Source organism: Lentzea sp. NPDC054927 (genome assembly GCF_053610285.1).
Window position 1 is genome coordinate 1 of record NZ_JBSGXZ010000018.1, and the last position, 56,654, is coordinate 56,654.

The 56,654-nt window shown below is 68.2% G+C and carries 53 protein-coding genes (1 of these 53 running past the window's edge); 27 read left to right on the top strand and 26 right to left on the bottom strand.

Features of this window, described 5'->3' with window-relative positions:
* Nucleotides 1-290 precede the first annotated feature (290 nt).
* Nucleotides 291-863, bottom strand: a complete 573-nt coding sequence (locus ACWGE0_RS23380) for a hypothetical protein (protein WP_452263024.1) — start codon at nt 861-863, stop codon at nt 291-293.
* Between the two features lie 612 nt (nt 864-1,475).
* Here ACWGE0_RS23380 and lanKC point away from each other — a divergent pair.
* The 4 genes from lanKC (at nt 1,476) to ACWGE0_RS23400 (ending at nt 7,714) form a co-directional block, all read left to right on the top strand.
* Entirely contained in the window at nt 1,476-4,040 is a 2,565-nt protein-coding gene (gene lanKC, locus ACWGE0_RS23385; RefSeq protein WP_452263025.1) for a class III lanthionine synthetase LanKC, read from the top strand.
* 36 nt (nt 4,041-4,076) lie between these two features.
* Nucleotides 4,077-4,238: a SapB/AmfS family lanthipeptide gene (locus ACWGE0_RS23390; RefSeq protein ID WP_086665831.1), complete on the top strand. Its 162-nt coding sequence runs from the start codon at nt 4,077-4,079 to the stop codon at nt 4,236-4,238.
* 143 nt (nt 4,239-4,381) lie between these two features.
* Nucleotides 4,382-5,995 carry an ABC transporter ATP-binding protein gene (locus tag ACWGE0_RS23395; RefSeq protein ID WP_452263026.1) on the top strand — a complete coding sequence of 538 codons (1,614 nt, stop codon included), beginning with the start codon at nt 4,382-4,384 and terminating at the stop codon, nt 5,993-5,995.
* A complete protein-coding gene (locus ACWGE0_RS23400) occupies nt 5,996-7,714 on the top strand; it encodes an ABC transporter ATP-binding protein (protein ID WP_452263027.1) in 1,719 nt (572 codons plus the stop codon).
* A 33-nt stretch (nt 7,715-7,747) separates the two neighbouring features.
* On the opposite strand, the gene ACWGE0_RS23405 is transcribed toward ACWGE0_RS23400, so the two are convergent.
* A complete protein-coding gene (locus ACWGE0_RS23405) occupies nt 7,748-8,251 on the bottom strand; it encodes a DUF3145 domain-containing protein (RefSeq protein WP_112263647.1) in 504 nt (167 codons plus the stop codon).
* A gap of 200 nt (nt 8,252-8,451) precedes the next feature.
* Nucleotides 8,452-9,792, bottom strand: a complete 1,341-nt coding sequence (locus ACWGE0_RS23410) for a S8 family serine peptidase (protein ID WP_452263028.1) — start codon at nt 9,790-9,792, stop codon at nt 8,452-8,454.
* 143 nt (nt 9,793-9,935) lie between these two features.
* On the opposite strand from ACWGE0_RS23410, the gene ACWGE0_RS23415 reads away from it, so the two are divergent.
* From ACWGE0_RS23415 to ACWGE0_RS23425, 3 genes are all read left to right on the top strand, one after another.
* Nucleotides 9,936-11,186: a hypothetical protein gene (locus ACWGE0_RS23415; RefSeq protein WP_452263029.1), complete on the top strand. Its 1,251-nt coding sequence runs from the start codon at nt 9,936-9,938 to the stop codon at nt 11,184-11,186.
* 12 nt (nt 11,187-11,198) lie between these two features.
* Nucleotides 11,199-11,558: a VOC family protein gene (locus tag ACWGE0_RS23420; RefSeq protein WP_319969991.1), complete on the top strand. Its 360-nt coding sequence runs from the start codon at nt 11,199-11,201 to the stop codon at nt 11,556-11,558.
* A gap of 185 nt (nt 11,559-11,743) precedes the next feature.
* Nucleotides 11,744-13,084, top strand: coding sequence for a dihydrolipoyl dehydrogenase family protein (locus ACWGE0_RS23425; RefSeq protein ID WP_452263030.1), 1,341 nt, complete (start codon nt 11,744-11,746; stop codon nt 13,082-13,084).
* Here the strand turns inward: ACWGE0_RS23425 and ACWGE0_RS23430 are convergent.
* The 3 genes from ACWGE0_RS23430 to ACWGE0_RS23440 all read right to left on the bottom strand — a co-directional run bounded on the left by ACWGE0_RS23430 (nt 13,072) and on the right by ACWGE0_RS23440 (nt 14,658).
* On the bottom strand, nt 13,072-13,740 hold the full coding sequence (locus ACWGE0_RS23430; protein ID WP_452263031.1) for a TetR/AcrR family transcriptional regulator: 669 nt from the start codon (nt 13,738-13,740) through the stop codon (nt 13,072-13,074). The genes ACWGE0_RS23425 and ACWGE0_RS23430 overlap by 13 nt on opposite strands.
* A gap of 95 nt (nt 13,741-13,835) precedes the next feature.
* Complete coding sequence (locus tag ACWGE0_RS23435) at nt 13,836-14,054, bottom strand: DUF6343 family protein (protein WP_452263032.1); 219 nt, start codon at nt 14,052-14,054, stop codon at nt 13,836-13,838.
* 1 nt (nt 14,055) lies between these two features.
* Nucleotides 14,056-14,658, bottom strand: coding sequence for a hypothetical protein (locus ACWGE0_RS23440; protein WP_452263033.1), 603 nt, complete (start codon nt 14,656-14,658; stop codon nt 14,056-14,058).
* 135 nt (nt 14,659-14,793) lie between these two features.
* On the opposite strand from ACWGE0_RS23440, the gene ACWGE0_RS23445 reads away from it, so the two are divergent.
* From ACWGE0_RS23445 to ACWGE0_RS23460, 4 genes are all read left to right on the top strand, one after another.
* On the top strand, nt 14,794-15,222 hold the full coding sequence (locus ACWGE0_RS23445) for a MarR family winged helix-turn-helix transcriptional regulator (RefSeq protein ID WP_452263034.1): 429 nt from the start codon (nt 14,794-14,796) through the stop codon (nt 15,220-15,222).
* A gap of 90 nt (nt 15,223-15,312) precedes the next feature.
* On the top strand, nt 15,313-17,574 hold the full coding sequence (locus ACWGE0_RS23450; protein ID WP_452263035.1) for a HelD family protein: 2,262 nt from the start codon (nt 15,313-15,315) through the stop codon (nt 17,572-17,574).
* A gap of 81 nt (nt 17,575-17,655) precedes the next feature.
* Entirely contained in the window at nt 17,656-20,022 is a 2,367-nt protein-coding gene (locus ACWGE0_RS23455) for an NACHT domain-containing protein (RefSeq protein ID WP_452263036.1), read from the top strand.
* On the top strand, nt 20,004-22,643 hold the full coding sequence (locus tag ACWGE0_RS23460) for an NACHT domain-containing protein (protein WP_452263037.1): 2,640 nt from the start codon (nt 20,004-20,006) through the stop codon (nt 22,641-22,643). Before ACWGE0_RS23455 ends, ACWGE0_RS23460 begins: the two co-directional genes overlap by 19 nt.
* Here ACWGE0_RS23460 and crcB read toward each other — a convergent pair.
* Genes crcB through ACWGE0_RS23475 form a run of 3 tightly spaced genes read right to left on the bottom strand, consistent with a single transcriptional unit; the run spans nt 22,588 to nt 23,709 of the window.
* Complete coding sequence (crcB, locus tag ACWGE0_RS23465) at nt 22,588-22,926, bottom strand: fluoride efflux transporter CrcB (protein WP_452263038.1); 339 nt, start codon at nt 22,924-22,926, stop codon at nt 22,588-22,590. The genes ACWGE0_RS23460 and crcB overlap by 56 nt on opposite strands.
* The gene (locus tag ACWGE0_RS23470; protein ID WP_452263039.1) at nt 22,923-23,285 is read right to left on the bottom strand and encodes a fluoride efflux transporter FluC; all 363 of its coding nucleotides are present in this window, start codon (nt 23,283-23,285) and stop codon (nt 22,923-22,925) included. The genes crcB and ACWGE0_RS23470 overlap by 4 nt, the downstream gene beginning before the upstream one ends.
* A complete protein-coding gene (locus tag ACWGE0_RS23475) occupies nt 23,269-23,709 on the bottom strand; it encodes a MarR family winged helix-turn-helix transcriptional regulator (RefSeq protein ID WP_166050476.1) in 441 nt (146 codons plus the stop codon). Before ACWGE0_RS23475 ends, ACWGE0_RS23470 begins: the two co-directional genes overlap by 17 nt.
* 57 nt (nt 23,710-23,766) lie before the next feature.
* Here ACWGE0_RS23475 and ACWGE0_RS23480 point away from each other — a divergent pair, with 57 nt between their 5' ends.
* The 3 genes from ACWGE0_RS23480 to ACWGE0_RS23490 all read left to right on the top strand — a co-directional run bounded on the left by ACWGE0_RS23480 (nt 23,767) and on the right by ACWGE0_RS23490 (nt 27,707).
* On the top strand, nt 23,767-24,801 hold the full coding sequence (locus tag ACWGE0_RS23480; protein WP_452263040.1) for an MFS transporter: 1,035 nt from the start codon (nt 23,767-23,769) through the stop codon (nt 24,799-24,801).
* A gap of 74 nt (nt 24,802-24,875) precedes the next feature.
* The gene (locus ACWGE0_RS23485) at nt 24,876-25,679 is read left to right on the top strand and encodes an SAM-dependent methyltransferase (protein WP_452263041.1); all 804 of its coding nucleotides are present in this window, start codon (nt 24,876-24,878) and stop codon (nt 25,677-25,679) included.
* A gap of 54 nt (nt 25,680-25,733) precedes the next feature.
* Nucleotides 25,734-27,707, top strand: coding sequence for a diguanylate cyclase domain-containing protein (locus ACWGE0_RS23490; protein ID WP_452263042.1), 1,974 nt, complete (start codon nt 25,734-25,736; stop codon nt 27,705-27,707).
* On the opposite strand, the gene ACWGE0_RS23495 is transcribed toward ACWGE0_RS23490, so the two are convergent.
* The 7 genes from ACWGE0_RS23495 to ACWGE0_RS23525 form a co-directional block, all read right to left on the bottom strand.
* Entirely contained in the window at nt 27,673-29,031 is a 1,359-nt protein-coding gene (locus ACWGE0_RS23495; protein WP_452263043.1) for an NAD(P)(+) transhydrogenase (Re/Si-specific) subunit beta, read from the bottom strand. The two genes, ACWGE0_RS23490 and ACWGE0_RS23495, sit on opposite strands and share 35 nt — an antisense overlap.
* Nucleotides 29,028-29,294: an NAD(P) transhydrogenase subunit alpha gene (locus ACWGE0_RS23500; RefSeq protein WP_452263044.1), complete on the bottom strand. Its 267-nt coding sequence runs from the start codon at nt 29,292-29,294 to the stop codon at nt 29,028-29,030. Before ACWGE0_RS23500 ends, ACWGE0_RS23495 begins: the two co-directional genes overlap by 4 nt.
* The gene (locus ACWGE0_RS23505; protein ID WP_452263045.1) at nt 29,291-30,388 is read right to left on the bottom strand and encodes a Re/Si-specific NAD(P)(+) transhydrogenase subunit alpha; all 1,098 of its coding nucleotides are present in this window, start codon (nt 30,386-30,388) and stop codon (nt 29,291-29,293) included. Before ACWGE0_RS23505 ends, ACWGE0_RS23500 begins: the two co-directional genes overlap by 4 nt.
* Before the next feature lie 39 nt (nt 30,389-30,427).
* A complete protein-coding gene (locus ACWGE0_RS23510; protein ID WP_452263160.1) occupies nt 30,428-31,492 on the bottom strand; it encodes an APC family permease in 1,065 nt (354 codons plus the stop codon).
* 42 nt (nt 31,493-31,534) lie between these two features.
* Nucleotides 31,535-32,710 carry a nitric oxide synthase oxygenase gene (locus ACWGE0_RS23515; protein WP_452263046.1) on the bottom strand — a complete coding sequence of 392 codons (1,176 nt, stop codon included), beginning with the start codon at nt 32,708-32,710 and terminating at the stop codon, nt 31,535-31,537.
* Between the two features lie 187 nt (nt 32,711-32,897).
* A complete protein-coding gene (locus ACWGE0_RS23520; RefSeq protein WP_452263047.1) occupies nt 32,898-33,245 on the bottom strand; it encodes a hypothetical protein in 348 nt (115 codons plus the stop codon).
* 48 nt (nt 33,246-33,293) lie between these two features.
* Nucleotides 33,294-34,340, bottom strand: a complete 1,047-nt coding sequence (locus tag ACWGE0_RS23525; protein ID WP_452263048.1) for an FAD-dependent monooxygenase — start codon at nt 34,338-34,340, stop codon at nt 33,294-33,296.
* 59 nt (nt 34,341-34,399) lie between these two features.
* Between ACWGE0_RS23525 and ACWGE0_RS23530 the strand changes: the two genes are divergently transcribed.
* From ACWGE0_RS23530 to ACWGE0_RS23545, 4 genes are all read left to right on the top strand, one after another.
* Complete coding sequence (locus ACWGE0_RS23530) at nt 34,400-34,948, top strand: TetR/AcrR family transcriptional regulator (protein WP_452263049.1); 549 nt, start codon at nt 34,400-34,402, stop codon at nt 34,946-34,948.
* Nucleotides 34,949-35,055: 107 nt separating this feature from the next.
* Entirely contained in the window at nt 35,056-36,651 is a 1,596-nt protein-coding gene (locus ACWGE0_RS23535; protein WP_452263050.1) for an ABC-F family ATP-binding cassette domain-containing protein, read from the top strand.
* Nucleotides 36,648-37,859 carry a cytochrome P450 gene (locus ACWGE0_RS23540; protein ID WP_452263051.1) on the top strand — a complete coding sequence of 404 codons (1,212 nt, stop codon included), beginning with the start codon at nt 36,648-36,650 and terminating at the stop codon, nt 37,857-37,859. The genes ACWGE0_RS23535 and ACWGE0_RS23540 overlap by 4 nt, the downstream gene beginning before the upstream one ends.
* Nucleotides 37,856-38,047 carry a ferredoxin gene (locus ACWGE0_RS23545; RefSeq protein ID WP_452263052.1) on the top strand — a complete coding sequence of 64 codons (192 nt, stop codon included), beginning with the start codon at nt 37,856-37,858 and terminating at the stop codon, nt 38,045-38,047. Before ACWGE0_RS23540 ends, ACWGE0_RS23545 begins: the two co-directional genes overlap by 4 nt.
* Before the next feature lie 7 nt (nt 38,048-38,054).
* On the opposite strand, the gene ACWGE0_RS23550 is transcribed toward ACWGE0_RS23545, so the two are convergent.
* Nucleotides 38,055-38,624 (bottom strand): TNT domain-containing protein, encoded by a 570-nt coding sequence (locus ACWGE0_RS23550; protein ID WP_452263053.1) that lies wholly within the window; start codon nt 38,622-38,624, stop codon nt 38,055-38,057.
* A gap of 107 nt (nt 38,625-38,731) precedes the next feature.
* Here ACWGE0_RS23550 and ACWGE0_RS23555 point away from each other — a divergent pair, with 107 nt between their 5' ends.
* Nucleotides 38,732-39,532 (top strand): phospholipid scramblase-related protein, encoded by an 801-nt coding sequence (locus ACWGE0_RS23555; RefSeq protein ID WP_452263054.1) that lies wholly within the window; start codon nt 38,732-38,734, stop codon nt 39,530-39,532.
* Nucleotides 39,533-39,550: 18 nt separating this feature from the next.
* On the opposite strand, the gene ACWGE0_RS23560 is transcribed toward ACWGE0_RS23555, so the two are convergent.
* The gene (locus ACWGE0_RS23560; protein WP_452263055.1) at nt 39,551-42,475 is read right to left on the bottom strand and encodes a BTAD domain-containing putative transcriptional regulator; all 2,925 of its coding nucleotides are present in this window, start codon (nt 42,473-42,475) and stop codon (nt 39,551-39,553) included.
* A gap of 72 nt (nt 42,476-42,547) precedes the next feature.
* Here ACWGE0_RS23560 and ACWGE0_RS23565 point away from each other — a divergent pair, with 72 nt between their 5' ends.
* A complete protein-coding gene (locus ACWGE0_RS23565) occupies nt 42,548-42,985 on the top strand; it encodes a hypothetical protein (RefSeq protein WP_452263056.1) in 438 nt (145 codons plus the stop codon).
* A 111-nt stretch (nt 42,986-43,096) separates the two neighbouring features.
* Here ACWGE0_RS23565 and ACWGE0_RS23570 read toward each other — a convergent pair whose 3' ends face one another.
* The 6 genes from ACWGE0_RS23570 to ACWGE0_RS23595 form a co-directional block, all read right to left on the bottom strand.
* Nucleotides 43,097-44,026, bottom strand: coding sequence for a hypothetical protein (locus ACWGE0_RS23570; RefSeq protein WP_452263057.1), 930 nt, complete (start codon nt 44,024-44,026; stop codon nt 43,097-43,099).
* Nucleotides 44,027-44,335: 309 nt separating this feature from the next.
* The gene (locus ACWGE0_RS23575; protein ID WP_452263058.1) at nt 44,336-44,542 is read right to left on the bottom strand and encodes a ferredoxin; all 207 of its coding nucleotides are present in this window, start codon (nt 44,540-44,542) and stop codon (nt 44,336-44,338) included.
* A 2-nt stretch (nt 44,543-44,544) separates the two neighbouring features.
* Nucleotides 44,545-45,738 (bottom strand): cytochrome P450, encoded by a 1,194-nt coding sequence (locus ACWGE0_RS23580; protein ID WP_452263059.1) that lies wholly within the window; start codon nt 45,736-45,738, stop codon nt 44,545-44,547.
* An 89-nt stretch (nt 45,739-45,827) separates the two neighbouring features.
* The gene (locus ACWGE0_RS23585) at nt 45,828-46,382 is read right to left on the bottom strand and encodes a TetR/AcrR family transcriptional regulator (RefSeq protein WP_452263060.1); all 555 of its coding nucleotides are present in this window, start codon (nt 46,380-46,382) and stop codon (nt 45,828-45,830) included.
* A 77-nt stretch (nt 46,383-46,459) separates the two neighbouring features.
* Nucleotides 46,460-48,358: a bifunctional polysaccharide deacetylase/glycosyltransferase family 2 protein gene (locus tag ACWGE0_RS23590; protein WP_452263061.1), complete on the bottom strand. Its 1,899-nt coding sequence runs from the start codon at nt 48,356-48,358 to the stop codon at nt 46,460-46,462.
* An 82-nt stretch (nt 48,359-48,440) separates the two neighbouring features.
* Complete coding sequence (locus ACWGE0_RS23595) at nt 48,441-48,860, bottom strand: DUF6542 domain-containing protein (protein ID WP_452263062.1); 420 nt, start codon at nt 48,858-48,860, stop codon at nt 48,441-48,443.
* A gap of 34 nt (nt 48,861-48,894) precedes the next feature.
* On the opposite strand from ACWGE0_RS23595, the gene ACWGE0_RS23600 reads away from it, so the two are divergent.
* A complete protein-coding gene (locus tag ACWGE0_RS23600; RefSeq protein ID WP_452263063.1) occupies nt 48,895-49,962 on the top strand; it encodes an LCP family protein in 1,068 nt (355 codons plus the stop codon).
* Here the strand turns inward: ACWGE0_RS23600 and ACWGE0_RS23605 are convergent.
* Nucleotides 49,959-52,142, bottom strand: coding sequence for an ATP-binding protein (locus ACWGE0_RS23605; RefSeq protein ID WP_452263064.1), 2,184 nt, complete (start codon nt 52,140-52,142; stop codon nt 49,959-49,961). The two genes, ACWGE0_RS23600 and ACWGE0_RS23605, sit on opposite strands and share 4 nt — an antisense overlap.
* 237 nt (nt 52,143-52,379) lie before the next feature.
* Here ACWGE0_RS23605 and ACWGE0_RS23610 point away from each other — a divergent pair, with 237 nt between their 5' ends.
* Nucleotides 52,380-53,156, top strand: coding sequence for a hypothetical protein (locus tag ACWGE0_RS23610; RefSeq protein ID WP_452263065.1), 777 nt, complete (start codon nt 52,380-52,382; stop codon nt 53,154-53,156).
* Between the two features lie 15 nt (nt 53,157-53,171).
* Here ACWGE0_RS23610 and ACWGE0_RS23615 read toward each other — a convergent pair whose 3' ends face one another.
* Nucleotides 53,172-53,531 (bottom strand): hypothetical protein, encoded by a 360-nt coding sequence (locus ACWGE0_RS23615; protein WP_452263066.1) that lies wholly within the window; start codon nt 53,529-53,531, stop codon nt 53,172-53,174.
* A 154-nt stretch (nt 53,532-53,685) separates the two neighbouring features.
* On the opposite strand from ACWGE0_RS23615, the gene ACWGE0_RS23620 reads away from it, so the two are divergent.
* From ACWGE0_RS23620 to ACWGE0_RS23640, 5 genes are all read left to right on the top strand, one after another.
* Complete coding sequence (locus ACWGE0_RS23620; protein ID WP_452263067.1) at nt 53,686-54,561, top strand: hypothetical protein; 876 nt, start codon at nt 53,686-53,688, stop codon at nt 54,559-54,561.
* A gap of 78 nt (nt 54,562-54,639) precedes the next feature.
* Complete coding sequence (locus tag ACWGE0_RS23625) at nt 54,640-55,002, top strand: hypothetical protein (RefSeq protein ID WP_452263068.1); 363 nt, start codon at nt 54,640-54,642, stop codon at nt 55,000-55,002.
* Between the two features lie 11 nt (nt 55,003-55,013).
* A complete protein-coding gene (locus tag ACWGE0_RS23630) occupies nt 55,014-55,145 on the top strand; it encodes a hypothetical protein (protein ID WP_319970031.1) in 132 nt (43 codons plus the stop codon).
* Nucleotides 55,146-55,149: 4 nt separating this feature from the next.
* Nucleotides 55,150-55,821: a response regulator gene (locus ACWGE0_RS23635; protein ID WP_452263069.1), complete on the top strand. Its 672-nt coding sequence runs from the start codon at nt 55,150-55,152 to the stop codon at nt 55,819-55,821.
* Nucleotides 55,818-56,654: the 5' portion of an ATP-binding protein gene (locus ACWGE0_RS23640; protein WP_452263070.1), read on the top strand. The gene runs 504 nt beyond the window's last position; 837 of the gene's 1,341 nt are visible here — the first part of the coding sequence; its start codon is at nt 55,818-55,820; its stop codon lies beyond the right edge, outside the window. The genes ACWGE0_RS23635 and ACWGE0_RS23640 overlap by 4 nt, the downstream gene beginning before the upstream one ends.

A 56,654-nucleotide genomic window follows, 5' to 3' on the forward strand; every position in this document is an offset into this window, starting at 1 on the left:
GCTGCAACCAGGCAGGGGTGTCAAACGGACACGCTTTTCGTCCGTTTGACACCCCTGCCTGGTTGTGGCTCGCTCTGGTACGGCTCGTGACGGGGACCCGCCCGGACCGCACCACCCACGCAACGCAACTCCGCCCAACGCAACAGGCGTGCCATCAACCCGCTGACGGCGTGGACCCCCTGATCAGATTGGCGGGGGTCTGGGGGCAGCGCCCCCAGGAAACGCACGCAACAGGACTCGCCGCCCGCAACCCAACCACCCTCAAACCCGCGTACGCCAACGGCGACGCCTCAACACTTCTCCATCTGAGGGTTCCGGTTCTCCGGCGCGTCATCCACCTTCAACGCCCCACCCTCCCACACCATCACATACACAACCCGCCACCGAATACACCGCTCCGGCAACGCAACCGGAGCCTTCGCAACATCCTGTGTAGACACAAACGAGATCAACACCCGCAACCGCCGACCCACCACATCGGACTCGACCCGCTGCACCACCACCCCACCATCCCGGGTCGTGTCATACGCGGCGATCCAGCCCGACTCCTCGGTCTCCGAAACCCGCCGAGCCGACACCACAGTCCGCCACCCGGCGAAATCCCGCGCGTTGATCGAGTCGAAGTACTTCTGCAACACCGACTGCACCGCGGTCCGATCCGGATGCGTGAACGAGTCAGGACTCAACCGGACCTCAGCCACCCCGGGCACCGGCCCGGCAACCGACGAGGACGGCACCACAGGCGACCCCTTCGCCTCGGCAGGACGTGAGTACACCGTCCGCCCCACCATCCCGGCCGCCACCGCGGCACCGGTGATCACCACCACGGCCGGCACCAGCCAGCGGCTAGCCACACTCCCCACACCAGCAGCCTAGCCGCACGCCCCCGCACGACACGCCCGGACAGCAGAGGACCGCTCACAAAACGATCTCCGTTACATCCAAACATAAACTTCACCCGAAAGATTATATTCGTCGCGAATTTGCAAGTTGCATGTAGCAAGACAATGATTGATACACAATTCCCGAAGCGCAATCTCATACTCCGGATGAGTTCCTTCGGGTGAGCCATTACCGCCAAATGGCAGCACTAAACGCGCATTTGAAGCCACTTCGGTCTTCACCCGAAAAGACCAACAACACAGTGCGTGCATGACGGTTGCCAACACCTAACTATACGTCGAGATCGGCCTGGAATACTGCAGCTCACCGCCACGCCCACATGCAGAACGACACAGGTTCGTTTAGTAAAACCCCAGGCCGGGTGCGCTGACCGGTGAATCAACAAACCTCGCAGCCGGGTGAGATGGTCCCAAACCTCATCACGAACAGTGAGATACGGGCCGGTAGCTGCCGGTCATTCGGACACGAACGGGGGACCCATATGCCTCGAATGGCGGATTGGCCATAGGCGTCGAATTGTGCGGAAATATGCGGCATCAGGAAATCGCAAAACTGACGAGGAGGGGAATTCGGTGGACCTCAGATACGAGGCGTTCTGCTTCGCGGATCGACGGTTCTACGATCTGCAGAGCAGCACCGAAAGCACCCTTCCCGGGGACGACTTCTCGCACCAGCTGCCCGATCTGCCGGTCGACTGGGTGCAGATCGACCGCAACGTGTGGCGGTACCTGCACCCGCAGGGAGTGCAGCTGCCGAAGCAGGGCTGGAAGATCCACGTCTCCGCCGGTCTCGACAACGCGACCAAGGTTCTCCAGACGACTTTCGACTACTGCGCCGAGCGGCGAATTCCGTTCAAGTACCTGCAGACGATCTCGATCGTGCTGGCCCGCAACTCGAAGTACGCACCTCGCGAGGGCAGCGGCAAGCTGATCACGATCTACCCCACGGGCACGGAGCAGCTCCAGCAGATCCTCACCGAGCTCGGCGCGCTGCTCGCCGGCGAGCACGGTGCCTACATCCTCAGCGACCTGAGGTACGGCAAGGGGCCGCTCTACGTGCGCTTCGGCGGGTTCTCCGAGCAGTGGGTCGAGATCGACGGCCAGCAGGTGCTCGCGATCGAGGGACCGGACGGCAAGCTGGTCGCGGACACCCGCAAGCCGGTCTTCAGCGTGCCCGAGTGGATCGAGCTGCCGGAGTTCCTGGCGCCGCACCTCGCCGAGCGCAACGCCGGCGACCCCGAGGCTTTCCCTTACCAGATCAAGCGTTCACTGCACTTCTCCAACGGCGGCGGCGTCTACCTGGCGACGCGCAAGAGCGACGGCAAGGAGGTCGTGCTCAAGGAGGCCCGGCCGCACGCCGGCCTCGACCGCGAGGGACGCGACGCCGTGACCCGGCTGGAGCTCGAGCACCAGATCCTCACCAGGCTGAGCGGCGTCCAGGGCGTACCGGAGGTGTACGACCGCTTCACCGAGTGGGAGCACCTCTTCGTCGCGATGGAGTTCATGCCGGGACGGTCGCTCGGGCAGTGGCTGGGCCACAACTACCCGTTGACGCACAAGGAAGCCACCGACGAGAAGCTCGCCGAGTACAAGGAGCGCGCGCTCGCCCTCATCGGCAAGGTCGACGACCTGATGGCGCGGGTGCACGAGCGCGGCGTCGTGTTCGGCGACCTGCACACGCTCAACATCCTGGTCGACGATGACGACGAGGTGTCGCTGATCGACTTCGAGCTGTCGTCCACGATCGAGGACGTGCACCGGCCCACCCTCGGTGCGCCGGGGTTCCAGGCGCCGGCCGACCGCGAGGGTTTCGAGATCGACGAGCACCCGCTCGCCGCGCTCAAGCTGTGGATCTTCATGCCGCTCAACACGGTGCTGGAGCTCGCACCCGCCAAGCTCCCGCAGCACGTGCGGGTCGTCAAGGAACGCTTCGGGCTCAGCGACGAGTACGGCCAGTCGATCATCGATGTGCTCACCCCGCGCGTCGATCCGCCGTCCGACCCCGCGTTCACCGAGTTCGACGAGGAGAACCCGGACTGGACGGTCGTCCGCAAGGAGATCGCCACGGCGATCCTGCACAGCGCGACGCCACAACGGACGGACCGGCTGTTCCCCGGCGACATCGAGCAGTTCGAGGTCGGCGGCACGTGCTTCGCTTACGGCGCGGCGGGTGTGCTGCACGCGCTCGACGTCAGCGGTCAAGGCCGCTACCCCGAGCACGAGGACTGGCTGATCAACACGGTGCGGAAGGACCCGCCCAAGCAGCCCGGCTTCTTCGTCGGTGCACACGGCATCGCGCACGTGCTGGAGAACTTCGGCCACCACGACATCGCCACCGAACTCGTCGAGAGCTACGCCGCGCTCGTTCCCTCCACACAGGACCACGGGCTCAGCGCCGGACTGTCCGGCATCGGCCTCAACCTGCTGCACTTCGCGGGCACCCGCCAGGACGACAGCTTCGCCGCACAGGCCGAGGAACTGGCAGAACGGCTGGCGAAGCAGCTGGCCGACGCACCGGGACCAGGCGACAAGGCGAAGGCGGGCCTGCTGCACGGCTGGTCCGGTCCCGCGTTGTTCTTCCTGCGGATGTTCGAGCACACCGGCGAACGGCGCTGGCTCAGGCTGTCGGAGCAGGCGCTCGAACGCGACCTGGCCGAGACGATGATCGCGCTGGACGGTTCATTGCAGGTGCGGGACGGCACCTTCCGGAGCCTGCCGTACGTCGGCATCGGCGGTGCGGGCATCGCGTTGGCGCTCACCGAGTTCGCCGTCGTCGCGCCGGACCGCCCGTGCGTCGAGAAGCTGCCAGAGCTGCTCAGCGGCTGCACCGGCGAGTTCGTCATCCAACCGGCGTTCACGCTGGGCAGGGCCGGACTGATGGCCACGCTCGCGCACGCCACCCGGCGCCAGCCGGACGACCAGCTCGAACGCTCGGTCCAGCGGCACCTGCGCGCACTCGGCTGGCACGCCGTGCGCCTCGGTGACGGGATCGCGTTCCCCGGCGTCCAGCTGCGGCGGCTTTCCATGGACCTCAACACCGGCGGCGCGGGCGTTCTGCTCGCCATCGCGTCCACAGTGGACGGCCGCGCACCACTGCCCTTCCTGGGCTCACGAACGCCGGTCCTCAGCGACCGGTAGCAGTACAGATCGATCCCTCGAAATTAGGAGACAGTCATGGGCTTCATCCTCGACATGCAGGACCTCGAGACCCCCGAGGCGCCGAGCAACGCGATGGCGTCGGGTGGCGGCGGCGGTGGCGGCGGCTCCACGACCGCGTCCAACGCGTCCCTGCTGCTCCCCTGCTCGCACAGCACCGTCAGCCTGCTGGCCTGCTGACACACGCCTCAACTGATCTACCGCGGTGAGTGAGCGGCATAGGCGAAGTATGCCGCTCACCCGCCAACTGCAGGGCCCGGCAGCCGGCCAGCTGTCGGGCCCTCGCTCATGATGCGCCCTGATGACCTCCGGAGGAACAGCCGATGGCCAAACCCGGTGACGCCCTGCTGTTCTCCACGGTCAGGCGTGACTTCCGCCCGTGGCTGTTGCTCCTCAACGCCGCCGTGGCGACGACCGGCGGCCTGTTGCTCCCCTCCGCGCTGGCCAACGCCGTGGACATGGCGCTGAGCGGAACGTTCGTGCTGGTCACCGTCCTGTGGCTGCTCCTGCTCGCGGCCACCGAGATCATCGGTGACGCGATCGGCATCGTGCTCGCCGCGAGCATCACCACCCGCGCCACCGCCTGGCTGCGCAAACGACTCTCCCGCCGGCTGCTCTCACTCGGTCATCCGCCCCGGTTCGCCGCCGGCGACGCGGTGAGCCGGTTGACCGGTGACTGCGGCAACGCGGGCGGTGTGGTGGTCACGCTGATGTCCCTGATCATCGCGGTGGTGTCGTCGGCCGGATCCGTCGTCGCGCTGGCGTTGCTGGACTGGCGGCTCGCCGCGGTGTTCGCGGTGAGCGTGCCGCTGGCGATGCTGCTTGTCCGCTCGCACATGCAGCTCACCGCCGACGACGTGCTGGCCTACCAGGAGGTTTCCGGCGAGATTTCGGCCCGCCTGCTCGACGCGGTGGCCGGGAGGCACACGATCGTCGCGGCGGGCATCGCCGACCGCGAGTCCGGACGCGTGTTGCAACCCCTTCCCCGCCTCGCCTCTGCGGGCGGCGGCATGTGGCGCACCCAGGCGAAGATGATGTGGCGCGCGGGACTCCTGCTGCCGGCCGTGGAACTGGCCGTGCTCGTCGCCGCCGGTTTCGGCATTCTCGAAGGCAGGCTGACCCCCGGCGACGTGCTCGCCGCACTCGGCTACACCGCGCTCGGCATGGGCATCGTCGGGCAGATCCCGCAGCTCACCGCTCTGGAACGCACCCGTGCCTCGGCGACTCGCATCGCCGAGGTGCTCGACACCCCGGCACCCGCGCGGCCCGAGGTCGTGCGCGGCTCCGGCATCGAGCTGCGCGGCGTCAGCGTCGCAGGCGCACTGCACGACGTGAGCCTCGCGATCCCCGAAGGCGCGTTCGCCGCGGTCGTCGGCAGCTCCGGCGCGGGCAAGTCGACGCTGGCCGCGGTGCTCGGCGGACTGTCCCTTGTGGACGCCGGGGAGATCGCGCGGGACGGTCAGGTCGGGTACGCCTTCGAACGTCCGGCGTTGCTCGGCACGACGATCGGTCGTTCCATCGGTTATGGAACGGACGCGGACGAGATCCAGGTCCGGGACGCGGCGGTCGCCGCTCAGGTGCACGACGTGCTGATCCGTCTGCCCCAGGGCTATGAAACCCCGGTGGCCGACGTGCCGCTGTCCGGCGGAGAGGCCCAGCGGATCGGACTGGCCCGCGCGATCGTGCGGGACCCCGGGATCCTCGTGCTCGACGACGCGACCGCCAGTTTGGACACCGTGACCGAGGCCAAAGTGGACAAAGCCCTCACCACGGCCCTACCAGGCAGGACGCGGGTAGTCGTGACGCATCGCGCGGCCACGGCGGCACGGGCGGACCTCGTGGTGTGGCTGGAGAACGGCCGGGTGCGCGGCACCGGCACCCATCAGGAGTTGTGGGACGACGAGGACTACCGAGCCGTGTTCACCGGAGGCGAGTAAATGCGTTTCTACCTCTCCACACTGGCCGGGCATCGCCGCGGCGTCCTGATCCTGCTCGCCTGGTCGATGCTCGAAGGCGTTCCGGCGTTCTTCGGCGGCAAGCTCGTCGGCACCGCTGTCGACAAGGGCTTCGCCGCGGGAAACCCGCTGGCCGGCGTCCTCTGGCTGCTCGCGTTCGCCGCGCTCGCCGTGGTGGGCGCGCTCGGTCAGCGCCAGGTGTTCGCCCGGCTCGGCGACGTCATCGAACCCATGCGCGACGCCCTGGTGACGCAGGTCGTCCGGGGCGTCCTGAACGACCCGACGCATCGCCGCACGCCGGACGCCAGCGCCGTCGCCATGATCACCCGGCACGTCGAGGTGGTCCGCGACGCGACCGCGGGCGTGCTCATCCAGGCTCGTGCCCTTCTGGTCACCACGATCGCCGCGCTCATCGGCCTCGCCACCACCGCTGCCGCGCTGATCTGGCTGGTCGTGCTGCCGATCGTGGCCGCGCTGGTGCTCTTCGGACTCATGCTCCCGTCGCTGGCCAAACGCCAGCGCGACGCCGTGATGGCCGACGAACGCACCGCGGAAGCGTCCGGCGCGGTGCTTACCGGGCTGCGCGACGTCGCCGCCTGCGACGCCGCGGACGAGGCCTACCGGGACATCTCCACGCAGATCAACCAGCAGGCCAGGGCCACGATCACGGTCGCGTGGGCGAACTCGTTGCGCGCCATGGTGATCGCGATCGGCGGCTTCACCCCGATCGTGCTGCTGGTGGCGTTCGCACCTCCGCTGGTCGCGTCCGGCCAGCTCACCACCGGTGCGGTGCTGGCAGCGGTCGTCTACCTGACCAACAGCGTGAACCCCGCGTTGCACGGCCTCGCCCGCACCACCAGCACGGTCGTGATGCGCCTGATGGTCGCACTCAAACGACTCCAGGAAGCCGCACCGCAAGCGCGCGGGGAGACAGGCGAGGAAGTCCCGTCCAACGGCGAATTCGTGCTGCGCGACGTCACGTTCAGCTGGAGCCCGGACGCGGAACCCGTGGTGCGCGGCCTGTCACTCGACCTGAGGCCCGGCGACCACCTGGCCGTGGTCGGCCCGTCCGGCATCGGCAAGTCCACAATGGCCAGTCTGCTCACCGGCCTGATGCCACCCGACTTCGGCAGCGTCCTGTTCGGCGGCGCCCCCGTCGACCTGGTGGTTCCCACGATCCGGCACCACGCGATCGCGCTGATTCCACAGGAGACGTACCTCTTCACCGGCACCGTGCGGGAAAATCTCACCCTGCTCGCACCGTGGGCGACCGACGAGGATCTCGTCGAAGCGGTGAAAAAGGTTGGTGCCAAACCACTTCTGGATCGGCTCGGTGGCCTGGACGCCGCGCTCGGCCACGCCGGCGAGGGACTTTCCGCTGGTGAGGCCCAACTCCTGGCGCTCGCACGGGTCTACGTCACGTCCGCGAGCGTGGTGATCCTCGACGAGGCGACCTCGCATCTGGATCCCGCCGCCGAGGCCCGCGTCGAACGGGCTTTCGCGGAGCGGGAAGGAGTTCTCGTGGTGATCGCCCACCGGTTGAGCTCGGCGCTGCGGGCGAACCGCGTGCTGGTCATGGACGGCGGCAAGCCGTTGCTCGGCACCCACGAGAACCTGCTGAAGACGTCGAAGCTCTACGGACAGCTCATGCTGGCCTGGGATCCCACCCACCACGAGGAAACCCCGCTGCCCAAACGGTAGCGGGGTCCACTCAGGACTTATCAGGCACGGCGCTCATCCAACGCGGTGCAACCAGGTCACCGGAGCGCCGTCTCCCGCACGGCGGAACGGTTCCAGCGCGTCGTCCCACGCGGCACCGAGCAGCTCGTCCACGCCGTGCGCGAACGATTCGCCACCCCGGGCTCTCACCGCGAGAGCACGCAGCTGGTCCTCGTTGACCACGATGTCACCGTTCGCCGATGTGCGGGCGTGCCAGAGCCCCAGCACAGGGGCGAAGCAGAAGCGCTCGCCGTCCTGACCAGGTGACGGTTCCTCCGTCACCTCGAAGCGAAGCATCGGCCACGCGCGCAGCGCAGCCACTAGTTTGGCGCCGGTGCCGGCGTCTCCGGTCCATGCGCATTCAGCGCGCAACTGGCCTGGTGCGGCGGGTTGCGCTGCCCATCTGAGGTCCACTCGTTCACCGAGGGTGCCCGAGATCGCCCACTCGACGTGCGGACAGACCGCAGACGGCGACGAGTGGACGTAGACCACGCCACTGGTGCTGCCACGGGTGCTCACTGCTGACCTCCGCTACTCGACGAGGGACGTCTTCCCCTACGCCTTTGCCGAGTGAGGTGATCACCGTGAAATCCCGCTCGCTGCATTCTGCCTCGACTTGAGGCATGTCCGCCATAAGAACCAGCTCGATCATCACCCGACCGGGGCAGATACAGGTCTTAAGTCCCGATCTCCCCGGCCGAGCGATGCGTGATCGTGATCTACAGGGCGTTTACCGCCGCGACCACGTCGACCAGACCAGTGCCCTTGTCGAACGACGAGGTGAACGGCCCGACCGGCTGGTAGCCGGTGCCGTACTTGTGGGCCGTCGACTTGAGCGCGCGCTCGATGTCGGCGGGCGTCGCGGAAGGCTTGGCCTGGAACAGCTGTGCGACGATGCCGGCGATGTGCGGTGCCGCCATCGACGTGCCGCTGATCGTGTTGAACGTGCCCAGGTCGAGCAGTCCCGGCCCGTTCTGCGGCTTCAGGCCGGTCGCGCAGATCGGCAGGTAGAGCCGGCAGGACGAGGTGATGTTCTCGCCGGGCGCCGAGATGTCCGGCCACGTCGCGGAGTCCGCGGCGAGACCGCGCGACGAGAAGTCCGACAGCGCGCCGTCGCGGGTGCCGGTCTCCTGGTCGTTGTAGGAGGCCACCGAGATCACGCCGGGCGTCGGGTCGACGCCGGGCGGGTTGGACAGGTTCGCCGAACCGTCGCCGCCGTCGTTGCCGTTCGCCCACACCACGACGACACCCTCGTCCACGAGCTGGCGCTGCAGCTTCACCGTCACCGACTCAGGGTCGAACGCCCCGCCGCCAGACGGCCCGTAGGAGTTGTTGATCACCTTGATCGGCGGGCAGGTCGACGCGGGCACACCGGCGCCACACGGAGCGTTGTGGTTCTCCAGCACCCAGTTCAGCGCGGCGTCCGCGCCGAGGATGAGGATCGCCGCGCCGGTCGAGATCACGACGCCCTTGGCACCCGGCGCCGCGCCGCGGATCACCGGGCCACCGGTGGTCTGCACGTCGCCGCCGATCGCGATGCCGGTGACGTGCGTGCCGTGGCCACCCAGCGACGTGGTGTCGGTGTCGAGGAAGTTCGGCACCGGCACGATGCAGTTGGTCTGCGTCGATCCGTCGAGGCACAGGCTCTTGAGGTTGCGGACGATCCGGCCGCCGAACGACGGGTGCGTCGGGTCGACCCCCGAGTCGATCACCGCGACCGACACGCCGGCGCCGGTGAGCCCGAGGCTGTTGCGGGCGTCCAGGCCGCGGGTGGCGGTGTGCGAGGTCGAACCGAGGAACTTGATCGGTTTCTGGACCTCGACGCGCGTCACGCCGGATTGGCTCCTGGCGGAGGAGATCCGCGTGGCATCACCTCGGGCGGCGACCACGCCGATCTTCCGGAAACTGGTCAGCTTCTGCAGACCGGCGGCCTCGACCGCCTGTTCCGCGGCGGCGATGTCGGTTCCGTGGACGTAGACCGTGGAGGCCGGTGCGGCCGTCGCGACAGGGGATGCGGCGGCCACGAGCAGTACGGCGAACAGGGCGGCTCGTTTGTACATGGACCCTCCGTGAACATAGGCAGGCAATCCATCTAACGAGTGATCCACTTATCGGTGACGGGTGTCACGCAACGTCTCGACTGGCTGCGTCGGCGTGACCCCGGACCGCTACCGTGTCCCCCCGTGCGGAAAGGTAGGGACTCGTGCGGCTGATCCGTCTGGGCGCTGAGCCTTCGGCCATTGGGGCGGACGTCCGTGCCGCCCTCACGGCGTGCGGCGCGGGTACCCAAGCTCTGGGTGGTGTCGCGTTGATCGGCGTGCAGCCACCGGACTGCCCGATGCCGCTCGACGCGATCGTCGTGCTGCCCAAGGGTGTTCTGGTGATCGTCGGCGTCGATCTCCCCGACCCCGCGGTGAAGCTCGAAGCGCCGCTCGGCGGTCAGTGGAAGATCGACGGCTGGCCGCTGGTCAGCCAGGACGGCTCGCCGAACCCGGCGACCGAGGCCGTGGCGGCGGCGACCGCGGTGGCACAGCGGATCCAGGCGATGCGCGCGGAGCCGTTGCCGGTCAGCACGGTCGTGGCGGTCGGCCCGTTCGTGAGTCAGGTCGTGCAGCCGACCGTCGACCTCAACCGCGGCGTGCGGGTGCTGCACCCCAAACCGTCCACTTTGCTCACCGCTGCCCGTGAGCTCGCGACGTCGACGGTGCCGTGCACGGCCGACCACGCGGTGAAGCTCCTCGCGATCCTGCAGACCACCGGCACGCCACCGGACGCGCGATCCCTCCTCTCCGAGGGGTTCAGCGACGCGGTCTCCCCCGATCTCGCGTCCGCGCACACGATGCTGATCCCCAAGATCCAGGCCAGGCCGCTGATCGACCGCAAACGCTTGCCCCAAAGCCTGTGGCAGAACAAGACCCTGGCGTTCCTCGGAGCCGTCGGCATCATCGCGCTGGTCCTGCTGGTGTGGCTGATGGTCCTGCTGTCCGGCGGGGACGACAACGCGAACGGGTCGACGCCGGAGCCGACGGTGCCGCAGCCGACGACGGTGGTCGTGGACGGCACGGCGTTCGTGCCGAAGGAAGCCAAGAAGGACAAGGACTGCCAGGCGCAGGCGTTCGGCGACGTCAAGGCGTGGCTGATCGCGAACGAGTGCGGCGAGATGCTGCGCGCCACCTACGAGACGACGTTCCAGAACAAGCCGGCGACCGTGCTGGTGGCCGACCTGGACCTGCTCGACTCACCGAGCGCGAAGGCGTTGCACTCGATCGTCGCCCTGCCGGGTTCCGGCGGCGTGCACGGGCCGGACGGCAAACCGCTGCAGAACGCGGCGTTCGCGAGCGGCGTCAAGGGCAGCCACGTGCAGCTGGCGTTCGTGATCTGGTCCGGCGGCGCGGGCGACCAGGCGCTCGACCCGATCGCCAAGCAGGCGTTGCGGCTGCCCGCCACCCGGTAGAAGGTGGAGGGCATGGTCGGACAACTTCGCTCTGTCGTGCTCGACTGCCCGAACCCCTCCGAGCTGGCATCGTTCTACGAGAAACTGCTCGGCGCCGAACGCCTCGCCGGCGGTGACGACACCTGGGTGGTGATCGTCGCCGGTGGCACGCGCATCGCGTTCCAGCTGGCTCCCGAGTACCAGCCGCCCACGTTCCCCGATCCGCACGGCTCGCAGCAGTTCCACCTCGACGTGCTGGTCGACGACATCGAGGAAGCCGAACCGAAGGCGCTGGAGATCGGCGCCCGGTTGCTGCAGAAGGACAACGACGACACGTTCCGGGTCTACGCGGACCCGGTCGGGCATCCCTTCTGCCTCGTGTGGCTTTCTTGATCGAGGCAGGCCCTGCGCCGAGGGTCTCGTTCGCCGAAGTCGCGGCTGAGGTGGTTCCTGGCGGTGCGGGCGGCTGACCCGCACACCGGTGTTGTATTCGGGTCTGCCGCCCGTGCCCCCAGGGGCCGCCTCAGCCCCGGCTTCGGCGGACACGGGCCCTCGGCGCAGGGCCTAGTCTGGCGGCCATGGACTTCGACGTCATCGTCATCGGTGGTGGCCCTGTTGGTGAGAACGTGGCCTGGCGGACGGCCGCGGGTGGCCTGTCCACCGCCATGATCGAGAAGGAGCTGGTCGGCGGCGAGTGCTCGTACTGGGCGTGCATGCCGTCGAAGGCACTGCTCCGGCCCGGTCACGCGCTCGCGGCTGCCCGGCGCGTGCAGGGCGTGAACGCGGGCTCGCTCGACCCGAAGGAAGTGCTCGCGCGACGCACCAGTTTCACCTCCAACTGGGACGACTCCGGCCAGGTCAAGTGGGCCGAGTCGGAGAACATCCACGTCATCCGCGGTGACGGCGAGGTGACCGGTGAGCGCGAGGTCACCGTCGGCGGTGAGGTGCACCGGGCCCGCCAGGCCGTCGTGGTGTGCACCGGCAGCGTGCCGAAGATGCCGCCGCTGGACGGGATCGCCGACACTCCCGTGTGGACTTCCCGCGAGGCCACGTCGGCGCGTGAGGTGCCGGACTCGCTGGTCGTGCTCGGCGGCGGCGTGGTCGGTGTCGAGATGGCGCAGGCGTGGGCGCGGCTCGGGTCGAAGGTGACGCTGGTGGTGTCCGGCGACCGGCCGTTGCCGCGGCTGGAGGACTTCGTCGGGCCGTTGGTCGTCGAGGGCCTGCAGGAGGACGGCGTCGAGGTGCTGCTCAACGCGCGTGCGTCGGCTGTCGCGCCGGGTGCGCTGACGTTGCAGGACGGCAGGGTCGTCAAGGGCTCGGAGATCCTCGTCGCGACCGGGCGGGTGCCGGCGACGAAGGACGGCAAGCCGCTGACCATCGACGACAGCTGCCTGGTGTCCGGTGTGGACGGACGATGGCTGTACGCGGCCGGTGACGTCACCGGGCGTGCGCTGCTGACGCACCAGGGCAAGTACCAGGCGCGGGCGGCCGGCACGGCGATCCTGGAGCGGTCGCGCGGGTTCGAACCCAAGCAGTGGTCGGCCGGTCAGGCGTGGGCGGACCACGTGGCGGTGCCGCAGGTCGTGTTCACCGACCCCGAGGTGGCGTTCGTCGGGCACACCGCCGAGGAGGCGCGCGCCCAGGGCCGTGAGATCAAGGTGGTCGACCTCGACATCGCGGTCGCCGGCTCGTCGCTGCACGCGGACGGGTACAAGGGCAAAACGCGGATGGTCGTGGACGAGCGCACGCGGACGCTGGTCGGCGTCACGTTCGTCGGTCAGGACGTGGCCGAGCTGCTGCACTCGGCGACCGTCGCGATCGTCGGAGAGGTCACCGTGGACCGGTTGTGGCACGCGGTGCCCTCGTACCCGACGATCAGCGAGGTCTGGCTGCGGATGCTCGAGGCCTACGGACTCTGAGTGGGAGTTGGCTGCTGAGCAGGAGTTGACTGCTGGGTGGGAGTCGCCTGCTGGGGTGCCTCCAGAACTGACCCCAGCATGCCGGCGAGCAGTTCGTTCGCCGTGCCGACCACGTACGCGCGGTCGTCCTCGTCGACGCGTTCGGCGAGCTTGAACAACGCGTCCGCGGTCTGCACGGCGATCCGGAAGGTGAGCATCACCGGGGCGTCACCGTGCGCGCCGAACCTGTTGACGAACATCTCCGCCAGCCGTTCGGCCATGAGCTCGTACTGGTCGACGCTGGAGTCGAGCCGGTGGCTGTCCAGCATGTCGCTGAACCGCACCCGCCCGAAGCCGGGCAGCTCGGTCAGCATCCGCATGTAGACGCTGACGATCTGCGTCATGGCCTCGCGCCACGTGTCCGCGATCAGATCGGCGGCGAACAGCTCCTCGACCTCGCGGAGATAGGTCTCCATCCCGCGAAGTGCCAGCGCGTGCACAACGGATCTTTTGTCCGGGAAGTACTGATAGAAGGAACCAATGGGCACTCCGGCCACATCGACGATGCGCGCCGTGGTGATGTCGTCGTAGTCGTATTCGTTCAGCAGGCTCGCACAAGCGTCCAGGATCGCGGAGACAGTAGCCGCGCCGCGCTGTTGCACCGGCTGCCGGCGCATCACCCTGGCTAACCTGCCTTTTGCCGCGTCTTCATGCACATGAGCATCTTTATCCATACGAGCCGAAATGCCCAAGCACAGGTTCCTGACAGGTTTCAGCCCGGATCGCCGCGACGTTTGCGATGAACTACCCAACCGAAGTCGACAACGCAGACGACGGCGAGTAGTAAAAGCACGATCCCGAGCCAGACGAGGTCAGCTCTGAAGGCCAGCCACCCGGCGACCGAGTTGAAGACCACCCCGAACCCGGCCAGCCACAACCGCAGTGTCAGAGCACTGCGCGGTGGCGCCGGGGGTGGCAGGTAGTCGCTCACCTCATCCGGTTTCCCTCAGCAGGGGTGTCTCAACCCGTCGCAGCGGCCTCGGAGGTTTCGTCACGTAGGGCCTAACAAGACGCGTCAGGGCCAGACCAGGTGCGATGAGCGGGACCACGGCGGTCAGCACGGCGGCTGTGATGCCGGCTCGCACGACGTCCTTCGGCATGACGGCGACGCGGTCCACGACGAACGCGCGGCGCCCCGTGAGCGAGACGGCCGCGAGGATGATCAGGAACACGACCATGCTGAGCATCGCGCGTTGAACCGCGTGCTGGTATCCCGCTGCTTCCCCCGCGACGAGCACCGCGAACCAGCCCGCGAGCGCAGGCAGCTGACCTTGTTCGGTGGTGGCGGCCCAGCTCAGACCGCCGAGCGTGGCGAGCCAGGCGAGCACGTCCACGCGCTCCTGCGCCCATAGGGAGGCCGAATCGAGGGGAATGCCGGTCCAGGCGAGTACACCGAGCGGCGTCAGGGGTGTGTGGGCGAGCTGGCCGAGCACCCAGGCGAGTGTCCAGGCGGAGAGCAGGACCGCGACGACGAGCTGCCACCTGGGCCGGCGCACCACGCAACGGGCGAGCCGGACGATCTCCGCACGCGTCATACCCCCACCTTGCCGTTTCCAGGTGGTTTGCGGAGAAACGTCACCCCAACGCTCACCCGCACGGCGCTCGTCCGAGGGGGTTCGTCACGCAGCGCTATCCACGATCGGGGGACAGATCTTTTCTATGCTGACTACATGAGCATTGATCAGCTTCTGCATCTGCCCAGCTACCTGATGCTCCAGCTGGTCAGGGAAGTCCGCCGCCTCGCGCGCAACGGTCTGCGCGGACCTCACGTGACGGTCCTGGCGTTCCTGTCGGAGCAGGAGGCGGTGGCGCAGAAGCGGATCAGTGATCGCGTGCGGATGGACCCCAGCGACCTCGTGTCGGTGCTCGACGATCTCGAGCGGCAAGGGTTCGCCCAGCGCAAACGGGACGAACGGGACCGGCGGCGGTTCACGGTGTCGATCACCGACGCAGGCAGACAGGCCCTGCGCGAGCGTTTGGACGCGGCTCGGGCACATGAAGAGGAGTTGCTGGCGCCGTTGACGTCGCAGGAGCGCGTTGAACTCACCACACTGCTGCGGAAGGCGTACCTGCATCACGCTGATATGCGTGTAGATTAGACAGTCTGCGCTCACACGATCGGGGTGCGGGCAGGAATGGGTGACTCAGGATAAAACCTGACGTCGCATCGTATCGAGAAATGAGGCACGTTGTCAAGCCCCTCCGATGACCTCCGGCTCGCCGAAATGGAGCCGGAGCAGGAATACGTGGCCATGTTGTACGGCCGGCTCGACGACCTCCGCGAACAGACGTCGAAACGACTCGCACAATCGTTGCGACAAACTGGCGGCACGCACCAGATGCGGTCCGAGCGAGACACCTCCGTCGCCATGTACACAGATCAATTGGCTCAGTACAGCGCGGTGGAGAACGGCCTGGCGTTCGGCAGGCTCGATTTTCACAACGGTGACCGCTTCTACATCGGCCGAATCGGTCTCTTCGACGAGGACAAGGAATACGAGCCGCTGCTGATGGACTGGCGGGCGCCCGCCGCCAGGCCGTTCTACCTCGCGACCGCGGCCTCGCCCGACGGCGTGCGGCGGCGCAGGCACCTGCGGACGCGCTCGCGCAAGGTGACCGGCCTCGACGACGAGGTGCTCGACATCAACTCGGTCGACGTGACCCGCAGCGAGTCGCTGACCGGCGAGGCGACACTGCTCGCCGCGCTGAACGAGTCGCGCACCGGCCAGATGAGCGACATCGTCGCGACGATCCAGGCCGAGCAGGACACGATCATCCGGTCCGAGCTCAACGGCGTCGTCGTCGTGCAGGGCGGTCCGGGCACCGGCAAGACCGCCGTGGCCCTGCACCGAGCCGCATACCTGCTGTATACACACCGTCGACAGCTGGCAAAACGCGGTGTTCTCGTGGTCGGCCCGAACACGACGTTCCTGCGATACATCAGTCAGGTCCTGCCGTCCCTGGGCGAGACCGGCGTGCTGCTGTCCACCGTCGGCGAGCTGTACCCGAACCTCACCGCGACGGGCCGCGAGTCCGCCGCCGCAGCAGCCGTCAAGGGCCGGATCGAGATGGCGGACGTCATCTCCGCGGCTGTGCGGGACCGCCAGGAAGCACCCTCGTCCATCGAGATCCGCTTCGACAACGACGTGCTGCGCCTCGACCGGCGGGCGATCGCCGACGCGCGGGGCAGGGCACGCCGGACGCGCCGCCCGCACAACGAGGCCCGCCGCACGTTCGCCCGCGAGATCATCTCGACGCTGGCCGGCATGGTCGCCAACCGCCTGGGCGGGCATCTGCTCGACAAGGCGGACATGGACGACATCCGCCGCGAGATCCGTGAGTCCCCCGAGGTGCAGGCCGCGATCTCGTCGCTCTGGCCGGTGCTGACGCCGTTCTCGCTGCTCTCGGAGCTGTACGCGAACCCGAAGCGCCGCAGCCGCGCGATGTCGAAGTTCACCCGCGAGGAACGCGACCTGCTGCAACGCGTCGGCGACGACTGGACGCCGGCCGACGTGCCGCTGCTGGACGAGGCCGCCGAACTGCTCGGCGAGGACGACACGGAGGCCAAGGCCCGCGCCGAACGCCAGCGCCGCCAGGCCATCGAGTACGCCCAGGGCGTCCTCGACATCCTCGACCTGGAGGACGACGCGGACCCGGACATCCTGATGGCCACGGACCTGATGGACGCCTACCGCCTGGCCGAACGCCACGGCGTGGACCGCTACGAAACCGCCGCGGAACGCGCCGCCGCCGACCGCACCTGGACCTTCGGCCACATCATCGTGGACGAGGCCCAGGAACTCTCGGCAATGGCGTGGCGCACCCTGATGCGCCGCTGCCCCAGCAAGTCCATGACGGTGGTGGGCGACATCGCCCAAACCGGCGACATCGGCGGCGCCACCTCGTGGGGTTCCGTCCTGTCCCCCTACGTCCAGAACCGCTGGCGCCTGACCGAACTCTCGGTCAACTACCGCACACCCGCCGAGATCATGGAGGTCGCCGCGGACGTCCTCACCTCACTGGACCCCGCTCTCGTGCCACCGACCTCCGTGCGCGAAACCGGCGTGCCACCTTGGGTCTCTTCGGTGTCGTCGTTCGCCACCGAGGTCCCCGCGCTGATCTCCAGCGAGGTAGCCGCAGTCGGTGACGGCAAGGTCGCGGTGATCGTGCCCGCCGCCCTGCTGCCGTCGGTGGGCCCGGCCATCGTGTCGGCGGTACCGGGCGCCTCCCTGGGCAACGACCTGGAAGAGGCCCAGGTGGTGGTCCTCGGCGTGACCGACGCGAAGGGCCTGGAGTTCGACTCCGTGGTCGTGGTCGACCCGGACGGAATCCTCGCCGAGTCCCCACGCGGCGCGTCGGACCTGTACGTAGCGCTGACCCGCGCCACACAACGGCTCGGCGTCGTGCACACCGGGACGCTGCCAAATGTGTTGTCCCGTCTGAAGGACTAGACACCCCGCCCCCTCCGCGAAACGATTCCGGCTCCGGCACCGACAGTTCTTGAGCCTGGCATCCGACGCGGAGGGGGCTTCGTGCCGAGCACCGATTCCGCCGTGTCGCGGATCGTCTTGGAACTGACCGGCCAACTGGCTGACGAACTCGGCACCACGGCGCGGAACTACCTGGCGACACCCGACTTCGCCGCGGTGGTCTTCCAGGCCCGGACCCACCCGGTCCTGCACGAGGCGGCGCGAACGCACCTCCGCGAAGGCCTTCGACTGGCCGGAGTCCCGGACGTCTCCGTGGCCGACGCCATCCACCGACGGCTGATCACGTACACCGACTCCGTCGACTTCTCGGCCGACCTCGGATTCCTGCTGGCCGCGGCAAACAGAGCCGGCCTCGTGCTCCAGCGTCTGACGTCCTTGGCAGAGATCCACCTCTTCACCACACGCTTACGCCAGCAGATCGTCGCTCTGCACAGCGACATCAGGCTGCCGCACACGGGCGTCGGTCGAGCTGTCCCCTACGACTTGCTGTACGTAGAGCCGGACATCGATGCCTCCGAGCTCGGAACTCCCCGCAATCGCACGGTGATCCTCGGCGATCCGGGCTCGGGCAAGTCGACGTTCGCGGCCAAGCTCGCCCACGACGTCGCATCCGAGGCGTCCGGCAGAGTGCCGTTCCTGATCGTGCTTCGAGACTTCCAGAAGTCGCTGGCGGACTTCAGCGGTATCCCGTACTGCCTGGAATCGATGTGCCGGGCGCCGTACGACATCGACCCACCGCCTGACGCCGTCGACTACCTCCTGGCCACCAACAGGGCCGTGGTCGTGCTGGACGGCCTGGACGAGCTGACGGACCTGACGTTGCGGCGTCGCGTCGTGATGCAGCTGGAGTCCTTCGCGCGTCAGCATCCGCTGGTGCCGATCGTCGTCACGACACGGGGGCACGGGTATCGGGAGAGCCCTCTCGACGCCGAGATGTTCCGGCAGGTGACACTTCCCGCCTTCACCGAGCACCAGGTCAAGGCCTACGCCCAGCGTTGGTATGCGCTCGACGATTCCAACGCACGCTCCGAGCAGTACAACCTCACGAGCTCGTTCTTGGAGGACAGCCGGCACGTCCCCGAACTGCGCTCAAACCCTTTGCTGTTGTCGCTGTTGTGCGCGATGAGTTCCAACAACCGCTTCCTGGCCCGCAACTTGGCCCAGGCCTACGAGCGGTGTGCGGTGCTGCTGTTCGAACGGTGGGACGCCCTGCGCGGGATCGCCACGCCGTTCAAGCTCGAGGGACGGGTCCGCAGGGTGCTGGCCGACCTCGCGTGGCACCTGCTCTCGGCGCCGGTGTTCGGCAGTCTGCTGTCGCACAACAGGATCATGGCCTTCTTGACCGACCACGCAGCCATGTCGTCCGACGACCACGACGAGCTGGTCATGGCCACGACGACGCTCCTGGACCACTGCACCGGGCGCGCATGGCTCATGACCGATTTCGGATCCACGGACACCGAACCGTTGCTCGGGTTCACCCACCGCGCGTTCCTCGAGTTCCTGGCCGCGAGCCACGTCCTGCGCACGCACGACTCCGCCGCTGAGATCTGGGCTGCGTTGCGGCCGAACGTCGACGGGTGGGGAGCCATGCCGCAGATCGCGCTGCAGCTGTACGACCGCGATTTCACCGACGGCATCGACTCCCTGCTGCAGCTGGCCAACCGCGACTACGCGGACAGGTTCGCCGCGAACGCACTCAGCCACGCACATCTCCGGCCGGCCCTGACCGAAACGATCACGCACCTGTGCGCAGGTCGTGCGCTGGCCGTGGACCCGGACGAGCGGGTGTCCTACTTCCCCACCGGAGAACTGCTGGCCGACGACGAGCCGCTGCTGTCCTGTCTGCGCGACAGCCTGGCGGGGAACGTCCCGATAGTGCTCAACGCCCTGACCGAGTTCATGGAGCAGTTGCCCGGGCACTATCAGGCCGTACAGCTCATCCGAGGTGTCCTCAGCCTGCCGTGGCCGGATCGCACCGCGCTGACGAGGCTTGAACGCCTGTGCCGATTCGCCGGTCGTCTGGATGTGGCGCGAGAGCGAGGTCCGCACACGTACTTCGAGTCCTGGTCCTGCCTCGGCCAATCGGTCCCCGCGCTGGCGATGGAGCAGATGTACGACACCACGAACCTGCCTTCGGACCAGCCGTGGATCTCAGGCGAGCGATGGTTGCGCGACTACGAACGAGCCCGGCAGCCACTGCCCACCACCAGGCTCGGGCCCGGGTTGTCGCTGCCCTATCTGGAAATGCACGTCGAGCACGGGCATCCACTGCCCTTCGAACCCACGCAGGTGCACCTCGCTCTGCTCGACGGCCGCAGGCACGCGAAGGCCACCGGCAGCGACGACCTGCTCCGGGCTTGGACGAGCCACCGCTTCAACGTCTTCTCGTGGCAGGAGAAAGCCTGATGCCGATCGAGTCCGATGTTCTCCGCGTCATCGCCGAGGTCAACGGCAAGCTGACACCGGGGATCGACGACTCGCCCTCGGTGGTGCCGCACACGGAGTCGTACGGAGCAGAGCGGCTGTTGCTGGAGATCGGCGAGGACGCGACCAAGCTGCGGGACTACCTGCGGTCTCCCGACTTCGCCACCCTCGCCGCGCAGATGGTGCTGACCGACAAGGCCGACACCACCATCGGTGACCAACTGCACCACGGACTGCGACTCGCGGGCATCGCCCCGCGCGTGCTGGCCCGCGCCAAGACCGTGCTGCTGATGGCGTTGGAGGACGGCAGGTCGAGGTCGGCTTCCCGGTTCGCCGACACCCACTACGCCGTGACCCCACTCGATCACAGGGCCTGTGCCGCCGCGAACGGCCGGCTGCTCGCGGAACTCCAGTCGCTCACGGAGATCAACGCGTTCGCCACCGAGATGCGCCACCAGGTCCGCAAGCTGCACGGCGAGATGCGCCTCCCGCACATCGGCACCACGAAAACGGTGCCGTACAACGAGCTTTACGTTCAGCAGCACCTCGGCCACACGGCGGCCCTCGTCTCGTTCGGCGCTCCTGGCAGCCGTGCCGTCGTGCTCGGCGACCCCGGCGCGGGCAAGTCGACCCTGGCCGAGAAGCTGACGTACGACGTCGCGGTGGAGGACTCCGGACGGGTGCCGTTCCTGGTGGTGCTGAGGGAGTTCAACGACCTGCTGCGTGTGCCGGGCACCGACGTCCCAAAGCTGCTCGAAACGCTCTGCGTCGCGCCGTACCACTGCACGCCCCCGCCCGCAGCGCTGCAGTACCTGCTGCGCAACGGCCGTGCGGTCGTCGTGTTCGACGGACTCGACGAGCTCGTCCAGACCGAGCTGCGGAGCCGGGTCGTCAAGATGGTGACCGGCTTCGCGCACGCCTACCCGTTGGTGCCCGTCGTGGTGACAGCTCGCAAGATCGGGTACAACGACGCGGCGCTCGACGAGAAGCTGTTCCCGATCGCGTATGTCAAGGAGTTCGACAAGGAACAGGTTCTCCAGTACGTCAGGAACTGGTTCGCGCTGGACCTGAGCGCCAAACCGGCTGTCCGGGAGCAGTTGCCCAAGTCGTTCATGAAGGAGAGCGACGACATCGCCGAGCTGCGCAGCAACCCGCTGTTGCTGGCGCTGCTGTGCACGTTGTACTCATCGGACCGCTATCTGCCGAACGAGCTGTCCAAAGTGTACGAACGGTGTGCGCTGATGTTGTTCGAGCAGTGGGACAAGGGCCGGGAGATCCCCCTGCCGCTGGAGTTTCGCGGACATCTGCGCGAAGCGGTCGAACACCTGGCCTGGAGCATGTTCACCGCGCCGAACTCGGGCGAGGCGCTCGAAGAGAGCCAGATCGTCCGGCTGTTGAGCTCCTACCTCGAACCGAAGCTGGAAGACCCGGTGGAAGCGTCGGTCCTCGCCGAGGCCTTCCTGCGTTTCTGCACAGGACGCGCATGGGTGCTCAACGATGTCGGTGCGACCACCGTGGAGCGCCGGTTCGGCTTCACCCACAGGACGTTCCTCGAGTACTTCGCGGCCCGGCGCCTCGTCCGCAACAATCGCAGCGGCGGCGCGCACCAGCTGTGGGCGGTGATGGGGCCGCGCGTCGAGGCCGGCGAGTGGGACGTGGTCGGGCAGATCGCACTGCAGCTCTACCACGACGGCACGGCGGACGGCGTCGACGAACTTCTCATGACCGCGGTCGAGAACAACGGCTTGCGGTTCGCCGCTCGCGCGTTGGGTTACGTCCAACCGAGCCGGCCGACCATCCGTGCCATAACCCGCGCGGCGGTGAGCAGTTCGCTGTCGCTCTCGATCGAGAGCCGCAGGAACACCAATCTCGACGCTGTCTTTCGGGCAGACCACGTTCTGGTCAGCTGCGCGCGACGATCTTCACCCGCCAACAGACCGATCATCCAGAAGACCATCGAGGAGGAGCTGGCCAGGAACCAGACCGACATCTCCGGCCTGATTCGGCAGCACCTTCGCCACGAGTTCCCTGGCCAGGATCGAACGGATCTGCGAGGCAGATGGTGGGCAGCGCCGCACGTTGTCGACGACGGCGTCACCGATGTGCACGAGCTGGTTGCCTTGTTCGGTCCCGGTGTCCTCTTCCACTCGCATCAGGTCCACAACCTGCACTACTCCGCCGCAGCCGAAAGGTTGTCAAGCGAAAGGTTGTCAAGCGTTGAGCAGGCGGACCAAGCCTCGCGAAACGCGCTCGCGGAACTGATCATTCGCGCAGCTGTGCCGTGGACGACGTGGCCGAATATCAGAGAGCCGCACTTGCCGCCGGTTCCCGCTGTGTACGGGGTGGGACACGACGCCCTCTCAGCACTGCTTGGCTTGCCGTACCTGGAACATTGCGTGGACTACGGCTTCGACGAAGAGGTGGCGATGCTCCCGGTTCAGGAGGACCTGATCTGGGGCCGGTACTGCCGGCGGGTCGACCTCAGCCTGCTACCCCAACTCCCGGAGCTGGTGCGGCCCTACCTGACCGCGTGGATGGAGGGCCAGGTCAGTGTGACAACGTCAAACCCGCTGCGGCCGCGCCGACGCCAAGAACCACGCTGACCACCACGTTGAGCAGGGCCGCGCCGTACTTCTCCGCCTCCAGCAGCCTCACCGTCTCGTAGCTGAACGTCGAGTACGTCGTGAGCCCGCCGCAGAATCCCACCCCGAGCAGCGGCATCCAAGACGTCCCAACGACGAACCCGATGAGAAAGCACCCGACGACGTTGACCGTCAAAGTCCCCCAGGGGAACGACGACGAGTGCCGCGACTGCACGAACCGGTCCAGCAGGTACCGGCAAGGAGCCCCGACCGCGGCCCCGAGGAACACCGCCAGGACGGTCACCGCGTCACCCGCAACCCGAGAAACGCCGCCGCCACAGCACAAACCGGCGTCAGCAGCAGGAACACCGACCACGACAGGGCGTACGACGAGAACGTCGTGAACCCGCCCAGCAGCCCGACCCCGAAGAAGGCGCGCACCAACGGCCGGGGCACCACTCCCATCAGCACGCCGATGAAGAACGATCCCAGCACGTTGATGACGAACAGCCCCCACGCGCCCGGCACGAACGACGACAGGCCGTAGCGCGCCACGCCGCCAAGCCCGCCGCCCAGCGACACCAATGCGACGAACGCCGTTCCCGGCTCACGGCGTTGGGCGGGGACGTGCAGGTCGACGTCCGGGTCAGGTGGGTTCGGCAAGGTGCTCGACCAGGTGGTCCAGAGCCTTCAAAGCGCGCACGACGTCCTCCCGTTCGGAGGCCTCCAGCTTGCCCAAGGCGGCGCCGATCCGCTTCTCGTGCTCGCGCTGCCAGACGAGCAGCTGTTCGTGTCCACGGGGTGAGACGGACAGTCGCGCTACCCGTCTGTCCTTGGGGTCTCCGCCGCGTACGACTAGGCCCGAATCGATCAGTTGGGACACCAGGCCGGACACCGTGTTGGGGGCCAGCTTCAAGATCGCGGCGAGGTCGCCCACCTTCATCGGCGGGCGTTCCGCGAGGGTCTGCAACAGCTCTACCTGCGCCATCGGCAGGGATTCCCACGGCCAGTCCGCACGGATGCTCGTCCGCAGCGCCCGGCGCAGGCGAGTGACGACGTCGGTGAGCGTGCGGGCTTCGTCTGACATGCGGAAATCTTACTGAACTCACGGCAATAGCTCGGTGTCAGATATAATCTGGGTACGATGAACTGGTTCGTCACGGAGTCACCCAGACCGGCGTGGATCGCGCGCCGGTCGTACGCGCCGTGGTTGGTCATCGCGACCGTGTGCTTCGGGGCGTTCATGGGGCAGTTGGACGCCTCGATCGTCACGCTGGCGTTCCCGGCGATGAGCGCGCATTTCCACGCCGACCCCGAGTGGATCTCGCTCAGCTACCTGATCACGCTCGTGGCGTTGCTCGTCCCAATGGGCAGGATCGCGGACAGGGTCGGGCGCAAGATCATCTACATCTACGGCTTCGCACTCTTCACCGGCGCGTCGATCGCGTGCGTGTACGCGCCGAGCTTCGACGCCCTCATCGCCGCCCGCATGGCGCAGGCGGTGGGCGCGGCGATGTTGCAGGCCAACAGCGTTGCGCTGGTGACGACCGCGGTGGTGCCCGAGCAGCGGAGGAAGGCGCTCGGCGTCCAGGCGGCCGCGCAGGCGACCGGGCTGGCGGCCGGGCCGCTGCTCGGCGGGTATCTCACCGAGAACTACGGCTGGCAGGCCGTGTTCGCGATCAACGTGCCGATCGGGGTCGTCGCGATGATCGCCGGCCACTACCTGCTGCCCCGCACGAAGACCAGGCCCGAACGGACCAGGCCGAACTGGAAGGTCGTGCCCGGGCTGGCCGGCGTGCTGCTCACCTACGCCGCGCTGTTCGCGCCGATGACATTGCTTCCGTTCACCATGAAACAACCGTTGGCACACATAGGACTCACGATCGCCGTGCTGCCGCTCGGGTTTGCTTTGGCGGCAACGACACTGCACAAACCGGGCATCGTCACCGGGGCGCTGATCACGGCGACCGCGGTGATCCTCCCTGTGCCGCAGGTACTTCAGCTCGCGGTGGCGGGCATCGGGCTCGGCATCGTCGCGCCGGCCTGCACGAAACGGGTGATGAGCGCGTTGCCGGAGGCGTCGGCCGGGGTCGGGAGCGGGCTGGTCAACGTCGCGCGCGGGCTCGGCACGGCGCTGGGGGTCGCGGTCGCCACCGCGCTGGTTCACACTTTCCAGTGATAGCAGGAGCTTGCACTAGTCCAAAAGGGCGCTCCCCCTGCCGCACTCGTGTGGCGCCTCAGTAGCCTGAGGTCATGTCCGAACGGGTGAGCTGGGTTCCGGATGGTCTCGACACCGGCAAGCCGAGCGCTGCCAGACTGTACGACTACCTGCTCGGCGGCGGGCACAACTTCGCGGCCGACCGGATGCTGGCGGAGAAGTTCCTGCAGGCCCAGCCGAACGCCCGCACGATCGCGCGGTTGAACAGGGCGTTCCTGCGCAGGTCCGTGCTCTTCATGATGGACAACGGGATCCGCCAGTTCCTCGACCTCGGCTCCGGCATCCCGACGGTCGGCAACGTGCACGAGATCGCGCAGAAGGCCGACCCCGAGACCCACGTCGTGTACGTGGACTTCGAGGAGGTCGCGGTCGCGCACAGCCAGCTCATCCTGGAGGACGACCCGCGCGCGACGATCATCCAGGAGGACATGACCCACCCCGCGGACGTGCTGAAAGCCGCCGATGAAAGCGGTCTCATCGACTTCACGCAGCCCGTCGGCGTGCTGACCGCGGGTGTCTTCCACTTCGTGTCACCGGAGGCCGATCCGCGTTCGGTCGTGGCCGCCTACCGCGATGCCGTGCCCGCGGGCAGCTACCTGGCGTTCTCGCAGTTCACCCAGGACCTGCAGCCCGAGGAGATGGCCGGCGTCGTCGAGGTCATGAAGAAGAGCCAGAACCCGATGTTCCCGCGTACCAGGGCGGAGATCGAGGGACTCTTCGACGGGTTCGAGCTCGTCGAGCCGGGAATCGTGCCGCTGCCGTTGTGGCGGCCGGAGGGCACGAACACCGACGATCCGGACAAGGCGGGCATCTACGCCGCTGTGGGCCGGAAGGTCTAGCTCAATTTGCTCATGTTGGCCCGGTCGCGGTAAGTCCGTACGCTCTGTCACAGCATGGAACTTCCGGACCTCGCCCGCCGCTGGATGCACGCGCTGACCGCGACCGCGTACATCCCGCTGTCCCACGCCGAAATCGAGCAGGCGCTGCTCGATTCACTGGCCGAGTTGGCGACGGAACCTGAATCGGTTGCCTATCGATTGGTGTCACTGCACGCAACCGGGCCGGACTCGTTGCGTGCCACGATCGACGTTCTTTCGCCCACGTTCGAACTACCTGTGCTCGCGAGGTTGAGCTCCGCGTACGCACAGGCCATGCGGATGGACGCGTTCGACCAGCAGGAGCAGATCAAGGTCGCGATCGTGCGGGCCAAGCAGCGGGTCGAGCGCACGCTGAAGGTCAGCCAGGCGCGGTTCCAGGAGGTCTTCGACTCCGCCGCGCTGGGCATCGCGATCACCGACTTCACCGGCAGGTGCGTGCAGGCGAACGACGCGCTCGCCGAGATCGTCGGGCTGGAGTCCGGGGCCGAGCTGAGCGACCACAACCTGAAAGACTTCTACCACCCGGAGGACGTCGCCGCTCTGGGCGCCTCGTACCGGAAGGTGCAGGAGGGCCGGCTCGAGAGGTTCCGCGACCAGCGCAAGCTGATCCGCGCGGACGGCGAGCCGGTGTGGGTACACCTCGCGGTGTCGTTGCTGCGTGACGCGGACGGCGAGCCGACGCACCACGTGACGATGGTCGAGGACATCAGCGAGCTGCACCTGTTGCAGCGCAGCCTGGACCACCAGCTGCTGCACGACTCGCTCACCGGGCTGTCGAACCGCCAGCACTTCACGAGCCAGGTGGAACGGCGGCTCGGCAGCGAGCCGATCACGTTGTACCACCTGGGTTTGGACGCGTTCTCGGTCGTCAACAACGGCCTGGGTCACGAGACCGGCGACAAGCTGCTCAAGATCGTCGCGGCCCGTCTCGGCAAGCTCGCCGGCGAGAAGAAGGCGATCGTCGCCCGGATCGGCGGCGACGAGTTCGCGCTCCTGACGACCTCGGACAACGTCACCGCGACCATCGACGACATCCAGGAAGCGCTCGGCGAACCGACCTTTGTGGACGATCACGGCATCGCGCTGTCGGCGAGCATCGGTGTGGTGGACCGGCCACCGGCGTTCACGACCGCGGGCGAACTCATGCGGTGCGCCAATGCCGCACTGCGCCAGGCGAAAGCACGCGGGAAGCGGCAGTGGGCGCTGCACGACCAGCACGACGACGCCCGCCGCCGCGGCAGATACGCGCTGGCCGCGTCGATGCCGGGTGCCTGGGAGCACGGCGAGATCGAGATCGTCTACGCGCCGGTGCACGACCTCGAGACCCAAGAGGTGCTCGGCGCCGTCGCCAGGCTGCACTGGGACGACCTGAGCCACAATGACACCATGGCGCTGGCCGACTCGACGGGCCTGTCGCTGCCCATCGGCAAGTGGCTGCTGCGCGAGGCGTGCGCCCAGGCCGCGCAATGGGTGGCCGAGTTCGGCGACCGGGCGCCGACGCTGCATCTGGCGTTGGGCGCGTTGCAGTCCCGCGACGAAGACCTGGTCGGGGACGTCAAACGAGCGCTGGACGAAACAGGCCTGCCGCCCGGCCGGCTGCGGATCGCGCTCGACATCTCGTCGGTGCTGGCCGGCGACGACAACGCGGTGGTGCTGCACGACAACGGCGTCGTGACGGCGCTGGACGGGTTCCACGGCGGGCACGACGAACTGACCGTGCTGACCGAGGTACCGGTTCGCGCGGTAATCACCCGCGCGCCCGCACCGCACCCGGATTCCCCGATGCGCCAGGCGATGCGCGACCTGATCGCGACCGTGCACGGCTTCGGCGTGCGGTTCGGCGTCGACGAGGTGCACACCCTCGAAGACGCGGACCAGTGGCGATCCCTCGGCGCGGACGGCGTGATCGGCCTGCTGCCGGCGCTGACCGCGGCCGAGGTGACGGAACTGCTGGCTACAGCTGCTTCACCGCCGACAGAAGCTTCGTGAGCGAGTCCTTCGCGTCACCGAACAGCAGCGTCGTCTTCGGGTTGTACAGCAACTCGTTGTCCACGCCGGCGAACCCCGGCCGCATCGACCGCTTCATGAACACCACGGACTTCGCGCGGTCGACGTCGAAGATCGGCATGCCGTAGATCGGGCTGGACGGCTCGTCCCGCGCGCCGGGGTTCACCACGTCGTTCGCCCCGACCACCACCGCGACGTCGACCGACGTGATCCCGGGGTTGACGTCGTCGAGCTCCTTGAGCTGCTCGTACGGCACGTCCGCCTCCGCCAGCAACACGTTCATGTGCCCCGGCATGCGCCCGGCGACGGGGTGAATCCCGTACGCCACCGAGACTCCGCGCTTCTCGAGCTGCGTCACGAGCTCGCGCACGGCGTGCTGAGCCTGCGCGACAGCCAACCCGTACCCAGGCACGACGACGACGTTGTTCGCGTACCCCAACAGGATCGCGACGTCCTCGACCGTGCCCGACTTGACCGTCCGCTGCTCTTCCCCGTGCGCGACAACGGGCGTGGCCTTGAACGCCCCGAACAGGATGTTCGCCAGCGAACGCCCCATCGCCTGCGCCATCAACCGGGTCAGGATCGTGCCGGACGCGCCGACGAGCGTGCCCGCGACGATCAGCAGGGTGTTCGCCAGCACGTAGCCGGACGCGGCGACCGCAAGGCCCGTGAACGCGTTCAGCAACGAGATCGCGATCGGCACGTCCGCACCACCGACCGGCAGCACGAACAACACGCCGAGCGAGAGTCCGACCGCCGCCAGCAACCACAGCAGGAACCCGTTCGGCACCGCCATCGTCAAGGCGCACAAGGCAACCGATGACACACCGGCGGCGATCGCGAGCTGCTGCCCGGCCGGCAGCAACACCGGCCGCGTCGTCATCAGCTCCTGCAGCTTCAGGAACGTGACCACCGAACCGGAGAAGCTGACCGAACCGATCAGCACCGTCAGCACGGTCGCGAGCCGGAACATCACCGTGGTGTCCGGCACCGCGAAGAACTCCGCCAACGCCACCAGTGCCGCCGCGGCGCCACCGACACCGTTGAACAGCGCCACCATCTGCGGGATCGCGGTCATCTTCACCGACCGCGCGGCAGGAATGCCCACCACCACACCGAGTGCGACGGCGATCAGGATCCACAGTCCGTTGTGGACGACGCCGTGCACGTACGCGGTGATGACGGCGACGAGCATGCCGAACGCGCCGATGAAGTTGCCGTAGCGCGCGTATTTGGGCGAGCTCAAGCCTTTCAGCGCCAGGATGAAGCACAGCGCGGCGACGAGGTACATCAGCTGGACGATCATTTTCTGAACATCTCCAGCATCCGGTCGGTCACCACGAAGCCGCCGACGACGTTGACCGTGGCCAGGAAGACCGCGAGCACCCCGAGAACCAGCTCCAGCGTGCTCTCGGCGGACCCCGTGATCAGGATCGCGCCGACGAGGATCACCCCGTGGATGGCGTTCGCACCGGACATCAGCGGCGTGTGCAGGATCGTGGACACCTTCGAGACCACCTCGAAGCCCACGAACACGGCCAGCACGAAGATCGTCAGCAGGTCGATCACGGCAACTCCTTGCGGATCTGACCGTCGTGGGTCACGCAGCAGCCGTTGAGCACCTCGTCGTCGAGATTCGGTCGCACCGAGCCGTCCGCGATCATCAGCTTGAGCAGGTTGAGGACATTGCGCGAGTACAACCGGCTCGCGTGCACCGGCATCGACGACGGCAGGTTCAGCGCGCCGTGCACCAGCACCTCGCCGACCCAGGTTTCCTGGCCGGCAACGGATCCCGCGTAGTTGCCGCCGGACTCCGCGGCCAGGTCGACCACGACGCTGCCGGGCGTCATCGCCTTGAGCATGTCGGTCGTGACGAGCACCGGGGCCTTGCGGCCGGGGATCGCGGCCGTGGTGATCACGACGTCGGACTGGGCGACGTGCTCGCCGATGAGTTCTCGCTGGCGTTCCAGGAACTCCTCGGACTGCACGGACGCGTAGACGCCGGACTGCGTTTCCAGGTCGAGTTCGAGGAACTTCGCGCCGAGGCTGCGGACCTCCTCGCCCGCGGCCTTGCGCACGTCGTACGCCTCGACGACGGCGCCGAGACGGCGTGCGGTGGCGATCGCCTGGAGTCCGGCGACGCCCGCGCCCAGCACGAGCACCTTGGCCGGGGGCACGGTGCCCGCGGCCGTGGTGAACATGGGCAGGAAGCGCGGTAGTCGTTCGGCGGCGACCAGGACGGCCCGGTAGCCGGCCACGAGGGCCTGCGACGACAGGGCGTCCGCGCTCTGGGCACGTGTCACGCGTGGCAGCAGGTCGAAGCTGAACGACGTGACGCCGCGATCGCGGTAGACCTCGAGCAGCTCACGGTCGTTCGCGGGCTGCAGGAAGCTGATGGTGATGGCGCCGGGTTTGAGCAACCCGGCCTGGTCGACGGTCAACGGCTGCACGGACACGACGACATCGGATTCCGACGTCGGGTCCTCTGGCGTCACGGTCGCTCCGGCCGCGCGGTATGCCGCGTCGAGGGCGTGGGCGTGCCGGCCGGCGCCTTCCTGGACGTGCACGGTCAGTCCGGCATCGACCAACGACGACACCGTCTCAGGTACACAGGCGACGCGACGCTCGGCGGGCCGCGACTCTGCGGGTGCTCCCACTTTCACCGTACGCACGTTACGCGATCAAAGGTGACCTGGGCCACATCACAGTTGCCAGAGAACCGCACCGGCGAGTGTCAGGCACCCCACCAGCCCAATCGCGGGTACGAGACGCTTACCGAGCGTCCACGCGCTGGCGTTGGCGATCGCGTAGTAGAGCAGCACGCAGAACGAGCTGAACACGATCGCGCGGGTCACGTCGACGGTGAGCACCAGCCCGATCGCGACCACGCCGGTCGCGATCTCGGCGACGCGCAGGTCGGCCAGCAGGCCCGGCAGCCTGCGGTCGCGGGCCATCGCCAGCGCGGTCCGGCTCACCCCCAGTTGCAGCGAGAGCAACGACCCGAGCGCGGCCAGCACGGCGGCGACCCGGATGACCGGCGCGAGGCTAGGCGACACGTCCGCGAGTGTCTTCACGGCCAGATCGCTGCCCAACGCGTTCAACGCGGTCACGGCCACGATCGCGTACACGACCAACGTGATCGCCAACGAGATGACGACGGCACGCGGGATCGTTCGCTGCGGTTCTTTGACCTCTTCGCCGAGAGTGGCGATGCGCGCGTAGCCGGCGAACGCGAAGAAGAGGAGCGCAGCAGCAGGAAGGATGCCCACGGCCTTGAACTCGGCGGGCTGAGCCGCCGTGTGAGACGTCACCGCGGTGGCAGCCAGGACGAGCACGACCGCGATCACGATGATCCTGGTGGCCAGCGCTGACTTCTGGACGCCGGTCAGGTTGAGCACGGTCAACGCCACGATCGCCGCCACCGCAACGAGTTTGGGCGCACCCACGTAGGTGCCGACCGTCAGCGCCATGGCCGCGCACGACGCCGTCTTGCCCAGCACGAACGCCCAGCCGGCCAGGTCGCCCCAGATCCGGCCGAGCCGTTCGCGCCCGTAGACGTAGGTGCCGCCGGACTGCGGGTACCTCGCCGCCAGCCAGGCGCTCGACAACGCGTTGCAGCACGCGATCACGCCCGCGATGACGAGGCTGACGAGCAGCGCGGACCCGGCCGCCGCCGCGGCCGGGGCGAACACCGCGAACACACCCGCGCCGATCATCGAACCGAGCCCGACGAACACGGCATCGGTCAGGTTCAGGCTCCGTGTCAGCTGCACCCGGTCAGTGTGCCGCCAGATCGGTGGAACGCCAGATCAGTGCGACACAGGGCACTTCCCGGGAGCAGCGGCGGGGAAGAAGTTCGGCAACAGTTCTTCGGTCTCGTAGTAGCGGTGGTAAACCGGCGTGAGCCCGCCCGACACGGGTGGCACGATCCACGACCAGTCAGCGGGGCACGACCGGCCGGCCTGTTCCTCCTTCTCCAGGTGCGTCAGGAACCGCTGCGATTCGGTGTGGTGATCGGTGATCGTGACGCCGGCCTCCGCGAACGAGTGCAGGACGGCGCGGTTGAGCTCGATCAGAGCTCGGTCACGCCACAACGTCGCCTCCGACGACATGTCCAGGCCCATTCGCTTGCCGAGGTACGGCAGCAGGTCGTAGCGGTCGTGGTCGGCGAGGTTGCGCGCGCCGATCTCGGTGCCCATGTACCAGCCGTTGAACGGCGCCGACGGGTAGTCGATGCCGCCGATGCGCAATCGCATGTTGCTGATGGCCGGTACGGCGTGCCACTTCACGCCGAGCGTGCCCAGCCACTCGAACTCCGGGTGGGACAGCGGGACCTCGAGCACCGCGTCGGCCGGGATCTCGACGAGTGCGGGTTCGTGGCCCTTGCAGGACACCATGAGCGGCAGCACGTCGAACGGGCTGCGGCTGGCCGGCGGTTGCCAGCCGCGCTTCAACGCGAGCTCGGTCAGCGCCAGGTTCCGCGCGTCCCCGAGCACGCCGCCGTCCGAGCCGCGGTAGGCGGCGTAGCGGACGATCTGCTCGTTGACGATCTGCGGCGCGGCCATGCCGGGCTCGGCCGGGGCGAAGATCGTGATGACGGGCCGGATCTTGCCCTTGTTGGTGGCCACCCGGAGGTGTTCGACGCACTCCGCGGCCACGTCGGCGGGTGTGGACGTCTCGCGCAGGTCGCGCACTTTCAAGCTGCGCCAGTACAGGCGGCCGATGCAGCGGGAGCTGTTGCGCCAGGCCACGCGGGCACCGAAGGTCAGCTCGGCGGTCGTGTGGCGGTAGGTGCCGGTGGCCGCGATCTCCGCGTGCACCTCGGCGAGCCTGGCCTCGACGGGACCGAGTTCCGGGTGTTCCGCGTGGTGTTGCCGGACGAAGTCCTCTGCCTCGGGGATGTCGATCTCGCCGAGCTTCTCCAACTGCGCCGGGGGAAGCGCCGTGAGGGAACGGGGCATCACATCAGTCGGGACGGGGGTCATGGCGAGGCACCGTAGTTGCGCTTTCGTGTGCGGAAAACCGCCTCTAGCGTTACGCCATCTGGATCACTGGACCGCGCCCGACACGCTCAGCAAATACTTGATACCGCAACCGGGTGACAATGGGCGCGACAAAGGGTGGTTTTGGACTGTTATCCGGCCGAGACCAAACATTGACCAGTGATCTAGTTCACCGCTGGATTCGACCCGTTCGAGTGAACTTCGCTCCGCGGAGTTTGGTGGTCGCGACGCGCGCCAGCCGAGTCCACCGCACACCGAATCCGATCACGAGCCCGGCGAGCACGATTCCGCCGCCGCGAAAGAACAGGATGTCCAGCCACGACTGGGAAACCACCACGGAGTGGTCTGCCGCGAGCACCTCGATCTCGACCCTCCGGCCGGACGGCACCGACTCCACCGGCATGTCGGCGGTGTGCTCCACACCGTCCACTGTGTACCGCCCGGAGCACGTCTTGGTGCGGCCGCTGTAACCGCACGAAGTCACCTCGGCGGTGACCGGGACCGCTTGTGCCGGCACCGCCCGTCACCGCGGCGAACTTCATCGTGCGGATGGACGCGAAGAACGTCATCGTGGCATCGCGGGCACCTCCCACGAGGAGAAACGGGTCATCCCGCGCACCGCCACCGACCCTGGCAGCGCCCGGAACGCGAGGTTCCGCAGTGCCAGCCCGATCGGCGACCGCACCTCGATCCCGAACCGCCCTGCCATCCGCGAGCCCTTCCACACCGCCTGCGTACGAGGCCGGCGCAACGCGTCGTACCGCGTGAGGTCACCATCGACCGAAGCCAGCGTCACCGCGTCCTCCAACGCCATGCACGCCCCCTGCCCCAGGTACGGCGTCATCGCGTGCGCCGCGTCGCCGAGCAGCGCCACCCGCCCGGACACGAACGTGGGCAGCAACGGCAGCTGGTAGATGTCGTGGCGGATCACGTCAGGAGTCGACTTCAGCAACGACGGCAGCGGCTCGTGCCAGTCCGCGAACAACTCCACCGGGTCCAACGACGCCGACGCGGGCGCCACCAAGGCCACGTACCAGCAGACCCTGCCGTCCCCCAGCGGCAGGATCCCCGCCTCGCCGCCGGGACCGAGTGTCTGCGAGATGGGCAGCTCGTAGGGACCCGGCGCCACCCCTCGCCACGCCGTGGCCCCCGCGTACACCGGTCCCGGCGCGTCGGGCAGCAGCTCCCCGCGCAGGCGGCTGTTGATGCCGTCCGCCGCCACCACGAGGTCTGCGTCCAGCTCCTCAACGCCGGTCACCTCGACGTTGTTGAAAAGGATCTCCGGCGGCAGCGCGCGCAGCAGAACGCCGTGCAGATCGGCCCGGTGCATCGCGATGACCTTCTCCTGGCCGACGTCCGGCAGGTGCACCAGCCAGCGCCCGTCGGACGACCGCACACCGCCCGACACGCGCGGAGTGCCCAGCCGCCGAACCTCGTCCGCGAGCCCCATCCACTCCAGCGCCCGCAGCGCGTTCGGCATCACGCCCACACCGGCGCCGATCTCGCCGAAAGCCGCGGCACGCTCGAGAACCTGGACCTCCCAGCCGACGCGCCGCAACGACACCGCTGCCGCCAGTCCGCCGATGCCACCGCCCACCACGATCGCCTTCATCCCGCCTCCTCTACAGATGTAGAGGACTCTACACCTGTAGACTACAGCTGTAGAAGGAGATGGGGAGCACCGTGCGCAAGGACCTGATCACCGACGCCGCGATCGAGCTCGTGGCCGAACTCGGCATGCGCGGCCTCACCCACCGCGCGGTCGACCGGAAGGCCGGTCTGCCGGAGGGCTCGACCAGCGCCTACTTCCGCACGCGCAAGGCGTTGATCGAGGGGCTCGTGGAGCGGCTGGCCGTCCAGGAGCAGCAGGAGATCGATCTCGACACGGCCGACGTCGCCGGCAGCATCGCGAGGACGGTCGACAGCTGGCTGGTCGAGCGGAACCGGACGCTCGCCAGATACGCGGCGATGCTCGAGGCCACGCACCACCCCGAGCTGAAGTCGATCCTCGCGCACTCCCCGCGCGAACGGGCGACCGCGCTGGCACGGGCGTTGGGCCACGAGAACCCCGAACGCTCCGGCGCGCACATCACCGCGTTCATCGAGGGTCTGCTCTTCGACCGGCTCGTCGGCGGCGGCAGCACGACCGGGCCGACGCCCGGCACCGAGGAGAGCCGCGCAGACCTGAAGAAGGCGGTCGAAAAAGCGTTGCGACCGTAAGTACCGTGGGTTTCATGGGATTCGGGTACGGGGTCTTCTACCTCTGATTCAGGACGTGTGCCACCACGCACCACGTCCTGATTTCGCGTACCCAAAAGAGGATCCGCATGCGCACGCATGTTCATTTGACGACCCAAGATCTCACCAAGGGCTATGAGGCCGGCCCCGTCGTCGACGGCATCTCGCTGAAAGTCTCCGCAGGCCAGCGTCTCGGCGTCATCGGCGAGAACGGCCGCGGCAAGACCACGCTGCTCCGGTTGCTCGCCGACGACCTGGTTCCCGATCAGGGAACTGTCACGCGGCACGGTTCGTTGAGCCTCGTGCAACAGGAAATGCCGTTCCACGAAAGCGAAACGGTGGGGGACCTGCTGAGCGAGGCGCTGCGCGAAAGCCGTCATGCACTGTCCGAACTGGACAGTGCGGCGGAGCCGTTCGACGAGCAGCGGTACGAGAAAGCGCTGGCCCACGCCGAGGACATCGAGGCGTGGGACGCCGAACGCCGTGCCGACATCGCGCTCAAGGCCCTCGACGCCGACCACGCCAGGGACACGATGCTGGCGCACCTCAGTGTGGGACAACGCTATCGGGTCAGGCTCGCCTGCCTGCTCGCCGAACGCGCGGACGTCCTGCTGCTCGACGAGCCGACCAACCACCTGGACGCCGGCGCACTCACCTTCCTGACCGAACGCCTCCAGCAACACCACGGCGTCGTGGTGCTCGTGAGCCACGACCGCACGTTGCTGGACGACGTCTGCACGCAGCTGCTGGACCTCGACCCGTCCCCGGACGGCGAGGTGCACCTGCACGGCGGCGGCTACCGGGCGTTCAAGGACGCCAAGCGGGCCGAACGCCAGCGCTGGGAACAGCGGTTCGCCCAGGAGGAAGCCGAGCACGACGAGCTGACCGACAAGGTCGAGCGCGCCCAGTCACGTCTCAAGGACGCCTGGCGCCCGCCCAAGGGGGCGTTCAAGCACAAACGCAGCACCCGCGCGGCGAACAAGATGCGCAACGTCGCCCGAAGGCTCGAAGAGCTGGACGACCAGCGCCTCGACGCTCCCCCGCCACCGTTGCGCTTCACCCCGCCCGAACTGGAGGCCAGCGGCGACCTGCTGCACGCCACCCCGCTCGAAGTACCCGGAAGGCTGAACCTCACCGAGCCGATCTCGCTCAGCGCCGGCGAGAAGCTGCTGATCACCGGCCCGAACGGCGCCGGCAAGTCGACGCTGCTGACCGTGCTGGCGGGCCGTCTGAAACCGGCGACGGGCACGGTGCACCACGTCGGCCGGGTCGCCCTGCTCGCCCAGGAGTCGTGTTTCGAAAACGAGGACGCCACCGCGGCCGAGCTGTGTTCGCGGGTGGAGGAAATCGGCCTGCTCACCGGAAAAGACCTCGCGCGCCCGGTCGGCCGTCTGTCCACTGGACAGCGCAGGCGGCTGGAGCTGGCGATCCTGCTGAGCACCGGCCCGCACGTCCTGCTGCTCGACGAACCGACCAACCACCTGTCGATCGCACTGGTCGACGAACTGACGGAAGCGCTCCACCAGACCAGGGCCGCCGTGGCCGTCGCGACCCACGACCGGCAGATGCGGACAGATTTCGGCCGGTGGCGGTCCGTCACCCTCAATTCACCTTCACGAAGTCATGAAACTTCTGTAGCTTCGGAAGTAGGTCCTCTGCTGAGCACTGGGAGGTGTGCGAGATGACCGAATTGATCTCCGAGGAACTGCCCACCACGCGCCAGAACCCGTTCGACCCGCCCGCCGAGGTCACCCAGATCCGCGAGCAGGCCCGCATCAGCAGGCTGAAGTTCGCGGACGGCCACCTCGGCTGGCTCGTCACCGGTCACCACCAGGTGCGCGAGATCCTGGGGAGCCCCAAGTTCACCAACAACCCCGAGAAGCACCACCTGCTCGACAAGCGGTTCCAGGGCGAGGTGCCCGAGGAGGGCCGCAAGGTCGAGCCGGGCATGTTCCTCAGCCAGGACCCACCGGACCACACCCGGCTGCGCAAGATGCTGCAGGGTCAGTTCACGGTCCGGCGGATGAACCAGCTGTCCGAGTGGATCGGCACCATCGTCGACGACCAGCTCAAGCACCTGCGGACGTTCGACGGCAAGGCGGACCTCGTGAAGGAGTTCGCGCTGCCGGTGCCGTCACTGGTGATCTGCGCGCTGCTCGGCGTCGACTACGACGAGCGGCACCGCTTCCAGGACGACACCGCGAAGATGCTGAGCCTGGAGACGACGTTCAAGGAGGCCATGGCGGCCTTCGCGCGCATCCAGGACTTCATGCGCGAGCTGATCGCCCGCAAGAAGGCGAACCCCGGCGGCGACGACATGATCAGCGACCTGCTGGCCACCGGGGAGCCGACCGACGAGGAAGCGTCGAACATGGCGATGCTGCTCCTGCTCGCCGGGCACGAGACCACGGCGAACATGCTGGGCATCGGCACGTTCACGCTCCTGCAGCACCCTGACCAGCTCAAGATCCTCAAGGACGAGCCCGAGGTCGTCGACAACGCCGTCGAGGAGCTCATGCGGTATCTGTCGATCATCCACTTCGGACCGGTCCGCACCGCGACCGACGACGTGGAGATCGACGGCCACCTGATCAGGGCGGGCGACACCGTGCTCATGCACGTGCCGGCGGCGAACCGCGACCCGGACAAGTTCCCCGGCAACCCCGAGGAACTCGACCTGCGCCGCCCCGCGTCGGGACACGTCGCGTTCGGGCACGGCATCCACCAGTGCCTGGGTCAGCAGCTCGCCCGGATCGAGATGCGCATCGGGTTCTCCAAGCTGTTCCAGGAGTTCCCCGACCTCAGGCTGGACGTCGAGCCCGAGGAGGTGCCGCTGCGCACGGACATGGGGATCTACGGGGTCCACTCGTTGCCAGTAGCGTGGTCGGCATGAGGATTTCCGTCGATCAGTCGAAGTGTTGCGGTTCGGGAATGTGCGTTCTGACCGACCCGGATCTCTTCGACCAGAACGAAGAGGACGGCACGGTCGTGCTGCTGGAGGAGCACCCCGACGCCGCGCACGAGGCCACCGCGAAGGAAGCCGCTGGCCTGTGCCCGGCGGGCGCGATCACGATCAACTAGGCAACGATCAGTTGATCCGCACGAGGTAGCCGTTGGAGAGCAGCCAGGCGACATTCAGTGCCCCGTCGCCTGGCACCAGCGCCCTGTCCAGCTTCTGCTGCAGGCCACCGCCGGGCTGCTCGAACCACGGCGCGATCGGCCCTTCCCAGACCGCGAACGCCTTCGTCACCTTGTAGACGTGGTAGTTGCACCGGTACGCGGGATCGAACGTGTAAAGACTCTGCGGCGGGATCGCACGCGTGGAGTAGTGCGCCCCCTTGTACGCCAGGAACCCGCCGAACTCGCTGCCGAACCGGTCGAGCCGCGTGTTGGCGTTGAGCGTCCTCTGGTACTTGATCGGCTCGCCGTCGGGCTTGAGCCAGAACCCGTCCTGCGGCGGGTAGTTCCAGCCGGTTCCGTTCCAGTACCTGGCCAGGAACGCCTCCTGGGTCAGCCCGCCGAACCGCTTGTACCCGGCCACGAGCGGCCCGACGGGCTGCTGCCACGGCCGGGGCAACGTCTCGGGACCGAGCCTCGTGTCGCCCTGATAGGCGCCCGCGCACACTTCTGTTGCGGCGGTGGCGATTCCGGCATTCACGCCGAACAAGACAAGAGTCGCGGTGAAGAGCGCCGCTATGAATCGTTTGCCTGCGAACATACTCGCATCTTCGCGTGTGGCAGAGGTTTGCGCACTACTCTCACCGCATGAACACCGCGCCCGGCTGGTACCCGGACAACGCCGACCCGCGCTTCGTGCGGTGGTGGGACGGCACCCAGTGGACCTCCCACACGCAGCCACGCCAGCAGCAGACCGACGCCCACCACGCCGAACTGCAGGTGGGCGGCACCGGCCAGGACCGCGTGGCGCGGCAGGTCCAGCGCGCGGGCGTCCAGCAGCCCGTGCAGGGTGGCGGCGGCACGTTGTTCACCGAGCCCGTCCTGGTCGTGAACCAGAAGGCGAAGCTCATCGAGATGTCGAACTCCTACGTCGTCTACGACCAGCACGCCCGCCACATCGGCACCGTCGAGCAGGTCGGTCAGTCCGGCGCGGCCAAGGCGTTGCGCGCGTTCACGAAGATGGACTCGATGCTGGACGTCCGGCTGGAGATCCGGGACGTGCAGGGCAATCCGCTGCTCCGCATCACCCGCCCGGCGACCATGTGGAAGTCGAAGGTGATCGTCGAGCGCGGCGACGGCATGCCGATCGGCGAGATCGTCCAGGAGAACGTGTTCGGCAAGGTCCGCTTCGCCTACGTCTGCAACGGCATGAAGGTGGGCGGCATCTACGCGGAGAACTGGCGCGCGTGGAACTTCTCGTTGCAGGACCACACCGAGACCGAGGTCGCCCGGATCACCAAGACCTGGCAGGGCATGGCGAAGGCGATGTTCTCGACCGCGGACAACTACGTCGTGCAGTTCCACCGCCAGGTGCCGGACCCGTTGCTGAGCATGATCGTGGCGTCCGGGGTCACCGTCGACACGGTCCTGAGCCAGAACCAGGGCTGAATCAGAACCAGGGCCGGGTCAGGACGTCGCCAGGCGGAGTTCGTCCACCTCCGCCTGGAAACCGGCCGCGGTCAGCGTCTCCTCCGCCTGCCGCCAGTGCTCCCGCGCCTCCTCCGACCGGCCGACGCGCTCCAGGGCGTTGCCCAGCACGCGCAACGACCGCCCGAACTCCGGCGGCGAGTCCATCTCCCGCGCCTGCTCCAGAGCGAGCGACGCCAGCTCCAAGGCCTCGTCCGGCGAGTCCGCGAGCCCGGACCTCAAGCGCCACACCCAGATCCGGCCCTGCCGGTCGTCGTGCTCCTCGAAGAACTTCCAGGCCTGCCGCAACTGTTCCTCGGCAAGGGGCACCTGCCCCGACCGGATCAGCGTGTCCGCCAGGAACAGCCGGATGTTCGCCGCCATGTCCGGGTCTCCGAGCTTCTGCGCCGCGGCCAGCGACGACCGCAGGAACGAGGCCGACATCCGCAGCTCACCCGTGAACTGGTGCAACCGCCCCAGTTCCAGCGTCGCCATCAGTTCGCTCTGCTCGTCCCCGAGCTGCCCGGCCACCCGCCGAGCCCGCTCCAGGTACTCCTGCGCGGCGACGAGCCCGCCGGCACGCCGTTCGATCGCGCCCAGCGAACACAGCACCTCGATCTCGCCGTGCGGGTTCCCGGACGCCTCGAACCGGGCCATGGCCTCACGATGCGCCTCACGGGCTTCGGCGGACCGGCCGCTCCACTCGTGCATCCACCCCATGCCGTACCAGCCGTACGCCTCGCCCCAGACATCGCCGGCCGCGGCGAATCCTTCCTGCGCGGCACGGAAGTTCTCCGACGCGGCGGCGTAGTCGTGCCGCCGCGCACAAAGAATTCCCCGCTGCTGGAACAGGATCGGCTTCCGCTCGGAGGGCGCGCACGCCAGCCCCAGCGCGTTGATGTGCTCCCAGTCGTCGAACCGGGCCCGCAGATCGCAGAACGCCGTGGACCGGATCACCAGCTCGGCGGCCAGCGTTCCCAGCCCGAGCGCGGCGGCCTGGGTGATCACCGCGTGGATGTTCAGCCACTCCGCGTCGAACCACTCCGCCGCGTCCCCGAGGTCGAACCGTTCCAGTGCGAGGGGTTCCAGCCGAATCGACTGATGGGGCAGCTCCACGTCCGCCTTCGTGGCGAGGTCGAGCCACTGCTCGAACAACGCCTTCAGCGCGACCGCGGGCTCCTCGGTGGCAGCCTCACGTCCGAAGGCCCGCAGCAGGTCGTGCAGCCGATACCGCACCTGCCCCAACGCATCCCGGCCGGCGTAGTCGACCAGACGGGCGTCGACCAGAGCCTCGACGTGGTCCTCGGCATCGTCCAGATCCATCCCCAGCAACGGAGACGCGACCCAGGCCGGGAAATCAGGCGTGTCGACCAGCGACAGCAACCGGAACGCCGTCCGATGCGACTCGCCCAGCCCGTCGTAGGACAGGGCGAGCGAAGCACGCACGTCGAGATCGCCCAGCGACAGCTCGTCGAAGCGGCGGCGTTCGTCGGACAACCGGCCGGCGAGCTTCGCGAGCTGCCAGTGCGGACGCGCGACCAACCGCGCCGCCGCCACCCGCAGCGCCAGCGGCAGCTGTCCGCAATAGGTCACGATGTCCTGTGCCGCACCGGGTTCCGCGGCGCAGCGGGCCTCACCCACCGCCGTCCGCAGCAACGCCAGCGCATCCGCCGACGGCAGGACGTCCAGAGGCACCACGTGAGCAGCCTCGAGACCCGCCAGCGCCGCCCGTGAGGTGACGAGAGCCGCACCCGAGGTGGTCCCCGGCAGCAGCGGCCTGACCTGGGCCTCGTTCACCGCGTTGTCCAGCACGACCAGGATCCGGCGGTCCGACAGCAGGTCGCGGTACAGGTCGACCCGATCCTCCACGGAGGACGGAATCGCACCGCCGGAAACGCCGAGGCCGCGCAACAACCGGTCCAGCGCGGCAGCGGGTTCGACGGGCTTCTGCTCGCCGCCGCGCAGGTTCAGGTACAGCTGCCCGTCGGGGAACCCGTCGCGCACGAGGTGTGCGCAGTGCACGGCCAGCGAAGTCTTGCCCACACCACCGGGCCCGGTGATCGTCCACGTCCCGCCGGCGCGCAACCCGGCCGTGAGCCGCACGACCTCGTCGGCACGGCCGGAGAAGTCACCGACTGCCGGTGGCAGCCAGGAGGGTCCGGACTGGACGGTCACGGGAGCGGCGGAGCCCGCCAGGACCTCCATGTGCAGCGCGCGGAGTTCGGCGTTCGGGTCGATGCCGAGTTCGTCGGCGAGCACGTCACTGGCCCGGCGGAACACGTCCAGGGCCTGCGCCTGCTGGCCGGTGCGGTGCAGGGCGAGCATCAGCTGGTACCAGAAGCGTTCGCGCAACGGGTGTTCCGCGACCAGGGACCGCAGTTCGTCGACGATCTGGTCGTGCCGGCCCAGTTGCAGGTCGGCGTCGTTGCGGCGCTCCAGCACCTCCCAGCGCTGCTCGTTCAGGCGCTGCACGTCGGTCTGTTCCATCCGCAGCGACGAGATCTGGTCCAGGGCCGGCCCGCGCCACAAGGCCGCGGCCTCGCCCAGCAGCCGTGCCTCGGTCTCGAGGTCCGGCGCGCGCCGGGCCTCGGCCCGCAACCGCTGGAACGTCAGCAGGTCGAGCTGGTCGTCCTCGAGGTGGATCGAGTAGCCGGTCGGCCACGTGCGGACGAGCTTGCGGTCCGCGAGGTCGTCCAGCGACTGTCTCAACCGCATGACGTACGTCTGCAGGGTCGCGCGCGCCGCACCAGACGGCTCCTCGCCCCAGAGGTGCTCCATCAGCTCGTACGACGAGACCGGCGCGTTCGCTTTCATCAGCAACGCGGCAAGCAGGACACGCTGCTTGGCCGAGCGGAGCTCCACCACCCGACCCGAGTCGATGACCTGCAACGATCCGAGAACCCTGAACTCCCACCGCCGTTGCATGGGCAGATCCTAACCAGCCGGTAACCCGAGGTGTCAGCGAAATGTCAGCGGGTCACGTGATGCTTCTCGCCCATGAAGAGGACAACCTTCATCGCCTCCGCCGCGTTGCTCTTAGGAGTCGTGTGGTCCGGCCAGGCGCAGGCCGAGAGCGCTCCCGGATGCGCACGGGTGACGCAGATCGGCAAGACCGGCTACATCGGTGACCACGGGCAGAAGTGGGCGTCCGTCAAGCAGTTCAAGGGTTGCGACAAGAACTGGGCCTACATCTACACGTGGGACAGCGTGCACGGCGGTGGCGCGCCCTACACGCCGGAGATGATCATCATCGAGAAGTGGGGCAGCGTCGACTCACGTGAGCCGTACGGCCACGCGGGCCAGAAGTCGGGCCGCTACCGGCAGCAGGAGCTGTGGTCGAGCGGCACCGACACGTTGAACACCTGCACCTCCGCCTACGCCGAGTGGAACTCCGGCGCGATGACCTACCGGGCGCGCACCGACATCCGCTGCTGACGCCCCACCAGACGCCGAGCGGCGCTGAGGCCCCCCAGCTGGGCGCCGCTCGGGTTCATGGTGTCGCCGGGGTTCGAAGCCCAAACCTCTCCTCGGGCCCCGGCGGCGCCTTCAAGCGGCTCCCTGCGACGCGGACATGAACTCCCCGAGCCGCGACGACAGCTCGTCCGCGGCCTCGTTGCCCCGCAACCGTTCCGCCTCCTGCTTCAGCGGCCGCATCCGGTCACGGGTGCGGGCCGAACGGATCGAGCCGGACACCGCGATCGCCTGTTCCCCGATGTCCCGCCCCTGTTCGGCGTCGTTCTGCACCAGGTAGTTCACCGCCAGCGCGGCGAGCCGGAACGACTGGCTGCGCGACGTTTCCCCTCCCCCGGAGGAAATCGCCCTGGTCAGCAACGAGATCGCGGTCCGCGCGTACTTCACGTCGCAAGTACGCGCGAGTTCCGTGTGGACCATGCCGCCGATCGACACCAGGTCGGCGAGGTCGAAGAAACGTGCCCACGGCGGTGCGTCCTCGGCCTCAGCGCGTTCGAACTCCTCCTCCGCGCGGGCGAACTGGCGCAACGCCTGCCGTTCGGCGCCCATCTTCGCGAACGCCCACGCCTCGTTGGCGTGCAGGATCGACACGGCCAACGTGGACCCGCTGGCCTGCGCGATGGGCAATCCACGTTGGAACGATGCCAACGCGTCCTCGGCCAGTTCGTAGTGCAGGTGCACGCGGCCCATCCGATAGTGGATGTTGGCTTCCAACGCGCTGTTGCCCGACGCACGCGCGAGGTCCATCGCACGGCCGAAGTGCACGTGTGCGGACTCCAGCAGGCCCATGTCGAACGACGCCCAGCCGGCCAGGTTGTGCAGGTCCGCGATAGCAACCTGGAGCCGCTCCAGCACCTGTCCGGTCGAGCCGGTGCCCAGCAGCGGGTTCGCCCAGTTGAGCAGCGCGACACAGGCGTCCCGGCAGGAGCCGCCGCCGTATTCGTAATCCAGTGCCCGCAGTGCGCTGGTCAGAGTTTCCACGTGCCGCACGTCGGTTTTGTCCACGCGAGCTGGAAAAGCTTCGCTGCCGAACATAGCTGGCCCTCCTGACGTGCGCCACGCACCCGTTTTCACAGGTACCCGTTACACACCGCCGGTACTCACCGCGCCGCCGTCACCATCCCGCTGTTGGACCTGGTCGGGAAGGGTCTTTGGACTCTCCCGGGACACGTAGGCGCGCCCACCACGACGCTGTGGTGGTCGCGCTTACGATTCTGGACGAACGGCGTGACCGGAAAGGGGCCAACGAGGTGTCAGCGGAGAGGAACTGAATCAATTTCCAGTGATGACACCTCACCGGAACGGCCGATCAAGTCACTCTTCCAGGCTCACCACCTGAGCAGGGCACCTGTCCACCGCGTCACGAACGCCCGGCAGCAGGTCAGCGGGTGGTTCGGTGATCACGACGAGGCCCAGCCCGTCGTCGTCGGACTGGTCGAACACGTCCGGTGCGGCGAGCACGCACTGCCCCGATCCGATGCACCTGGTCTGGTCTATCCGGACGGTCGCACTCCTCGGCATCTTCACCACTCCACCGGAATCGCGGCAGCGCCGTAGGTGATCATGTCCTCGCGGAAGTCCATCTCGGCCACGGGGATCGCCGGCCGCACGTCCGGGAACCGGGTGAACAGCGTCCGGAGCAGGATCTGCAGCTCCGCCCTGGCCAGGTTCGCGCCGAGGCACTGATGCGGGCCGAACCCGAAGCCGAGGTGCGACACCGCCTTGCGCTCCAGGTCGAGCTCACCCGCCTGCGGGCACAGCGTGTCGTCCAGGTTGGCGTGCAACGACACGGTCACCCAGTCACCCGCCCGGATGGTCACGCCGTCGACCTCGACGTCCTCGACCGCCCTGCGCGCCAGCCCGGCACCGCCGAGCCTGCCGATCGTGTACCGCAGCATCTCCTCGACGATCACGTCCGCGCGGCTCGGGTCGCGCTTCAGCACCGCCAGCTGATCCGGGTGCTCGAACAGCGTGAGCGTGAACAGGCCGAAGAAGTTCGACGTCGTCTCGTGGCCCGCCGCAAGCAGGCCGATGGCGAGCATCAGCAGCTCGTCCATGTCGAAGTCGGTGTCGTTGACCATCAGGCCGATCATGTCGTCGGTGGCACCCGACGCCTTCTTCTCGACCACGACCTTGGCGAGCACCTCGCCCAGTTCGGCGGCCTTCGCCTCGTACTCGGCCTTCGAACCGTTCTTGCCGAACATCTCCCTGGCGGTGGCCTGGAACAGCTCCTGGTGCTCCGCCGGCACGCCCAGCAGCTCGGCGATCACCAGCGACGGCACCGGCAGGCACAGCGACGACACCAGGTCGGCCGGCGCGCCCTTGCGTTCCATCGCGTCGAGGTGCTCGTCGACGATCTCCTGGATGCGCGGGCGCATCTCGTTGAGTCGCTTGACCATGAACGCACGCGACAGCGGGCGGCGCAGGCGCAGGTGCTCGTCGCCGTCCATCACGTTCATGTTGCCCGGCTGCGGCACCCCGAGAATCTGCTCACCCTCGGTGCGCATCTCGGGCCCGCCCTCCTTGTTCGCGCTGAAGCGCTGGTCCGAGAGCACCTGCCGGACGCCGTCGTAGCTGCTGACGACCCAGGCCTCGACCCCGTTGGGCCAGATCATCTTCACCGGGCCGTTGCTGATGGCCTCCTCGAAGCCCGCGGGCGCGCCCAGCGGATGCGTGCGGTTGTCGTGCGGGACTGGGCAGACGGCAGCTTCAGTCACGGGAACTCCCCCTCAACAGAACAGAACTGTTCTTTTGAAACCATGACCGAACGTAGCGAAGAAACTACGATCTGACGAGTTATTTGGGGTTAAAGGTCACCGATCAGCGGTCTCAGCATGCCGTCGACGATGCCGTCCACCACGCCCTGTTCCTCGGAACGCAGGACGAAAGTCGAGATCAGCGCGGTGATGAGGATGCCGGCGTCGAGCCGCTCCGGCAGCTCACCGCGGATCTTCGCCCGGTCGACGGCGACCTGGAGCTGCTCGGTGTAGGCACGGTCGACGTACTCCTCGCGCAGACAGGCGAGATCCGCGTCCTGACGGCTTCCCTCCAGCAGCCCGAGGAAGATCCCCGCGATGTCGAACGGCATCGGCTCGCCCCACGAGCGCAGGATCTGCCGGACGTCCTCGGCGAACGTGCCCTCGTCCGGCTGCGGCAGGTCCGGCAGGTTCGCCTTCAGCGCGTCCATGATCAGCCGCACCTTGGACGGCCAGCGCTGGTAGAGGCTCGCCTTGCTCGCCCGCGCCCTGGATGCGACGAGGTCCATGTTGAACCGGGCGTAACCGACCTCGGCCAGCACGTCGAGCACGGCGGAGAAGACCTCCTGCTGACGAGCAGGCGTGTCCAAGGGCGTGCGACCCACCCAGGATCCTCTGTCTTTGGCCGCTGCTCCGCAGACGGCGGCGAGTTCACCTTCAAGTCGAACTCGCGTTGTGGCCACTAATTGACGTGCACCGTACCGCCGGGCGCGTCCGCGAGCCGACCCGTGCGCCGCACCGACATCCACCGCAACTGCGTGCCGTGCGCGGCGGTGACCAACGACTGGATGACCACGGAGTAGATCAGCTGCCTGTATACGATCTGCTGTAGGGGGTATGCCCACAACGGCTTGAGCGACTCGCCGTCGAGCCTCAGCGCGTAGCCCGCGCTCGCCGTCTGGATCAGCAGGAACGCCGTCCACACGAACAACGCCAGCGGCGCGTCTGCCGCCAGAAAACCGTATACAACATACAGATCCATCGCCGGGGCGAGCATCGGCAGCAGCAGGTGGAAGGCCAGCAGGTAGATGAGCCCGAACCGGCCCATCGGCCCCTTCTCCGCCAGCGCGCCGCGATGTTTCCACATCGCCTGGAAAGTGCCGTACGACCAGCGGTAACGTTGCTGGAACAGGCCGTGGACGGTGACCGGCGCCTCGGTCCACGCCTTCGCCTGTGGACGGTATGCGACCCGCCAGCCCGCTCGGGTGACCGCCATCGTGAGGTCGGTGTCCTCGGCGAGCGTGTCGTCGCTGACGCCGCCGACGTCGGTGAGCGCGGCCTTGCGGAACGCCCCGATCGCACCCGGCACCGTCGGGATGCAGCGCAGCGCGTGCAGGATCTGCCGGTCCAGATTGGACCCGGCGCAGTACTCCAGGTGCTGCCAGCGGCCCAGCAGGCCCTGCCGGTTGCCGACCTTGGCGTTGCCGGCGACCGCGCCGACGCCGGTGTCCGCGAACGGCTGCACGAGCTGGCCGATCGTGTCCGGCTCGAAGATCGTGTCACCGTCGAGCAACACCAGCACGTCGTGCTTCGCCTGCCGCACGCCCGCGTTCAGAGCGGCGGGCTTGCCCTGGTTGTCCTGGCGGATCACGGTGACGCCGGGCAGGTCCAGTTCCTCGGCGCGGTCCGCGGTGCCGTCCGTCGAGCCGTCGTCCACCACGATCACCTCGACGTCGGCGAGGTGGTTGTTCGCGGCGATCGACCTCACCGTGGCCGCGATGTTCAACGCCTCGTTGTACGCCGGAATGACCACCGTGACCGGCGGTGCGATCCACGGCGGCGGCTCGTCGGCGTTCTCGCTCTCGCGCCGCAGCCGGCGGTCGGTGTGCGCGAGGCCGAGCTGCATGAGCGTGCGCAGGATGCCGAGCAGGGCCGCGATCCCGATCGCCGTGCCGAGCAGCACGAGCACGACGCCGCCGTTGCGCTGCGACCACGTGGTGACCGAGGCGGCGAACCGTTGCGGGCCGGTGGTGCTGACCGTGCCGCCGCCGGGAACCGGGACGAACCGGTAACCGGGCGCCTTGGCCAGCTGGCGGGCGATGTCACCGCCGATGCTGCCGTCGTCGTGCAGCCGGACGACGCCTTCTCCCTCCTGCAACGACATCTTCACCAGCGTGCCGATGTCCTGGTGCTCGCGGTCGCCGCTGTCGATCTCGACCGGCGCGCCGACCAGCCGGGCGTGGACACCGAGCACGTCGGCGAGCGCGGCCTGCGCGAACGCCAGGTTCAGCGGGTCCGTCCAGTCGCCGGCGGCCCGGAAGCCGTCGATGCCGATCTGGTGTCCCTCGTCCACGATGCGTCGCACGACGTCGGGGTTGCGGGTGACCTGGACGCCGATGACGAAGAAGGTGCCCTTGACCCCGGCCTCCCGCAGCCGGTCCAGCGTGCGCGGTGTCCACTTCGGATCAGGACCGCCGTGGAACGCCAGCGCGAGCGTGCGTTCCGGCAGCTCCCGAACCTCGCGGGCGTGCTGCACGGGCTCAGGTCTGATCGCGGTGTGGGCGTGGAACGAGACCACGCACATCAGCACCAGCAGCCCGAGCCCGATGGAGATCCAGTGCAGCCGCGGGGCGCGCGTCACCACGCTCCCAGCAGCGCGCCACCGACCACGGCGGCGAACGCGATGAGTCCACTTGCGACAGTCAGACTGACCAGTCTCGCGACTACCCGTCTACCGCCGTTGCCGTCGACGAAGACCTGCATTTCCTCTTCCCCCCAGAAATGACGCGGACAGCCGCGACCACCAGGGCCGCGCCCACCGCACCCGCCATCCACGGAAACCCGTTCACGAACCACGGGACCGCGTCCGCGGCGAACTCCTTGCTGCTCCCCCACCAGGCCTGGCGCCGGGCCTGCCGGTCCCAGGCCGCGTTGCCCACCGCGACCACGACGAAGACGAGAGGTGGCGCCGGTGCCACCGTCCACAACCCCACCCGGCGCACGAGCGCCGAAGCGATCACCGAGCCCGCCACCAACCAGACGCCGAAGGCCCAGCCGAGGTTGTCCCCGTCGACCCAGACGCCTGTCTGCGCGAAGACCGCCAGCATCGCAACTGCTGCCAGAGTGGGCAGCTGAACCCCCATGACCACCTAGAATAGTTCAGGGGGTGTCCTGTTCATGCAATCACGTGGTGGCTATCACCGCACCGCTCTTCACGTCCTGACGCGCACCGCGTGGGTGAGCCTGTGCGCGGCCGTGCTCGCCGCCTCCGGCATCGCGTGGGCAACTGTGTCCACGATTTCGACCGGCGTCGAGCGGTCGTACGCGATCCCGGACGACGCGCCGCGGTCGACCTCCGGCACCAACATCCTGATCATGGGGCTGACCACCAGGCTGGACCTGCACGGCGAACCGCTGCCGGACGACGTGCTGCGGCGCATGCAGGCGGGTGAGAGCGACCGCGGCGGCTACAACGCGAACACGTTGATGCTGTTGCACATCCCGGCTTCCGGGCCGGCGGTGGCGATGTCCGTGCCGCGTGACGACCTGGTGCCGCTGGCGTCCGGCGGCGAGGGCAAGATCAAGGAGGCCTACGGCCGGGCCAAGGTCGCCGAGGAGGACCGGCTGCGGAAGGCCGGCGCGCACGACCGGCGTGAGCTGGAACGCGCCGGACGCGAGGCCGGGCGCCGCGCACAGGTCGAGACGGTGTCGGCGTTCCTGAACCAGCCGATCGACCACCTCGTGGAGATCTCACTCATCGGGTTCTTCCACATCGCCGAGGGGCTCGGCGGCGTGGACGTGTGCCTGAAGAACGCCACCAAGGACCCGTTGTCCGGTGCGGACTTCCCGGCCGGGCCACAGCACCTCGACGCGGGCCAGGCGCTGTCGTTCGTGCGGCAGCGGCACGGCCTCCCCAACGGCGACCTGGACCGCACCCGGCGCCAGCAGGCGTTCCTGTCCGCCGTGGCGAAGCGGATGAAGGGCACGGATCTGGCGGTGGTGCAGGCGTTGGTCGACATGGCGAAGCAGGACGTCGTGCTGGACGCGCGGTTCGACCTGACCGAGTTCGCCCGCGAGCTGCCTGCCGAGGTGCGGTTCGACACGCTGCCGATCGAGGGCGGCGCCACCATCGGCGGGCACGACGTGAACGAGGTCGACCGGGACAAGGTGCGCGCCAAGGTCACCGAACTGGCCACCGCGCCGCCGCCACCGCCGCCCAATGATGGGATCCCTTGTGTGGACTAATTGCGGCGTTCCGTCACCCAGGTGGCGATCTGCGCGCGTGAGGTGAACCCGAGCTTCTGCAGGATCCGCTCCACGTGCCCCTCGGCGGTCCGGCGCGCGATCACCAGCCGAGCCGCGATGTCCTTGTTCGACGAGCCCTCGGCGATGAGGTCGGCCACCTGCTGCTCGCGCCGTGTCAACGGGGTGGGTGCCGGCGCGACCACCCGCGGCGCGGGGATCAGGTCCTCACCGATGGCGAACGAGATGGCGTCGTCCAGTTCGAGGTCCATGCCCTTGCGGAACACCGCGCGGAACTCCTGCTCGCCCAGCGCGGAGATGGCCGCGACCTCGCATTCGCCGTGCGGGGCGCCGAAGTGCCGCGACCCGAACATGGGATAGCCCACCGACTGCCAGATCTCGTTGGTGGCGCCCAGCAGCGTCGCCGCGCGCACCGCGTTGCCCTGCGAGGCCGCGATCCAGGCCAGCACCTCGATCGCGAGCACGATGCCGAGCAGGTCGTGGAACGTCCGCTTGACCCGCAGGCACTCCCGGCCGAGCTGGTCCGCCCGCGCGAAGTCGCCGCTGACCCACGCGCACAACGCCAGCACGTAGATCGCGTACGCCTGCGCCCACTGTTCGCCGTGCTCCTCGCCGACGGCCTTCGCCTCGACGCAGAGCCGTTCCGCGGCGGCGAAGTCGTGCTGGAACGTCGCCGAGATCGCCAGTTCGATGCCGGCGAGCATGGTGTGGCTGTTGACCGTGCCCTGGCCGCGGTAGAGGTTCATCGCCTCCGCGAACAGGTTGTCCGCCAGGTCGAGGTCGTCGCCGATCAGGTGGGTGCAGGCGAGCCGGTGGGTCGAATAGGCCAGCGCGGGGGCGTCACCCGCCTCGACCGCGTACTCGCGGCACTCCTCCAGCATGCGGGTGGAGGCGGGGATGTCCCCCTGCAGCGTCGCGACGTACCCGTTGACCCACAGGGCCTTCGCGCGCAGCGGGCCCGGCGCCGACTTCGCCACCGAACGGTCCAGCCAGTACCGCCCCTCGCCGAGCATGCCGCAGCCCGCCCAGTAGAACCACAGCGTGCTGGCCAGGTGCACGCAGCGCTCGTCGTCGTGGTCGAAGCAGAAGTCCAGCGCTGACCGCAGGTTCGCGTGTTCCAGGCGGGTCAGCGTGAAGATCTGCGGCTGGGCCGGGCCGAACCACTCCTTCTCGCGCCGCTCGGCCCACTCGATGAAGTGGTCGCGGTGCCGTTCGCGCATCACGTGCTCCCGGCCGGCCGTGCGCAGCTTCTCCAAGCCGTACTGGCGCAACGGCTCCAGCAGCCGGAAGCGCGTGCCGGACGGGTGCTGCTCCGCGACCACGACCGACTTGTCGACCAGGCCCGTGAGCGAGTGCATGACCTCCTCCGGTGCCACGCTGTCACCGGAGCAGACGCGTTCCGCCGCCTCCAGGTCGAACGTGCCGGAGAACACCGACGCCCGCGCCCACAGGATCTGCTCTGACCTCGTGCACAGGTGGAAGCTCCAGTCCACGGCCGCGTGCAACGTCTGGTGGCGCGGGTCGCCGCCGCGTTTGCCGTCCGCCAGCACCCGGTAGGTGTCGTCCAATCTGGACAGAAGGTGGTCGAGCGTCAGCACGCGCAGGCGCACCGCGGCCAGTTCGACGGCCAATGGGATTCCACCCAGCAGAGCACAGATCTCGCTGACCTTGTCGTGGTTCTGCGGGCCGAGGGCGAATCCGGGCTCGACGGCCGCCGCCCGTTCGGCGAACAGCGCCAGCGCGGGGTCCTGCGGCAGCGGGGCCACCTGCCACAGGTGTTCGCCGTCGATGCCGAGGCGTTCGCGGCTCGTCACCAGCACGCGCAGGCCGGGGACACCGCGCAGCAACGCGTCCACGAGGTCCGCGGTGGCCTCGACGACGTGCTCGCAGTTGTCGAGCACCATCAGCGCCTGCCGGTCGCGCAGGTGTTCCACCAGGACGGTGCGGTGCTGGCGGACCGTGTCGTCGTGGACGCCCAGCTGCTCGAGAACCGTGTGCACGACCAGTTCCGGATCGGTGACGCCACCCAGTTCGACGAACCACACCCCGTCGCGGAAAGCCCGGTGGGTCTCGGCGGCGGCTCGCAGCGCCAGCCGCGTCTTCCCGACGCCGCCGACACCCGTAAGAGTGACAAGACGCGACTCGGACAGCAGTCGTCGCACCTCGGCGACATCGTGCCTGCGGCCGACGAAAGTAGTTGTGTCAGCAGGCAAATTGCCCTTGCGACTTGGGGAAAGCGAACCGCCCACAGCGGAACCCTAGGTCTGCTCGATCTCCCGCTGCAACGCGGTCCCCCAGAGGCACCAACGCCAGAACACGGGTAGTTACCCCCTAGGACTCCTGTTGTGACATTGCCAGCCTTGGAACCTGGGAGAAGGCTGCGGGAGGGGACGGGGATCATGGCCGGTGACAGCCTCGGAGTGGACGTGCGGGAGCAGAACGGCGTGCTCGTCATCCGGTTCAGCGGGCGCCTCGACTGGTCCACCTACATGCGCCTGCAGGACGTGCTGCTCGACCACGCCACCAAAGAGCTCGTCGGCGTGGTGGTCGAACTCGACGACCTCATCGCCGAGTCTCCCGCCCTGCTCGTGGTGTTCGACGTCGTGTGGTTGTCCGCGTCGCGCTGGCCGGGCATCTCGCTGAGCCTCGTCGTCAGCGACCACCAGCTGCGGTCGACGCTGGAGTCACGCGGTCTCCCCCGGCACATTCCGATGCACTCCACGACGTCCGCAGCGGTGGCCGCGGTGGTGCGGCTGCGGCACGAGGACCGGGTGGACGCGGCGCTGCCGACGTGCCGCTGCCTCCCGCACGTGGCCGAGCGGCTGACCGAACGCGCCTGCGAACGGTGGGGCGTGCAGTCGCTGCTCGACGTCGCGCCGCAGGTGGCCGTCGAGCTCGTCTCACACGTCGAGGACGAGAGCCCTCTCTCGCTGCTGCTGCGGATGCGCGGCGACAAGATGTCCGTTGCCGTGCGCACGACCGCACGTCTTGACCTCAGGCAGTGGCACATCATGCGGCACAACGTCGCGTCGATCGCCGTCTGCAACTTCGCCATGGGTGAAACACCGGCCGGCGGTGGGCGGCACATCATCTGGGCGTTGTTCGACGTGCCGGAAGACAGCCAGCGGCCCCCGAGCCATCTCCCGGAGGCCGCCGTCTTCACCCACCAGGCTTAACGCTTCCGGGTCGTTCTACTGGGCGTGGCTCGCCGCGAGGCTCGTCCGGCACGCCCTGACGACCTGACGATTCGCCGCCGTGTCAGGCGTTCCAGTACCGCACCCGGGACAGAGAAGGCGCGCCGTCGAGTCGTCGACGACTACCTCGAGAGGCTTGCGGCACGGGCGGCACCACCGATGCCCGGTGACGGGGATGACGTGGTCCGGCGAGGCCACGCACTGGTGCAGCCAGCGACGATGCAGGCCGCAGGTGACGCGGGCGTGGGGGTCGAGACCGAGTTCCTCTGCCAGGTCCTCGGCGCTGAGGACCGCCGTCAAAGTCGAGTCCCCGGCCTCTGAAGAGGTCACCAGCCGCAGGTGCGCGCGTCGCCGCATGAGGTGAATCATGCTCTTCGGGCGCGCCCAGGTATACCCGCAAAAATACCTGTCTAATCGCTTCTTGGGCGGAATTCCATTGGGCGTAGAACCCTCTTCTCAGCCGCCCGTGCGCACCCTACGCTCGAATTCCCACAGCGCAGAGGTATTCCACATGGCTGATCCTGCGTACTTCCCTCCACCGCACTCCGCCCGCATCGGCATGAGCGATGTGGAACAGCTGGAGTCGCAGACCCGTTCCCTCAGGTCGGTCGACTACCAGTACGGCGGAGGCGCGTGCCGGGACGCGGTGGTCGTGCGGATCTACTGGGCGCAGCAGCTGCTGGCGGCCGAAGCGTCCGACGCCGTGCGGGCGCGCCTGCTGTCGGCCGTCGCGGATCTGCACAACCTGGCCGGGTGGACGTCGTTCGACAGCGGGCAGATCGGGGCCGCCTATCACCATTTCGACCGTGCGCTGGATTTCGCACGGCACGACGAGGACCTGACGAGCAACATCGTTTACCGGCGCGGGCGCGTGCATCTGCATCACGGCGCACCTGGTGATGCCCTGGCGTATTTCCAGAGGGGTGCTTTCGGGCCGTTGGCGTCGAGCATCATGCACTCGAACGAGGCGTGGGCGTACGCGCGTCAGGCCCGTTCCGCCGAGGCGCTGAGGGCGATGGGGAAAGCTCAGGACGCGTTCGCGAGCGCGGACCTGACGCACGTGCCGGACTGGGCGCGGTTCCACGACGAGACCGACCTGACCGCGATGATCGGCACCATCTACGCGGAGCTCGGCGACACCCGGCACGCCGTTCCGGCGTTGTCGTCGGCGATCGAGCGGTTCGGGCCGGCGATGGCGCGCAGCTGGACGTTCTGCCTGATCGCGCTGGCGTCATGCCACTTCCTGGACGGTGACACCGATCAGGGCCAGGCCGTCGGGATGCAGGCGGTGGTCGCGGCGGAGGGACTGAGGTCCGAACGGGTGTGGGACCGGATCCGGCCGATGGCGCAGGCGGCGGCGATGCGCGGCATCTCGCTGAGTTCGTGATCTTGCCGGCGTGATCTTTGCAGAACCCGAACATTCGGCGGACCGTGCTCTGACGATGTGCGGGCAACGTTGTGTGCCATGAACATTTCGCGAATCGGTGGGCTCGTGCTGGGGATGCTGCTGCTGGGCGCGGGAACCGCGTCGGCGCAGGAACCGATCACGATCAGCCCCGAGAAGGTGCAGCAGATCTGCTCGAACCGCGTGCCGCGGGTCGAGGCGAAGGTGAAGGCCCTGACGGACAAGATCAACGGCACGGCCGAGACGCTGGGGTCGAAGAAGTGGATCGAGCAGAAGGCCGCTGACGCGCGCAAGGCCGGCAACACGGCGCGCGCGGACGTGCTGGACGCCCGGCTGAAGCTGCGGGACGCGCAGCTGGTGAAGATCTCGAAGGCCGGCGAGCGCATCACCAAGTTCAAGTCCGAGCACTGCGGGTCCAAGTGAGGTGGGCCCAAGTGAGGTGGGTCGCCGCACTGGTTCTGCTGGTGTCGCTGACGGCGTGCCGGGGTGAGACGCCGGTGTCGGACCTCGATGATGTGGAATCAACGCTGAACAGCATCGAGTCGGACATCAACCAGCCGGGGTGAACGCGTGGAACGTGGCCTGGTGCTCGTCGTGGAGGACGAACCGGCGATCGCCGAACTCGTGGCGCTGTATCTGCGGCGCGACGGTTTCGGCGTGCACCTGGAGTCCTCGGGGGACGCGGCACTGGCCGCGGTCCGCGCCCTGTCGCCGGTGGCGGTGGTCCTGGACGTCGGCCTGCCCGGCATGAACGGCATCGAGGTCTGCCGTTCGATGCGCGCGGCCGGCGACTGGACCCCGGTGCTGTTCGTGACGGCCCGCGACGACGAGGTCGATCGCTTGCTGGGCCTCGAACTGGGCGCCGACGACTACATCACCAAGCCCTTCAGCCCACGCGAGCTGGCCCTGCGCGTGCGCACCGTCCTGCGACGCTCTTCTGGTGGTGTGTCAGACGTTCTGCAGGTGGGTTCCGTACGGCTGGACGTCGGCGAACGGCGCGCTTTCGCTGGTGCGGACGAGGTTTCGCTGACCTCGACGGAGTTCGGCCTGCTCGCTCATCTGATGAAGTACCCGCGCCAGGTCTTCTCCCGCGAACAGCTGCTCAGCGCCGTGTGGGGCTATTCGTCGGTGGCCGGCACCCGCACAGTGGACGTGCACGTGGCTCAGCTGCGGGCCAAGTTCGGCCCGTTGAGTCCTATCCGGACAGTGCGCGGCGTCGGCTACTCGGCGGACGCGTCATGAACCTGGCCACCCGGATCGCCTTGCTGTGCCTGGGAGTGGCGTTCGTCGCCGTCCTGGTGGCGGGCTTCGTCTCCAGCCGCCTCGTGCTGTCGACCTCACAGCAGGTGAGCCGCGAGATCCTGCGCTCCCAGGCCGACGTGGTGGCAGGCCAGATCTCCAACAACCGCGTCGAACAGGTTTTGGAAGGCCAGGGCATCGCGATCGTCCGCATCTCCCCTTCCGGCGAACTGTCCGGAGCCGACCGCGCGGCCGTCCGCGCGGCCCGTGAGGTAGGCGCCGGCGAGGTGCTCAACGGCTCTGCGATCTCTCGCGTGAGCGGCCGTCTGAACGTCGAAGCCCGCCAGTCGGGCGCGGGCGGCTTCGCCTTGGTGCAGGAGACCGAAACCAGCAACACCTACCGCAAACTGGTCCGCAACATCCTGTTCGCCCTGGGCATCGGCCTCGCCGTGGCCTGCCTGGCCGGCCTCGCCCTGGGCACCTTCCTGGCCCGCCCACTGCGCCGCGTGGCCTCGGTAGCCCACTCGATGAGCACAGGCCGCCGCGATCTCCGCGTCCCGGTCTCCGGCCCCGAGGAACTGGCCGAGGTGGCAACGTCGGTGAACCTCCTGGCCGATGCCTTGCAGCGCAGCGAATCCCGCCAACGCGACTTCCTGCTCTCCGTCTCCCACGAACTCCGCACCCCTCTGACCGCGGTAACCGGCTTCGCCGAATCCCTGGCCGACGGCGTGGTGACCGGCACGCAAGTAGCCCCGGTGGGCACCGTGATCCTCGACGAAGCCCGCCGCCTCGACCGCCTGGTGACCGACCTGCTGGACCTGGCCCGCCTGGGCGCC

What these genes read in the sequence shown, in the direction of transcription:
- ACWGE0_RS23395 (WP_452263026.1), top strand. Translation starts at nt 4,382, where the DNA reads ATGGCCAAACCCGGTGACGCCCTGCTGTTCTCCACGGTCAGGCGTGAC.
- ACWGE0_RS23485 (WP_452263041.1), top strand. Translation starts at nt 24,876, where the DNA reads ATGTCCGAACGGGTGAGCTGGGTTCCGGATGGTCTCGACACCGGCAAG.
- ACWGE0_RS23525 (WP_452263048.1), bottom strand. Translation starts at nt 34,340, where the DNA reads ATGAAGGCGATCGTGGTGGGCGGTGGCATCGGCGGACTGGCGGCAGCG.
- ACWGE0_RS23600 (WP_452263063.1), top strand. Translation starts at nt 48,895, where the DNA reads ATGCAATCACGTGGTGGCTATCACCGCACCGCTCTTCACGTCCTGACG.
- ACWGE0_RS23575 (WP_452263058.1), bottom strand. Translation starts at nt 44,542, where the DNA reads ATGCCGAGGAGTGCGACCGTCCGGATAGACCAGACCAGGTGCATCGGA.
- ACWGE0_RS23620 (WP_452263067.1), top strand. Translation starts at nt 53,686, where the DNA reads ATGGCTGATCCTGCGTACTTCCCTCCACCGCACTCCGCCCGCATCGGC.
- ACWGE0_RS23610 (WP_452263065.1), top strand. Translation starts at nt 52,380, where the DNA reads ATGGCCGGTGACAGCCTCGGAGTGGACGTGCGGGAGCAGAACGGCGTG.
- ACWGE0_RS23400 (WP_452263027.1), top strand. Translation starts at nt 5,996, where the DNA reads ATGCGTTTCTACCTCTCCACACTGGCCGGGCATCGCCGCGGCGTCCTG.
- ACWGE0_RS23545 (WP_452263052.1), top strand. Translation starts at nt 37,856, where the DNA reads ATGAGGATTTCCGTCGATCAGTCGAAGTGTTGCGGTTCGGGAATGTGC.
- ACWGE0_RS23595 (WP_452263062.1), bottom strand. Translation starts at nt 48,860, where the DNA reads ATGGGGGTTCAGCTGCCCACTCTGGCAGCAGTTGCGATGCTGGCGGTC.
- ACWGE0_RS23565 (WP_452263056.1), top strand. Translation starts at nt 42,548, where the DNA reads ATGAAGAGGACAACCTTCATCGCCTCCGCCGCGTTGCTCTTAGGAGTC.
- ACWGE0_RS23420 (WP_319969991.1), top strand. Translation starts at nt 11,199, where the DNA reads ATGGTCGGACAACTTCGCTCTGTCGTGCTCGACTGCCCGAACCCCTCC.
- ACWGE0_RS23490 (WP_452263042.1), top strand. Translation starts at nt 25,734, where the DNA reads ATGGAACTTCCGGACCTCGCCCGCCGCTGGATGCACGCGCTGACCGCG.
- ACWGE0_RS23535 (WP_452263050.1), top strand. Translation starts at nt 35,056, where the DNA reads ATGCGCACGCATGTTCATTTGACGACCCAAGATCTCACCAAGGGCTAT.
- ACWGE0_RS23475 (WP_166050476.1), bottom strand. Translation starts at nt 23,709, where the DNA reads ATGTCAGACGAAGCCCGCACGCTCACCGACGTCGTCACTCGCCTGCGC.
- ACWGE0_RS23410 (WP_452263028.1), bottom strand. Translation starts at nt 9,792, where the DNA reads ATGTACAAACGAGCCGCCCTGTTCGCCGTACTGCTCGTGGCCGCCGCA.
- ACWGE0_RS23390 (WP_086665831.1), top strand. Translation starts at nt 4,077, where the DNA reads ATGGGCTTCATCCTCGACATGCAGGACCTCGAGACCCCCGAGGCGCCG.
- ACWGE0_RS23555 (WP_452263054.1), top strand. Translation starts at nt 38,732, where the DNA reads ATGAACACCGCGCCCGGCTGGTACCCGGACAACGCCGACCCGCGCTTC.
- ACWGE0_RS23495 (WP_452263043.1), bottom strand. Translation starts at nt 29,031, where the DNA reads ATGATCGTCCAGCTGATGTACCTCGTCGCCGCGCTGTGCTTCATCCTG.
- ACWGE0_RS23440 (WP_452263033.1), bottom strand. Translation starts at nt 14,658, where the DNA reads ATGACGCGTGCGGAGATCGTCCGGCTCGCCCGTTGCGTGGTGCGCCGG.
- ACWGE0_RS23540 (WP_452263051.1), top strand. Translation starts at nt 36,648, where the DNA reads ATGACCGAATTGATCTCCGAGGAACTGCCCACCACGCGCCAGAACCCG.
- ACWGE0_RS23625 (WP_452263068.1), top strand. Translation starts at nt 54,640, where the DNA reads ATGAACATTTCGCGAATCGGTGGGCTCGTGCTGGGGATGCTGCTGCTG.
- ACWGE0_RS23445 (WP_452263034.1), top strand. Translation starts at nt 14,794, where the DNA reads ATGAGCATTGATCAGCTTCTGCATCTGCCCAGCTACCTGATGCTCCAG.
- ACWGE0_RS23530 (WP_452263049.1), top strand. Translation starts at nt 34,400, where the DNA reads ATGGGGAGCACCGTGCGCAAGGACCTGATCACCGACGCCGCGATCGAG.
- ACWGE0_RS23430 (WP_452263031.1), bottom strand. Translation starts at nt 13,740, where the DNA reads ATGCGCCGGCAGCCGGTGCAACAGCGCGGCGCGGCTACTGTCTCCGCG.
- ACWGE0_RS23425 (WP_452263030.1), top strand. Translation starts at nt 11,744, where the DNA reads ATGGACTTCGACGTCATCGTCATCGGTGGTGGCCCTGTTGGTGAGAAC.
- ACWGE0_RS23515 (WP_452263046.1), bottom strand. Translation starts at nt 32,710, where the DNA reads ATGACCCCCGTCCCGACTGATGTGATGCCCCGTTCCCTCACGGCGCTT.
- ACWGE0_RS23615 (WP_452263066.1), bottom strand. Translation starts at nt 53,531, where the DNA reads ATGCGGCGACGCGCGCACCTGCGGCTGGTGACCTCTTCAGAGGCCGGG.
- ACWGE0_RS23480 (WP_452263040.1), top strand. Translation starts at nt 23,767, where the DNA reads ATGAACTGGTTCGTCACGGAGTCACCCAGACCGGCGTGGATCGCGCGC.
- ACWGE0_RS23560 (WP_452263055.1), bottom strand. Translation starts at nt 42,475, where the DNA reads ATGCAACGGCGGTGGGAGTTCAGGGTTCTCGGATCGTTGCAGGTCATC.